Consider the following 56,296-nt stretch of genomic DNA (forward strand, 5'->3'; position numbering starts at 1 on the left):
GCGGCTAATCCCCCAAACCTTATTTAGGTATGATTTCTAGCCAACGAATCGCACGTATATCCTTGTACCAAGGGTGAGTCTTTTTGAGATTGGGTAAAGTTTTCTTTTGGCTGTAATAGTCAGGATTGTTTCTTAGTTGAGGAAGGTGACAAATAACAAGAGGACAGGCATTTACTGGAGATCGATTTTTTTCGTACCAATTGAAGCGATCTGCCAATAAATAATTATACTGAGAGCAAAGCATCGAAAGCCAGTTATCTATCTTAGCTCTTTGCTCTTTTGTTAGCTTTAATCGGTATTGGTACGCAATTCTCATTTTGCTTGTCCTCTAGCTTATCGACCTGTTACTATTCTAGTATACAGCTAGTCAAACCCCCAGTCATAATGAAAACAATAAAAATGACAATTAGACTTACAGATTTTGATAAAAAGCAATTACAGCAAGAAGCAGAACGAAGGGGAATGACTCAGTCATCACTACTTAGGAGCTTGATAGCTCGTTTACCCTTTCGCGTAGCGGAGGCCGTAGGCCACATCCAAGAGACTCTGTCCGCGATTCATCCCACACTCATGCTGCACATTGAGATGTGGGGCTTCTCGCGGTTTCAGCTAAATTATGGGTAAATCTTTCTTTAGTTTAAGAGATATCAGCCTACTACAGCCTTTGCCCTACACTCGTTCCTCCAATAAGGCTAACAAGGCTGCTTGTCACCCAGTCAGGTCAAAACTTATCCGTTGCTTCGATCAAAGCACTGCGTATACCTGGTTCTGCCATGGAATGACCGGCATCAGCTACCACGATCAACTCAGCTTCTGGCCAAGCCTTATGTAATTCCCAAGCTGATACCATCGGACAAACCACATCATAGCGTCCCTGGACAATCACCCCAGGGATAGATTTAATCCGGTCTACATTCCTCAGTAACTGGTCTTCTCGTTCAAAAAAGCCTTTATTGACAAAATAATGACACTCAATTCTGGCAAAGGCATCAGCAAATTCCCCCTCACCAAACTTTTGGATCAGGTTCGGGTCTTGAAAGAGTTTACTCGTACTTGCTTCCCAAATTGACCAAGCCCGAGCTGCTGAATTGCGGGTTTGAGGATCCGGACTGGTCAACCGTCGATAGTAAGCAGAAATTAGATCATGGCGTTCTGCTTCTGGAATCGGCTTGATATAGTCTTCCCAAGCATCAGGAAAAATATAGCTTGTTCCCTCCTGATAGAACCAACGAATTTCCTTTTGCCTGAGCATAAAAATTCCCCGCAAGATCAGTCCTAGACAGCGTTCAGGATGAGTTTGACTATAGGCTAAAGACAGAGTACTACCCCAACTACCCCCAAAAACTACCCACTGCTCAATACCCAGTTTTACTCGCAGTTTTTCGATATCACTAACTAAATCCCAGGTAGTGTTCTGGTCAAGTTCAGCATGGGGGATACTTTTACCACAACCCCGTTGGTCAAACATGACAATTCGCCATTTCTGTGGGTCAAAGTATTGGCGATAAACCGGTTGGCTACCACCTCCTGGTCCTCCGTGTAACACTACTACTGGCTGACCTTCTGGGTTACCAGACTCTTCAAAATAAATGGTGTGGAGGTTAGAAACTGTTAGGGTTTGCTGGTTGTATGGTTCGATGGGGGGATAGAGTTCTCGCATATTTTTGGCTTAGGGTTACAGTGTTCAGTAAATACAGTACATACAAAAGCAATGATCTCCAAACCTCTATGGTGAAAGTAATATGCTATTAATCCGGCTTAGCTGAGTGTTAGCTGTTTACAGTCAAGCGTCAACCGTCAACTGTCAACTATCAAATGATCAAAGAGTTTCTCAAGCGGAACAAATCCCTTCATCGCAGGGTTAAGCTCTATAAGCGTAGACAGCGCATTGTTAGGGATCAGCCAAGGTGGGATTTGGTCTTGAAAGGGTCTCTAAACCAATGGCAAAATGCCCTAAAGGCTGCCCAAACTGGCTCTAAGATTCTGGTAGCTACTAGTGTAGGTGGCGAAATCCATTGTATCACTTTAGAAAGTCTACTAGCAGTGGGGTTAACCCTCAGGGGTGCTCAAGTTCACATTTTGCTCTGTGATGGTATTTTACCGGCTTGTTTTTGGTGTGATGTTAGTTTTTACCCCAAACAGGACTTGTTTGTAAACCATGGTCCTAAACGTGACTTGTGTAACGACTGCTTTCCCCTAGCCGATCAGATCTATAAGCCCCTAGGATTGACTATCCATCGCTACAGTGACTTTCTCACAGATACAGATTACCAACAGGCCAAGGAGATAGCTAGTAGTCTCACGATTGCTGAGATTGAAAAGTACACCCTAAATGGGGTAGCTGTGGGAGAACATGCTTTAGCGGGAGCTCTGCGATTTTATGCTCGTGCTTCCCTGGAAGGGGAACCGAATGCTGAGCCAATTCTCAAGCGTTACTTCCAAGCGGCAATCCTGACCACTTGGGCGACCCGTCGGCTGCTGCAAACGGTTAAGGTTGATTGTGCTGTATTTAACCATGGCATTTATGTTCCTCAGGGGTTGACTGGTGAAGTAGCCCGTCAGGAAGGGGTGCGGGTGGTCAACTGGAATCCTGCTTATCGCAAACAGTGCTTTATCTTTAGTCACCATGAAACCTATCATCACCAGTTGATGTGGGAGCCAGTCAGTAATTGGGAAACTATACCGTGGACTTCCCAGATGGAACAGAAGTTGATGGACTATTTGAAAAGTCGCTGGCAAGGAACTCAGGATTGGATTTGGTTCCATGAAAGTCCTCAGTTTGACCTGACCAAAATTACTGATGCGGTAGGAGTAGACTTTTCTCGTCCTTGTATTGGCTTACTGACTAATGTGATGTGGGATGCTCAACTCCATTACCCAGTTAATGCTTTTCCGAATATGCTGGAATGGGTATTGACAACTATTCGGTATTTTGCTAAAAGACCAGAGTTACAGTTGTTAATTCGGATCCACCCAGCAGAAATTCGAGGGACTTTGCGATCGCGTCAACCCTTGTTTGAGGAAATTCGTCAGGTTTTCCCCACTCTCCCTCCAAATGTGTTTGTGATTCCCCCAGAAAGTCCCGTTAGCACTTATGCTGCTATCCTCCAATGTAATGCGGCTCTGATCTACGGCACTAAAATGGGTGTGGAATTAACTAGCATGGGCATACCTGTAATTGTTGCAGGAGAAGCGTGGATTCGTAATAAAGGCATAACTATGGATGCCAGTTCTGTAGAGGAGTATGTTCAGTATTTAGATCAGTTACCCCTAGGGGATGGCTTACCTGAAGCAATCATCAAACGAGCAAGAAAGTATGCCTATCACTTTTTCTTCCGCCGCATGATTCCCCTAGAGATGACCACCGAAGCAAGTAATCCATCGGAATTTAAACTTCAGGTATCTGATGTCAATGAATTTATTCCTGGTAAAAGTAAAGGATTAGATGTTATTTGTGACGGCATCTTGACCGGAACAGATTTTATATATAGTAATTAGTTAATTACCAAGTAAAATTATAATTTGTACTTGGTAATTAACTAATGATTAAACTATGATAAAAGTTGCTGTTGATGCTACACCAATCCGCCATAGGTTAAGTGGTATTGGGATGTATGCCTTAAATTTAATTCAGGCACTCCATAAGCTACAAGGTCAGGAAGACTTTCAGTTAAGTGTCGCCTATCAACCAAGTTTAAGAAAATGGTTATCTCGTGATTGGTCATTTCTTGAAGTGCTAACTAGGCATTTAGAGATTAAAAATCTAGAGATTAAAACTATACCGTTACCGGTTACAATCTCTAGTTTACTAGCCACTTTACCTAATCCCATCTTACCTTATTGTGAGCAATATTTAGGCAATCCTGATATCGTCCATGGTACTGACCATGTGGTTTATCCCTGTCAAAAAAGCTTGCGGTTGATGACGATTCATGACCTAACCTTTATGAAATATCCTCAGTATGTTAACTCAATTGTGAAAAGCTATACTGCTCGGGTAAAACAATGTTTACGGTGGACTGATTTAGTAATTACTGTTTCCCAGTCTACTAAACAAGATATCGTCAATTACTTAGGAGTGAATCCTGACAACATCCAAGTTATTCCTCAAGCTAGCCGTTACTCTACTCTAGATTTACCGAATACACTAGATTTACCGAATACCCAGGTGGAGTCTTTGCTGACATCAGTTAATTACGACTTCGCCCAACCCTATATTTTATTTGTGAGTACTCTTGAGCCGAGGAAAAATATTAATACTCTGATTGCAGCATTTAATTATTTAAAACAACGGCATCAAATTGAGCATCAGTTAGTACTGATTGGACAAAAAGGATGGTCTTATGAATCTATTTTTGCAGCTATTGCTAGATCCCCGTGGAAACACCATATTCATCATCTCGGCTACTTATCGGATCAACTGGTAGCCTGGTTTTACTCAAATGCAGATGTTTTTGTGTATCCTTCCTACTATGAAGGGTTTGGTCTGCCTGTCTTGGAAGCGATGACTTTGGGTGCTCCTGTAGTTACCTCTAATACTTCATCCCTGCCTGAAGTAGCGGGAGATGCTGCAATTTTAATTGACCCTAATCAGCCAATTGAATTAGCAGATGCTATGCTCAAGGTGATCAGTAATTCTTCGTTGCGGGAGGAATTGATTAGAAAAGGTAAGGAAAGAGCGATGCTATTCTCTTGGGAGAGAACGGCAAGGGAAACTCTAGCAGCCTATAAATTTTTAGTAGGAAATGGAAAAGGGGGAAAAGTAGTTGAGGGAACGAGCTTTGTAGATAATTAATGAGATAATTAATTAAATCATTAATCAGAATGGGATTGACCTGCATGTCACACGGGGCGCGATTGGCCGTAGGCCACGCTACGCGATCGCATTTCTGTTGAACCTGATTACTCCAGAAGCTCCGGGTCAATGCCCATCGCCCTTAACCGCTCTGCTAGCCGCTGTGACCGTTGCCGTTCTTGCTCTAATAACAACCGTGCCTGTTGAGCTTCTTGAGCTTCCCTTTCTGTCGAGGTCGGAATCCAGTTGTCTTCAGCATCATACCAACGCAACCATAACCGCTCAATCCCCTGGAAAGAACCAAGCCATACTCCCAACCCCAACTCTAGAGTTGGCATCCATACCCTCGGTTGATTCAGACTCATTTCCCGATAGTAACCGTCAACCCATTCAAAACCTCGCAGTTGGTCTGTATAACGGTCAAACACTACATAGTAAGGCACTCTCAGAATCTGCTCGTAAACCTGCCACTTCGTCGGAGGCTCGTTAAGTTCCTGTCGTGTCTGCCCTAAATCCTCTTTTTCCGTACCTGGTGACAGGAGTTCTACCACCACACTAGGGATTACCCCTTCTTGCCAGATCACATAACTTAAGCGTAAATCCCGCTGCTGATATAACTGAGCCACTCCCACCACCCCAAACCAGTCCGGACGTTTATACCACAACGGATGATTCACATCATAGTAAAGGTTCATGTCACTAGCCATAAATACCCATTCTGGTGAGTAAGTCGGCGGACGAAATGTTTCGCGTAACAGTTGTGGTTGTAACTCGTGGAATTGGTCGGGCAAGCCCGGTTCCTCCGGATCTTCACTCTTAAGATCATACATCGTCGGGAGGTACTCTTTTGGGGAACGGGTCGGGTCAGTTTGGTACATAGAATGTGAATTCTCAAGTCTGAAGTGTGAAGGTTAGGTTGTTTATTTGTTCACCTTTGGCCTCCCTGATCCTTCACAAGAATGAAACAGCCCTAGAGGCTTCAGCCGTGGGAGGATGTCAAATACCCATGTTCTAGGAGAAATTCCGGGGACATTTCATCCATCGCTTCAGCAGCTGGTACTCGATTACCCAGCAACTTATCGACATATTTCCCTAAAATGTCACTTTCGATATTCACCCAATTGCCAGTCCGTAAGTGGCTAAGATTGGTATGGGTGTAACTATGGGGAATCACCGCTACTTTGAACCAACTGCCGTTGGGGTCACACTCAGCAATCGTTAGGCTGACCCCATTGACAGCAATGCTACCCTTAGGAACAAGATAACGGGCTATCTTATGCTGCCACACATCCGTCAAAGAAGCTGGTGCTGTAAAGCACATTTCCCAGGAGTTTGGTGTTTGTAAAGATTCTGTTAAGCAGCCAATACCGTCAATGTGACCTGTTACAAAGTGACCCCCTAGTTTGCTACCCACACGCAAAGACGTTTCCAAATTAACGTAAGAAGTTGTCTGTAGCCTTTGTCCAAGGGTGGTGCGCCCCTGAGTTTCATCAGAAGCAGTGGTGGAGAAGCCTGTGGGCAAAACTTTCTCTACCGTTAGGCAAATTCCGTCCACTGCTACACTATCACCCGGTTCTAAATCTTGTAAGATAACATCCATAGCATCAGAGGTAGCGGAGACAATAAAGCGATCGCTTCCGATTGGTCCAATTGTGCCGAGAGCTTGAATTAATCCTGTAAACACTGTTGTTTATACTGTTCTTCTATAAGGGGATGAACTGGTGCAACTAGACTGTTAGTAGGAAAAGAGCTGGCATAGGTTTGTGTTTTTTTAGTGAAGTGGCCAAACAAATTTCCTGAGACTAAGGCATACTTGGAGAATACAATCTTGTTGATCTCACCGAATTGGATTCTCAAGGGCTGATCTTACCGTTGACCGGTAACATGACAAGAACAGATCTGGCAAGCGCAAGTTTCGGTGCCCGTCTGTACAGTACTAGTTTACCGCTTCGCTTTGATGCCCCTGATGCTGACCGTATTCTAGAGGCTAAGCTGATGATTGAAATGAGAGTTGCTGGCATTGCAGTAGATACTGTAACACGTAGCCCCATCGTGTTACTCAAAGATGTCTTAGATCGGCGTGCTCTGCCAATCTATATTGGGCAAGATCAAGCAAAGGCAATTATCAGTGCTTTGGAAAGACAAACACCACCCCGTCCCCTGACCCATGACCTAATGGTCAATTTTCTAGAGGAGTGGAGCATAACACTGGATCGTGTTATAATACACTCTCTCCAAGATAACACATTCTATGCCAGCCTCTGTGTTAGTCAGGGTGAGACAAAGAAAGAAATTGATGCTCGACCAAGTGATGCCATCTCGATTGCCCTGCGTACTGGTAGTCCGATTTGGGTTATGGAAGAGGTGATTGCTGATGCTTCAATACCTGTAGACCAAGATAAGGATGAAGAGGAGCGTCGAGCTTTTCGGGAATTTGTATCTAATATCCGCCCAGAAGATTTTCTTCACCGTGGAGGATATAGTCGTGGTAGCTAAAGCCAAAATATTGGGATTAAACGGGATTTAACAGCAACAATATATTAATTGCTCTGTCAAAAAATTATGGAGATGTTTCTGAAAGCCTTACCATTTAGCCATTGGTGAGAGTTTTTCAGATGCTCTAATCCTGATGCTCTACCCCAAGTGAGCGTTGGGATAAATGGATATATCCCAAACTATCTATACCTGAAGCTATACCCGAAGCTATACCCCAAGACAATCGATGGCCATCAACTGAGCTTTTTACGCAACTGTTTTTCGGGCAACGAAGGTTTTAAGCAAAGACTTTGATTATTCAAGCAGTTGGGGAACATGCGTTATCGGCGGTTTGGTAAAACTAATCTCCAGCTTTCAGTATTTTCTTGCGGCACCATGCGTTGCTTATCATCTGAGTCCAATGCTCAGAAGACAGTGCAACAGGTAATCGCTCAAGGAATTAACCACTTGGAAACTGCCAGGGGTTACGGCAAGAGTGAAGAATACCTTGGTAACATCCTGAAAGCTGGATTGTCACTACCACGAGACCAGCTATATATCACCACCAAGATTCCACCAACCCCTGATGCTGATTTGATGAGTCAGTGGATTAATGATTCCTTAGAACGTCTACAGCTCGACTATGTCGATTGTTTAGCAATTCATGGGATTAACACTGAAGAGCATCTATCCTGGGTAAAGTCTAACACTGGCTGTATAGCAGCTGTCCAAAAAGCTGTCGCCGAGGGACGTATAAACCATGTTGGTTTCTCAACCCATGGTTCAATAGAAGTGATTCTAGGGGCAATTCAAACAGATTTTTTTGAATTCATTAACCTACATTACTATTACTTCTTTCAACGCAATGCTGCGGCGATTGAATTGGCTAATCAGAAGGATATGGGGATATTCATCATATCTCCTGCTGATAAAGGAGGCAAACTCTACACCCCACCACCAACGTTAGAGAAACTGTGCCATCCCTTCTCGCCACTGGAACTGAACTATCGGTTTTTATTAAGCGATCGCCGCATTACCACCCTTAGTATTGGACCGGCTAACCCAGATGAGCTGACCCTGCCTTTAAGTGTGGCTAACCGAGACGAGTCTTTGAGCCCAATGGAAGTGGCAGCATTCTCTCGTTTGGAAACCCACTTGAACAATGCTCTAGGAACTGACCGCTGTAGTCAATGCTATGCTTGTCTACCTTGCCCAGAAACCATTAACATTCCAGAAGTCTTGCGGCTGCGCAATCTTGCTTTAGCTTACGACATGACCGAGTTTGGTCAATATCGCTATCAAATGTTTGAAAATGCTGGTCATTGGTTTAGGGGGGTCAAGGGAAACCGTTGTACCCAGTGTGGTGACTGTCTTCCCCGTTGCCCCGAACAACTGGATATTCCTTCCTTACTCTCTGATACCCACCAGCGTCTTAATGGTTCTCCTAGGCGTCGTCTGTGGGGATAAGGTTAGTTGGTTGTTCGCCCCGTATTCGGTTTAGGGTAGGTTGAAGGTTGAAGGTTGAAGGTTGAAGGTTGAAGGTTGAAGGTTGAAGGTTGAAGGTTGTTCGCGTAGCGTGGCCAAACGCGCCCCGCGTGGCCAATAGGCCAAGGCCAAGGTTAATGGGTATCACTATTGATTTGACTGATGCTTTAGTGCATTCCTATGGATAAAAAAAACACCGTTACTAAAATAAATCTTTTATACCTTGTGCCTTGTGTCTTGTGCCTTGTGTTTCTAGAGAGCTGTTTTCTGGTTGGGTGGAAGCCTAAACCAGTTTTAGCTCAAAAGACTATAGGAGTGCAGCCGGACACGGAAGCTGTGAATTTAAATGTCCTGCAGCCAGATAATCTTCCTAATGATGGGTCTGTGATTACTGCTGATACTATCTCTCAAACTAAGCTCACTACTCCAAGTTTCTGGTGGGCTGATGAACAGTTTGGCGGTAAGCTACTGGATAATTGGTTAGCTTATCCGAGTAAAGGCCGGGTAGATTTGGTAGTGAATCGTCAACTCTGGAGTCTGCTTAACTATCTGGGTAGGTATGCTTTTATTAACAAAATGGGAAACGTTGCCAGGGATTATGACTACAATACCAGAGTATTTAACCAGCGAGGAAAGCCTTTAGGAGCTTATACCTGTGATGGTAATTCCATGTGCCAGGTGGAGGTATGTATACCTGGTCAAGTACCTTTAGCTGGGAAAGTCTCGGCCTTTTGCCAGTTATCACAAAACTAGAACAGGCAATTTTCAAGTACTTCGCATTTCTTTCCACAAGGATTCATACTGCTTTTGTGTAGACTCTGGTAAGGGAAGGAGGAATTCACACTTGTCCAGAATTGCTGCTTCTGGCAGCAGTAGAGGATTAGATTGGATATCTTGTGGCAGCGTATTTCTTGGCATATTAACCAGAATCGGGGAAGCAGCATTAGTCAGTAGAGAAATTTCCTTGGCTGATTTGCTTTGCCAGCAAAATTGAATCCACTCTTGGCTTAAATCCGACCCAGAGTTACTTTCTGAGGAGTCAGAAGCAGAGCTTACTGATACGGGTTTTACCCATACATCTGACCACAGGGCTGTTCCTGACTGAGGTACCACTGCCTCAATTTGGCGATCGCGTGTTCTTAGTGCCAGGATATCCGTAGACCAACCCACTGCGACCCAGGTATCCCCCAACACTAGAGGTTTTAGGTAGTGATCCGAACTGTAGAATTTAACCTGTTTAGCCAGTTGTCGAAGTGCTGGTTTCAAGTCTTTGACTTGATTTAAATCCTGTTGATTATAGGATAAGCCTAGGTTTTTCAAGGTTAAACCAATCACTTCTCGGGGGTGGTCTAATACAGAAATGCGATCGCGTAAAGACTCACGCCACAAGTCACTCCAATCACTGGGAGTCCAGCCTAAGGCTTTGAACTTGTCACGGCGATAGGCAATGACAGTAGCACCCCAGCGATAAGGAGCACCCCAAATTTCTCTTGAGTTGTCTAGCTGACCAGTTTGGTCACGTTTGACAAGTTTCTGGTACTCTGGCCGCAGTTGTTTCCATCCTGGCAAAGTTTCTATCTTCAAAGGTTGGATCAATTCCTGCTCAATGGCTGACTTGAGCCAATAATCTCCTAAGGTAACTAAATCAGGACTTATCGGTGTCCTAGACCTAATCCGGATCAAATCTAGGGGAGACCAATCTTGGTTATTGCTGGTTTTGCCTTGCTCTTTCAAGGTTGTCAGGAGTTTGAATAAAGCAGATAGTTGTTTCTCCGGGTCAAAATTTAGCTTAGCCCGTAGTGTTAAGGTCTTACGAAATTCACCCAACAGCTGAACTGGGATTGAATTTTGCAACAGCCTTACCTTTAAAGAGGCTTGTTGTCCGATATTACAACCAGATGCTAACTGACTAAGGGCTATGGTACTAGCACCTAGTATCAAGGAGCGTCGCTTCATAAGTATTTCTGAATTTCCTATAGTTACCAACTATTTGACCTTAATTTACATTGGCTCAATAGCAACTACCATAGCTATTACCAATTAACTTACTTTTGTGACCTGTTAGGCCAACAACCATCTGCTAGATCTGATAAATCTAATCAATTAACAACTACTTATAGTCTGGCAGGATAAACCCATCTTATTTTGAAATGCCTACTCGATATGAGAGTCATAGCATAAGTAATTTTGCTTATCAATTTTGAAATCTTGTCTGAGTAAGGCTTCTATAATTTAGATGCGTTTGCCCTGCATAGTCTGGTTAACAAAACTAATATAAGTCAAGTATAAGTCAAGGGCTCAGGCATCTGAATCTACTGTTACATCACTGTTACATCACTTGATATCAATGATAGTTTGACTCTGATTAATTTACTTTTCTTCAGAGTAAGCACGATCCAAAGAAAGAACGAAAACACCAGCTTGGTCTTCCTTTTCCTCCCTCTGCTCTTTCTCAAGACACAGTCCTGTTTCAGACCTAACTCTAAAAAATCTAGATCTGTAAGATAGAGTGATGGGGAAATAGAAATATCTAGATCAAGCAGTTAATGCACTGATTGGTTATCTTGTCAACTTCTATTACTTGAGCATCTCTCTAGGAGTTAGAGAAGGTAAGGTAAGGTAAGGTAAGGTAAGGTAAGGTAAGGTAAGGTAAGGTAAGGTAAGGTAAGGTAAGGTAAGGTAAGGTAAGGTAAGGTAAGGTAAGGTAAGGTAATGATATCGGCAAAATCATCCGTACGTTATGTATTAAAAATAACTAATTTCAATAAATTAATTCCGAAAAAACCGATTGTGCTAATTGTAGTGCAGAACTTGGGATAAAAGACAATTATTAATTAAGGCTGAATTAATCAGGGTAAATATTAAGATATACAGCGGCTATCTGGCATTTTTGAAAAAATAACTCTGGAAAACCGACTCTAAGGAGTTTAGAGCTGATTTTTGACAGATTTTTGACAATAGTTAAATAAATCAGCAATTCATCGGATTTTGATCGTTAAGTGACTAGGATAAAAAAGAACTAAGTTATGGCAGTTTAAAATCCTATGGATGAATATCAAAATCAAATCATGGCTCTAAGTCATAGAGTAGATACTCTGTGCGAAGCCATCGAAAAACTCAGTTTGAAGCTTTCAGAAGGCCTTTCTGAACTCAAAAATAGTTCAAGGCAGGAAACTGAGCAATCTCAGCCAACTGGGCAACCGATACCCCGGACTAAGGAAAGTCAAAGTTCCATTAACCTACTGACCCAACATAAAGATGTGCTGATTGATAGTAACTCTGGGCTAGGTAGTTTCTCTAGCAATAGCAATAATAATATCTCTGCTGATATTCAAGTTCAACGCTTAACTGCCCAACTTACAGCAGCCTACAATCGGATTGCTGCCTTAGAAGAACAACTCCTAGCACAGCGAATTCATTCCTAATTGGCAGTCTTCTCCAGATTAGTCTAAGGGTTGAAGGTTAATAGGGAAAACAAATCAGCACCTCTGTGATTTTCTAACTAACTTGGTCAGACTGTAAAGTGTTTTTTCACTGGCTCCAACAACAATCACTTCAGAGAAAGACGATATTGCTCCACTAAGTTTTCAATGGCTTGAAGTAATTCAGCCGAGTTCCAGCCCTTATAAAGGTGTGCTGCGATCGCACATCCTCCAGCACCCACACCTTCTTTGACATATCCTTGCTCATATGCCTGTAGCTGAGAATAACGAGACTGGCTAAAACTCAATTGTGTTGCCAAAAGGGGTACACTCCCAATATCTTTTGCTAATCCAACCGTGTCACCAGTCGAGTCTTCTGCCACCCAGCGAGTTGTTCCCACAACTACTTGTGCTGGTTGCCATGCTAGGGAATTACCCTCAATCATACTGGGGTAGGCTAAACCCGACTCTGCCAATCCCTGTGCTAAGGTATAAACCGCTAGCATTTGGGTACCACCAGCGAGTAAAACGCCACAGTGACGACTAGCTGCCATTGCCATACCTGCTGCAGCAATTTGCATGGGATCTCCCACTGCTGCCACTAGCTTTAAGTGATCAAGTGGTGATGGTGTTAGGGCGTGAGAGGATGAGGAGGTGAGGGAGTGTACATGTGCGTGGTGGTGGGGCTGAGACAGTGAATGCTTCTTCCTAGGTTCGCTTTCGGGAAGCTCCCCGGCTCCCCTAGCCCCTAACCCAGCTCGTTCTAACCCCAGCTCCACCACCTCCCACTTTTGACCATGATTGCACTGGGGATGGCTACTGTTAACCTTACCAGCGGCATCAATCCCCAAAGCAGTGAGCAGACTAAGTGCGGTGGTAGTTCCCCCAACCACACACTCACTAATAATCAGATAGCTATCACCAACCACACTTGCTAGCTTTTCTCCCCACTGTAAACCTTGCCGAAATAACCGTTTCACTGTTTCCAGGGGCAAAGCATTTCCAGAAGTTAGGCACTTAGCAGGAATACCACCTAAGTCAATGGCTGGTACTGTCGGAGGGTGAGGTAAACCAGCATTGAACAAATAGATGGGTAGGTTAAAAGCCTCAACTACAGCACGGGAAATCAATACAGGGGATACTCCCACAGTTAGAGGAGGAAGGGGATATTGAGGTTGGCGAGTAACTCCATTGACCAAAAACTCAGCATCAGCGATCGCAGTATACTGACGATCATCTGGGGTAGCACCAGCAGCAGAAATGCCTGGAATCAACCCAGTAGCAGTGAATCCTAAAATACAAGCAAATACCGGTGAGCATCCCTGATACTGCTGTAACCACCGTTTTCCCTTTACCTGCTGGGTATAAACTCGGATCATTAGTCCTTAATCCTTAGTCCTTAGTTCTTATATGAAATAGAAAAAACATACTACACTACAGATTAATTGTGGTTAAAGGGAACAGTTAACTTTGGATAAGTTAACAGAATAATTTATAAAAAGTAGCAAATAAAGTAGTAAATATTTAACTATTTAATAGTAATACTTTTTCTTTAACAAAAAAATAAAATTAGCAATATAATTCCCTAAATTTAGATTAAATAAAAGAACGATTGCCATACTTCCCACGGGCATAAACTGAGCTAAAGGTAATCAATCAAGCTTAAGCTGTAAGCTCCAAAGGCTCAGAGCTGATAACTGTTTGCGGAAAGCGTAGCCCCCAAGTAGCGCTTAATCTGACCGTTGAAAGTATAACAAACAGGCTCTTATCAATTACAAGTGACCAATGACTAATAGCTCAATCGTAATCCAGCAAAACTTTTACCCAGTTTGGTGGTCTAGGAATCGGGTTTCCTAATCGGTCGAGCATGAGTAAGGCTACAATATGCACCACGAATAAATAAATGGCATTATTGATAATAATCATTACTATAGCCAGGGTTTGAACTAGAAATAGACTGGGCTGAAATAGCAAGCCCAGCTTGACAAACCACCAATCCAATAATCCTGTCACCTGGGTCATCACGTAAACCCAGAGGTCTTCCCCCAATAGAATTGAGAACAACCAAAACCGAAAAAAGAAGCCTATTGTACCAATTAGCGTACCCATGCTAATGGAAAGCAGCCAGCTAGCTCGACGTTTCCAGAAAGCTCCCAGTTGTACACCCATCAGACCATAAGGGACCAAAAAGATAATACTGCGAGTTACTCCCATAAGCACTGATAGTAACAACCCCGAAACCAGTGCTGCCATCCAGGATGCCCTATTGCCCCTCCTTAGGTAGACTAAAGCAATCGGCACTGGGAAAAACATTTTGAGTATTGGTCCTAGAGGAAAGTAATAATTAATCAGCCAAATCAAGCTGGCAGTACTGGCCAGAAACGCTGTTTCTACCATGGTTATAGGTGTTTTAGGTCTAGGGTTTAGACCATTACTCAGGCTAGGGGAGTTAGCAGAAGTGGATTGTTTGTACACTGCCCTAGGTTCCCTCTTTTCTAGTGGGTGATTTGGCTCCCCAGTTAATTGATCCCCCATCTCAGTTACATCAGCATTGCTCTTAGGGAATTCCGTTGTTGATTTTGTGGGTTTGTTTTTAGATTGGGCAAAGAGATCTTGTGAAGCCGCTTGACCATCATCAAAAGAATCACTCATGCAAATTTAGTAACCTCTTGAGGAAAGGGACAGATGATAACAGAAGAGATACTGTTAAAGTACCCTTGCATCTTAGCCCATCTCAAATTTCTCCTCATTTGGAGATACCTTATATATCAAGACTAGATAATCATCTTTTCTAGAGCAGGCAGATCACAGATAAAAAGGGTATCCTGATCCCGCATGATCAAGCCTTTCTTCTCCAGCTTTGTCAGGACTCGTGTGACCGTCTCCCGCGCCAATCCACTGAGGCTACTTATCTCTCGATGAGGTAAGTTAGGAATTTCAGTTCCTCTTTGTTTCAATTTGCCTTGTCCTTCAGCGAGAAACAACAACGTGTCTGCCACTCGTGAGGTACTATCTGACTCCCGCAAGCGTAGGCGTCGGTTAACCTGACGCAAACGCTTTGCCATCAACTGAGCTAAGTGGACACCAGCCAAAGGTTCCGTATGAATTAACTCAGTAAAATCCTGAGCGGGTATACTACCAATGGTTGTAGGGGTCAAGGTAATCACATCTGTTGAACGAGGTACTTCCTCTAACGCTGCCATTTCACCAAAGATTTCTCCTTTCCCAAGAATATTGAGGGTCACTTCCTTCCCATCCATGTTATAGGTGCGAATCTTTGCCCAACCATCTAAGATGAAATAGACAGACCCCCCCCAGTCATTCTCAAGTAAAATCACTCGATTTGCAGGATGGCTACGGGTAACCATATTAATAATGGCTTTTTTGACACTAGAATCTGGTAAGCCAGCAAAAAAAGGAGTGCTAGCCATCGAATCATGAACATTAGAGTTAACTTCAGATGAATTGTATCGGTCTTCCATGGGATCATGAGCGCTTCGTAAACACCTTGAATAGATAGATGATCCGCTGTCAAATCACGTGAGTCAGGGAGTGTGCCTGTGTCAACTAAAAGAAGCCAATGAAACAGATCTGCTTAACCTCACCACCTTTGGTAGACCAACGACAATGACTGATGTGAGTGAAATTGCCTTGACAAGCCAAGATGCTACTGGAGCTAAACTACTTGCAGTAAGCTGAGGTAGGTTAATTCTGGTAGAGGGGTTGGCAAGAATCACATCGGGTAAGTACAGTTATTATGCTCCATGATGAACAATTTGTAATAGTTTGGTGACTGTGGCAATTTAACATTAGACACAGGGGGCTGACTCTGACTCCTGTATGACTCAATTTGTTCTCGTCAAGGGTTTCAAAGTGACTGCTCAAACCGACATTCAATCTCTGATTGCTGATATTGACCACATCCTCCATAAGCCTGACTTTCCTCTACCATGGTTCAAGTCTGGTGACCTAGCGGCTGCACACCAGGTTTTGCGGAAAGTTCGTAGCTACCTAGTTTCCCAACAGCAAAAACTAGGGGTAGAATCGGACAAGACAAGTACTACAGTCACCCCATCTCAGACGGGAGTAACCACATCTGTTCAGGAGGGAGTGCAGCAAATCCTGCAAGCGGTTACTCAAGAAATGAATCTTGTACGTACCGATTTGACGAAACCATTGCAGCTAGAGTTGGAGGCTCTACAGCAACAGCGGGAGTCTCTAGTACGAGAAATTCAGCATTTGGAGAGTACCAAGCAGCAGCTGGATTACTATACCAAACAACAAACTGCAAATGTGCAGTTTGCTTCAGACTACTTCTCACAAGGGCTAATCAACCGCCTTGTCGAAAGCTTGACGCAAAAGCTATCTCAAATTTTAGCGAATTGGGAAGCTCACTTAAAAAAGAATCCCACTAGTGACGACTCAATCAACCGATTGCCTTCAAATCAGGACGAGATTGTTGCTGTAGTCGAAAGACAAAAGGTTATTGAGCAACTACAGCAGCTTCAAAAACAATCTGATCAACTCATACAGAATATAGATGTTAACCAACGGTTGACTTTTGAGACCCTACAAAGAGATCTTCAAGGTTACCAGCAGTCTTTATCTCAGGAACTTGAAAAAATGCACAGCTTAGGGATGCAGGGAGAAATGTTGTTTGCTGCTTTTGTGAATCGTCTAGCTCAGCAGTTAGGACGAGAAGCTTCAAGCCTATGGCCTTCCTCACAACAACCAGCGGATGTACAGGTTCAAGTTGAGGATAAGGATAGCTTTCAATTACATCCGGAAACCTTATTGCCCAAAAACTCTGTGACTATGACTGAGGCGGTGTCTGAGCGTTCGCGAAGCGTGGCCTTTGGCCAATCAGATTTGAAGCAGGAACCACCAATGGATTGGTCAACAGGAGAATTGCCTCAATCCTGGGGGATAGGATTGTCTGAAGAAAATACACCATTGCGTTCGCGTAGCGGCTCGTACCGAGCATCGCGTAGCGTGGCCTACGGCCAATCGCACTTAAGCGATCCTACGCCAGAGTCCGAGAAGACATCTGTGAGCAATGACTCCCTTGAGCATTCAGAAGTCATTGCTACTATTAATGCCTTGACAGATTTGTGTGAACAAATGGGTGTGAATTACCTCAAGGGGTGACAAGTAGCTTGAGGGTTTGAGACGCTGTGGGGTTTGTGGGGTATGGGCTGGGGCGAAGACGTGGGGTGGGTCGGAAGATTGAAGAGCTTTGAGCAAAGAAAATAGTGGCTTGTGACGATGCAAGTTTCTTTGATTACAGAACAGATCTGTTCGCGCAGCAGGGCCTTAGCTCTTCGCAATCCCTGGGAGGCTCTTAAGAAACTCGGATGAAGCGCGTCCGTTCTGTTTTCGGTAAATTCTTGAAAATTCCTGCCAAGCTGGCAACATGGCTAAGCTATAGCAGTGTTTACTGATCTGTGATCTTAAATCGGCTTTTCTAGCCCCCTTTTAGCCCAGTCGAGAGGGAAGTTGCGGCTACATAAGCTTGCGTTTGCCTGCCTTTGACCTAAGGCTTCCCCTCATGACTTGACTATAAAGGAGGTTTTTAACTTGGATTTAGTATCAGAGGTAGTCTTGACGGATGTCTACCTAGCAACTTAACATCAATTGGATTATCTTTACCTCTAATCATTTCCAGTCATTGCTTGATTAATAATAGTGAACTATTATTACCAAAATTCAGACAGGAAGTCAATTAATTCAACCCCAATTCACAATTCCTTCACGAATTCGTCCCTAAAATGTGAAAGTTCAATGAAATGATACAAAATATACTACTCCTTTTTTGACAAACCAAAATACTATAATCAGAGGCTTCGATTAAAAATTATTAATAAGGCGGTCAATAAAAATGACAAGGTCATCTACCTATATATAATTTACTTTTTTTGAAAAAATATCCACATTAGCGGGAACTTTTAAAGTTTTCAGCGGTCTGGTTAATAGACTATTTAGTTGACAACAAAGACTTTAGGGTTAGTGGGTGCCTACCAAATCTTTTGGAAAATGGCAGGAGACTCTTCCATAAAGTTTTGCCAAAAACTACCTAAGCAAGTTGGCTCTCTTGAGCTTAACTGTTCTATCAGCCTGGGGATTTAAAGCAATTATTCCGTCGTTTAATCAACTTTAGATAACTAAGAAAAAGCCGTGATTATCTCCAAGTCTTCTGCTTATACCTCGATTGATTCACCAATTTGGGATAACAGAATACCAAGTTGTTTATTTCAGCAAGAGGTTCATCAGTCTGCCAACAATACTATCAAGCGATTAATTGATATTATTGGAGCTTTGGTTGGATTATTAATTACCGTGAGCATCGCAATTCCGATTGCGATCGCTATGTCGATAGTCGATCCCGGTCCATTATTTTATAGTCAGATCCGTTGTGGTCTGAATGGGAAACCCTTCCGAATCTGGAAATTCCGTTCAATGATCGTGGGTGCAGACAAACTCAAGCACTTAGTAGAAAACCAAGCTAAAGGTCATATATTCAAAAATGAAAATGATCCCCGTATCAGTCGGATCGGAGGCTTTCTACGCCGCACCAGTCTTGATGAATTTCCCCAATTCTGGAACGTCTTGATCGCAGAGATGAGCCTAGTTGGAACTCGTCCTCCTACCTTTGATGAAGTCATGAGCTACAACCGCCATCACTACAAGCGTTTAAGAGTTAAACCTGGAATCACTGGTGAATGGCAAGCCAATGGTCGTTCAAAGGTGACTGACTTTGAAGATATCGTTCTTATGGACTTGGATTACCAAGATAAGTGGTCTATTGGCTACGACCTGAAGCTGATTGTGAAAACTATCATGGTAATCTTTAATAGGCATGGTGCTTATTAATATCACGTTATAAGTTGTTAACCCGATAGTACTAAATCCAGGTTGAACAGAATGCTTAAGCTAACCCTATCTACAATGTTTTATTGAGAATTTTTGATTGAGGTGGGGTTAGCTTAAGCAAATAAACAGGCATCGATAACAGATTGATTAATTAGTGACAGGATAATCACTCCTGTTATTTTTATCTTATTTTTATCAGTAAAGTTAATCCTATTTTTCCAAGACTTACCGACCCTTTTTGAGAACTGCTATCAACAGACCAATCAATACAGAACTGGAACTATTGATTGGAGATTAGAGTTAACTATAATCAAGTTGAAGAATAACCTCTTTAATGGTTCCTAAGACAATAAAAATCAACACTGAAAAAATTAACGCTGATTTTCTGAATTGATCCAGGGAAATAAATCTTAATAGGTGATATTTATAGTCATATTTATTTTTTAATGGAGCCTACGGGAATTGAACCCGTGTCCGCCCTGGTTATTTACTTATCGCTCATTCACAGGCATAGCCCCTTTAACCCTCGGAGCGGGGATCATCCATTATCCCGGATGACAGGATGCTTTGGTGAAGTCTTAGCTAGCAAACCGACCAAAGACAGCTTACTAGAGCATCCGTTGGGGTTAAGTCCGTAGTCCTTAACGGAGTCAAACTACAGACGCTCGAACCTGTTTATAGGTGTTTAGGCAACAGCAGGTGCAGCCTTACGAGCAAAAGGAACGATGTTGTTCGCAGTTACAATTTTTTTGAGTCCGGTATTTGCGAGAGAAGACTCACTCTCGACCTGAATCACGGGTCAGCTTTCACCAACACGTCGAAACCATTAAGGCCCCTTGGAGTTATTTCCTTTCTCCATTATAGTCAAGATTTCAAAGTAGCAACTACCAAATACGCGTGATCCTCTGGTGTGATCCTGAATTGGAAAATTTCTTTAAAGCTATTTAGCTGGGTAAATCCCCGCCTTCTATAAGGACGAGGACTTACGTGAACCTGTTAAATCTTGCTGCTGAGGATTTCCTCGATCGCTTGTCGTTCTGCTGGTTCAGTGACAGGCAAACTCTGGCGGGTATCAGTAATCAGCCAATCTAGGGCTGCCGCCTGAACATCAATAGCCGCACCAGTCTTGTCAACACAATAGCGTCCAAACACTAGCTTATCCACTAGACGTACTCCGGCTCCAAGGCGAGAGTATTCAAAAATGACGCTATTCTCAACCGTTGCTCCGCTACAGATCCAGCAATTGGGACCAATCATAGTTGGTCCGATAATCTTTGCCCCATCTTCGATGTGGGTCATAGCACCAATGTAAACCGGACCTTTGATATCTACTTTGTCCCAATTCACGGCCACATTTAAGCCAGTATAGATTCCGGGAGCGACTTCTTTGCCGGGAATCGGTACATTATTGATTTCTCCAAGCAGCACACCTCGAACAGCTCGCCAGTAATCTGGGACTTTACCAATATCAACCCACTGGAAATCCATTGGTACCGCATAGAAAGGAGCCCCCGTTTCCACAAGTTTGGGAAATAGTTCGCCGCCAATGTCATATTCCTGACCAGAGGGGATATAGTTAAAGATTTCTGGCTCAAAAATGTAAATTCCTGTGTTGATATTGGTACTGAGGGCTTCCTCCACTGAGGGCTTTTCTTGGAAAGCTTTGATGCGACCAGTTTCATCTGTAACTACGACACCGTAGCTAGACACCTGTTCTCGTGGTACAGGTTTTGCCACTAGGGTAGCAATTGCTCCCTTTTCTTTATGGAATTTAAGTGCTGCTGTCAAGTCCAGGTCAATCAGGGCATCACCACAGAGCACCACAAATGTATCATCAAAGAAGGGATAAAAGTCCTGGATCTTACGCATGCCACCAGCTGAGCCGAGGGCTTCCCCAACCAGTTGACCATCAACAATGCGACCTTCAAAAGAATAAGCAATTTCAACGCCAAAGCGTTGCCCATCTCGAAAATAGCTTTCAATTTCGTTAGCCAAGTGAGAGACGTTGACCACAATTTGGTCGAAACCATGTTGTCGTAATAGTTCTAGTAAAAACTCCATTACTGGTTTTTGCAGGATGGGAATCAATGGCTTGGGAATAGTGTAAGTGATAGGGCGAACGCGAGTTCCCTTGCCAGCTGCCAGAATCATGGCTTTCATGTATCTTTTCTCCTTAAACTAAATCCATAGAGGTTGATGTGGGCAATTGAGTACGATTCTAACTAGTCCTTGAACTCTCACCCACGATTAGCACGAGGGACTTTAGTCCCTAACTCTTTTTCATAGCCACCGCTATTACACAGGGGCAAACAAGCTGGAATTTTCTGTAACCTGTGCTTTGAGTGATGCTTTGAGTGACCCCAGTTGAGAATTACTGGTTTCCTGACAAGGCTAGTTGATGTTATAATTACCCGCTTTTAAGCGTGGGGTTCATTACTCCAATTTACGGATTTTTATATCTTGGTAGAATTCTTCTTGGCATAACTCAACCTTAGACTGAGCAGATAACAATAGCAGTCCCCAGAAAACACTAACTCTGTCCCCTATTCGTGATTCAATAGGAGCGATCGCTGTTTCTGTGTCAGCTTTTCCCGACATCTTGGCTGTTCTGAGTTTGTCCTCCTGGTAAGAAGAACCAAGGGAAGTTGATGCAACTGATGATGGGGATAACGTCCACCACTCTAACAACTGATTTAAATTCAGCCAATCGTTGTCTACCGCTAGCTCATACCAGTAGCGGGATAGAAATTCCTCCAGCCGTTTGGCAATCTCGGTCAAGTTTTCATCATGAGCTAGATGGGCAATACGAGCTGCCTGACTACGGACACTAGAGCGAGTCCCTTTTTTAGGGGAAGGTAAGGGGTTTTCACCCAGTTGGACTGCCATCTCCTGTAACTGTTTAATGAGCTCTGGCAGGGTTACTGGGCGTCTTTTAGGGGGTCGGGCAGCAGAGCGACGGCGTAGATGACGTTCTAGATTGCGAGGCAAACCTCTATCTCCCCTGCCATCAATTTCCTCGGACCCATCCAGTTCTTCGGATTCCTCCAACTCCTCGGGTTCTTCTAAACGTTCCAAGGTATCGGCTTTCAGTAGAACTAGCATGGATGCCCATAGAAACGCTTGCCCAGACTGAGACAAGTCCGTGTCACGGTATCCGAGTTCTGGATCACTGTCTAATGCCAGTGTACTTAGATAGCGGTCAATGACATCAATTACCTGAACATCCCATGGGTCAATTTCTCCCCGCTGTGCCACATCAATGAGAATAGCGATCGCTTCGGTAGCAGGTGTTGTAGTCATCTATAGGACCCGTGTCTATTGACTAACGATATATAGCCATGTCTTGTTCGATACTGTTGGTCAATTAACTGACGGCAGGACTTACACAAAACTGGGCACCAAACCCTATAACCTATAAGTACGCTTACTGACCCTACTGGTAGAGTTACTGCGGAAGTCCTGTAAGGGGTGATATCAACTCTGGTAGCATCGGTATTGTATTATTTGGAGGGAGGACAAATAGGACAACGAACATCAGGAAGCGTAAATTTTACCTCTTTAATTTTCACTCTTGTATAGACCTTGAATACAACCTCTGAAACAAAAAGGAATGATATGAACATACACCATAAATTGGCGATTTTTCGAGTTTAACTGGTAGCCTTTATATGCGCTTATGGCCAGGAAAGTTCACTGCTCACATATAAAAATTACTGGCGCTTTTGGTCTATTGGTCTTCTATGTACTTCTTAATAACTTCGATTAGCCCACCGCCAACCGTACAAATCAAATAGCTTTTATTCCAAAGCGTAGGCAGTCTAGAGCGAAGTTGCGGTAATTATTTTCTGAGATATTATATATAATAATACATTTATTTTATATTTGACTGCTTTATAAACTCGAAACTTAGGGTTAACTTCCATAGCTTGATGTACATGGTCTGACATTACTTCCATCTCTAGAATTTATTAGTCCATGTTCGGGCAAGCTTCTATAGTTAACTCTTCGATCCTGGTTTCAAGGTTGCCTGTCAGAACTTTTTGTCTGTACTTAGGGCAAACTATAACAGGGGACTTACAATAGTAAACAACATTTTTGTTAGACTTATATTGCTCAGGCATTGAATTATATAGCTTATAGGGTAGATTCAGCTCCTTGACATTTTACCAATCCCCAATAGCGATACCAAAATTAGTCTAATAGTGGATTATCTGACAATGGGTCAGATGCCGATAAAAGCAACTGTTTCTGTTCAATCTCAATTTTGTATTGTTGAATGTCGTCTTCTAATTGTCTAATCTGTTCATCCTTTGAGTGTATCTGCCCAACCATTTTACGAGTTCCTAGAAAATTGAGAAATCGCGTCCACAAGCTGAATAACCAGGCTATTACTGCTCCAAGCCACATGGATAGAATCAGTGCAATCGCCAAGGGAGCCTTAACCTGGATACCATCAATAATCCTAATGGAAACAGATTGGGTATTTTCCAAGCCAAATAAGACTAGTGCCAGACATAGAGCGAAAATCAGCAAAAAATTAATCTGTCGCATCAGCTTAATCCAAAACCGTTGCAGTTGCTTCCTACTTCTACAACAGATAACACGAAAATTCGGCTTTTTTAACTTGCCGATTACTGTAAAGTGCACAGGTGTCCCAACGCGCACAGGTCAAGGACATCTAGTTGGCACGGTCATAAAGTGAACTTTTTACCTCTTTTCCCCCCGCTGTTTTGGCGGGCTAGGGGAAGCTTGGATTAGCTCAGGTTATGACTGTGTGCAGTATAGCAGCAGTTGGAGTTCCCTTCAAGCCTACACCTGCTTGCTAGGGAGATCTAAAATATGCCACCAAAACTGGTCAATTGTAAGGCAAGAAACATGAATACTAGAGTAGCTGATTTCCGTAAGGAATACACATTGAAGGGTTTGAGTGAAACCGATGTCCAGCCAAATCCTTTCGAGCAATTCAAAATTTGGTTTGACCAGGCAGTAGCTGCTGAGTTGCCAGAACCGAATGCCATGACTATAGCTACAGCAACACCAGATGGCAAACCTTCCGCCCGGATGGTACTTCTGAAAGGCTACGATCAGCAGGGGTTTGTCTTTTACACTAATTATCAAAGTAACAAAGGGCAGCAGTTAATCGAGAATCCTTGGGCTGCCATCACCTTTTGGTGGGCTGAGTTAGAACGACAGGTAAGGATTGAGGGGCGAGTCGATAAGCTAACAGCCGCTGAGTCTGATGCTTATTTTAACAGTCGTCCCAAGGGTTCTCAGCTGGGGGCTTGGGTGTCAGATCAAAGTCAAGTTATTCCTAGTCGTGAGGTGTTGGAGCAACGGCTACAGCAACTGAACCAAGACTATGAAAATAAAGAGGTATCTCGTCCACCGCACTGGGGAGGGTTCCGGGTGATTCCATCAGAAATTGAGTTTTGGCAGGGGCGTCCCAGTCGGCTGCACGATCGGTTGCTCTACAATCGTGGTGAGGATGGGGATTGGGTGATTAAACGATTGTCCCCTTAGTGAGCTGGTCTTCATTGTCTTGATGCAAAGCGCGAGTGGTTTGGGTTCTGTGTACGGAACCTGCGTTGGTAGTGCTAAAGATCTAGTGATTCGGCTAGGGTCTGGTCAAGGTAACAGGAGCTAAAATCACTACTTTTGTACCATCCCAAACTTTCATTATCTCGAATCCCCTAACGTTTACGCCGAGCTTTTGAGTGCTTTGACTTTGGAGTTTGGATAATGGGAACAGTAAAGTAAAACTGAGAACCTTGGTCTTTGCCAGCTGAATTTGCCCAAATTTTACCGCCCCAGCCTTTGACAATTTGGCGACAAATTGCTAAACCTAGCCCTGTTCCCCCAGTAGTTCGCCGCAGAGCACCTTCTTCTTGATAGAAGCGGTCAAAAACAGCTTCCAGCCGATTGGGTTCAATACCACGTCCAGAATCTTCGATAATAACTACTATCATGGAATTGTCCAGTGTTTGGATACTTATAGTTACTTCTCCTTGTGGGCTGGTAAATTTGCAGGCATTATCGAGAAGTCTAGCTAGAGTTTCAACTAGCCACTCCCCGTCGGCTTTGACTAATGGAAGGTTCTCTGGAACTTGAACCGATAAACTAGGTCGTTCATCTTCAGAACGGCGAGCGCAAACATTACTCAGGGAAAGGTCAATGCACTCTCTTAGGGAGAGGGATTCTGGGTGCCATTCCACACGACCACTTTCTAAGCGAGAAAGAGTAAGGAAGTCCTGAATCAGTTTCCGCATTCGTTCGGCGTCAGTGAGGGCAGTATTGAGCATCACCTGACGCAATTCTAGGGACATATCTGGCTCACTAGCTAGACTCTCAAGACATACTTGAATTGTGGAGAGAGGAGTGCGCAGTTCATGACCTGTAATCGCTACTAAATTGCTACGGGTGCGGTCAAGAGCTTCTAGCTGCTGATTCAAATCTTCTAGGTTGGCGTAGGCTTCGGCTTGAATCAAAGCTACACCGACTTGAGTTGCGATCGCATCCACTAAGGCTAACTCATCCTTTTCCCATTGATAAGGTTGGGAACCACAATGATGTATATCTAACATGCCCAATAACTGACCCTGATACAGCACTGGTACTTTCAGCCAAGAGCGAATGGCAAGCTCTTGGACTAGATTGTGCAAGGTTTTTGATCGTCGATTACCAGTTTTATTTCTGGAATTAGTACCGTTAATCCGAGGATCTGTCTGGGTGTCTTCTACATAAATCCGTTCTCCACTCTGGACAACCTCTTGGAATAGGCAATTGTCTTGCAATGGCCATCTCTTTCCTAGTGTGGGCACTAATGGTTCATCCCCCTTACTAGGGGGCTTTAAAAACTCATGATTGATGATAGTAGTGGTATCTGTTGCTTTACAGCGATAAATCAGACACCGTGATGCTTGAAGGGCTTTACCCAACTCTTGCACAGCAACTTCAAGAATGGCATTGGGGTCAAGGGATCGCCTAATGGCGTTGGAAATAGAATTGATCAGAGATTCTTTCTTTCCCTGAGCAGCAATGGAGCGATAGGCTTTGAGCAATTTATACTGACCTGCCTGTAGGTAAGTCACCAAACGCTGGACAAAAGGATCAGAATTGGCGGAACTTTGAGCTTGGTCGAGAAGGGATAGATTACTGGTGGAGTTTTGGGTTAATCGAGCACTAACTACTAATGAATCGTCTAAATACTGAGATTTGGCCTGTTCAATCTTAGCGCCTAGTTCAGGTCGGTAAATTTGAATGCGATTGAGTAATATCTCAGCTGCTTTTTGACTCACCGTCCGGTCAAATGTCCAGATTCCTTCAAAACGTCGGGATGAGTCCATTTCCCCATTGGTAACCTCTAGTATTGGTGTGGGTCGTTCTTGACAAATCAAACAGTTTGTGTAACTTCGCCCAATAACTACCAAATGCCATTCTTGAGAGAGGGTATCGTTGGGTTCAAATGCCACGGTTTCGTGATACTCTGAACTACTCTTAAATTCTGTTTCCGGTGCTGCTAGTACATAGACTTGGGGGGTCTGTTGAGCAATGCGTCGATATCGATGAGCTTCCTGACGGTAGAAACGCTCTCGCTGGAAGCTAGCAATGACCAACGGCTGCTCTGAGCCAGCTAATACCTGATCTTCCATGGCATGGGAAAGTGCGGTCAAAGAAGACTTAAAGTACACCTGTGACCGCAGTATAGGTATAGCTTGCAGTAAGCTTTGCAGCACGGAAGTCGTAATAATCATTAATTAATAAATTTTCATCACAAATCTTAGGTATTGTGGAAACCCCAGCTATGGGCAACGGGGAACGAAAAACCAGTCGGGGTCTTTAGTCCCAGTCAGGGTATGGGGTGCTGACAACCTATAGGCTTTTTATGTCTACCTTTCTCAATTTATCTTATAGACAGGAGATTGAACACAGCGAAAGTTGAAGCCCCACCTTGTTTCAGATGTATCGCGTTAATTCAACCCGATATCGTTGTTTTTTAGTAATAGAGACATCCCCAACCTCCAAGCGTCCTTTACCACGAATGGCAATCAAATCTCCAGATTTGACTGTATAGCTAGATTGCTTGACCTCTTTCCAGTTAACCCGCACATCCCCAGTGGTAATGAAATCAACCATCTTGCTGCGGGACATACCAAACCCAGCTGATGCGATCGCATCTAGACGCATGGAAGCTTCTGTTGTTGTTCTGAGTTTCTTTTTCGGTTCCTTAACCTTGAGTTCACTCAAATCAATCCGTTGAGTTTTGACAGGTACCGAACGCACCTGATTTAAATTCAGTTCCAGAAACTCTACCAACTCTGGTACCACAATCACCTGAGCACCTCGCTCTCCCAAGACAATAATGTCCCCAATCTTTTCTCGCACCAATCCAGTTCCCAGAATTGCCCCCAAGAAATCCCGGTGAGTTGCCGTATCAAACAAAAAATTCCCAGCAATATCCAAACCCACCACTTCTACCTGAGATTTATCCAGAGGCAATTCCTCACGGGCGATCCCTAACCGTTGTCGTTCCGCCTGAGGATATCCTCCCCAAGCCAGCAATTGCACCTCTGTCAACCGTTCAAACTGCTGAGCAACCTCTACCAAAACTGGCGGTGATAGAAAATCAGTCAATACCACCTCCCAAGTCTTAATTGCTTGATCAGCTTGGTCAATCACACGAGCCACATCTTCTCGATTCTCTACACTTTTTAAAAGTTCTTCTCTAGGTAGCATTCCTAATAATTTGTTAAAGACGTTTGATTAATGGTCTAAATAATTATTTCCTCAAATTCTAATCAGGATTTAGCAATAGGTAATCAGTTTCGCATACTATCTATTACCCATGACTAACTCTAAAAGTTATCTTTCTTAAATTTTATTTATTTTTATTTACATTTAGTCTTTGTTACTTTGCCCTCTTTGCGCCTTTGGGATTTTTACCCCCAAAATAATTGCGCAACCCTTATATAGTCTAGAGGAACTCATACCTTTGAATAGTCTCCGGCTGAAACTGACGCAGAATTTTAGTCCCTAGCTCTGTCAAACTCTCGGATCCCTGAACAACAATTAAGTATTTTCCCTCATTCAGACGGTTCCGATAAGGCAGTGCATCACCACTACCAACACTCAACCCAACCCCACCTCCAACGAAAACGCTACCCATTGCTGCTGCGATCGCACCAAATACCCCTCCCAGGAGATGATTACCAATTTCACTAGAGAAGCCAAACAGTTTTATTTCAGTTAGCACATTGAACAGATAACCCGCCGCAAATCCAAAGGGAACCAACCAATATGCCATTCGTCGGGCTCCCTTGATTCCCTGTTGTTTGGGGTCAATGAATCCAAACTCATCAGCACTCTTATATCCTCTACCCAAGATACTTACTCGATCCATAGGTAACTCTTCTTTTTCCAAAGCAGTATAAGCTTCTTCTGCCTTAATGCGGTTGGGGAATACAGCAATCACATATTTCATCGCCACTTGTGCTGATTATCTACATTTAAAGTTTACTTGAACTCTTCCTTGAGCTCGTTTTGATCCCCCGCCTCAAGCAAAGGGGTTTTCAACAGTGAGAGTTTTGAGAAATTTTCCATGAAAGATGGGGGAAACTTAAAATCTTTTAGATCACTAGCGATCCAGGGATACCTTTGCCGTTAAGATAGCATACTGCGGTCAGAGCTACTGAATGTGAACAAATCGACCTGTTCAACTACATTTCCTTGTAGTTAAGTGCTATTTGATGATGGTTCATCTGTACTACTATTGGGGTTGATCTGAGTTTCTCATGGCATAGCTCCAGCACCGTGTGTATAGCCCATTAACCTATCTCCTGGTCATGTCTAAGGTTCTTGTTTCTGACTCAATTGATCAAGCTGGTATTGATATCCTTTCCCAAGTTGCTCAGGTTGATTTCAATCCGAATCTATCACCGGAAGAACTATTGACAATTATTCCAGACTATGATGCTCTGATGATTCGCTCTGGCACCCGCGTTACCCAAGAGGTAATTGAGGCGGGCAAGCAACTCAAGATCATCGGTCGTGCTGGTGTTGGGGTTGATAACGTCGATATCCCAGCAGCAACTCGTCATGGGATTGTAGTGGTTAACTCTCCGGAAGGGAATACTATAGCCGCAGCCGAACATGCCCTGGCAATGATGCTAGCCCTATCTCGCCATATCTCCGATGCCAATCAGTCAGTTAAAAGCAATAAGTGGCAGCGTAAGCTTTTTATTGGCACAGAAGTTTACAAAAAAACCCTTGGTGTAGTTGGCTTGGGTAAAATTGGCTCCCATGTAGCAACTGTCGCCCGAGCAATGGGAATGAAGTTGCTGGGCTATGACCCCTTCATTTCGGTAGAACGGGCGGAACAGCTAGGCTGTCGTTTAGTCGAGATGGATTTGCTGTTGCAGGAGTCTGATTACATCACATTGCATATCCCCAAAACTCCAGAAACCGCTCATCTGATTAATGACGAAGCCATTGCTAAGATGAAGCCAACTGCCCGAATTATCAACTGTTCCAGAGGAGGCATTATTGATGAAGAAGCTCTGGCTAAGGCACTAAAAGAGGGGAAGATTGCTGGTGCCGCATTGGATGTTTATGAATCAGAACCACTAGGAGAATCCCCCTTGCGTGAATTGGGGAAAGAAATAGTTTTGACCCCCCACCTAGGGGCATCTACCGCAGAAGCCCAAGTTAATGTTGCTGTTGATGTAGCCGAACAAATTCGGGATGTCCTCTTAGGCTTACCCGCCCGTTCAGCAGTTAATATTCCTGGATTGTCACCCAATGTGATTGAAAAACTCAGACCATACATGGAGTTGGCAGAAACTCTGGGTAAGCTAGTTGCTCAACTGGCGGGGGGACGCATTGAATTACTTGATGTCCGATTACAGGGAGAGTTAGCTACCAACGAAAGCCAACCCTTAGTGGTTGCTGCCCTCAAAGGCTTACTTTCCCAGGCACTGCGAGAGCGTGTAAACTATGTCAATGCATCGATTGAGGCAAAAGAGCGGGGTATTCGGGTCATTGAAACCAGGGATGCTTCGATGCGAGACTATTCTGGATCCCTACATCTATCAGCCACCGGTTCCATGGGAAAACATTCTGTAACGGGTGCTCTGTTGAATGATGGGGAAATCCACATTACCAGTATCGACGAATTCCCGATTAATGTTCCTCCCACTCACTATATGTTGTTTACCCTACACCGGGATATGCCCGGAATTATTGGTAAAATTGGCTCTCAGCTGGGTAGTTTTAATGTCAATATTGCCAGTATGCAGGTGGGTCGTAAAATTGTGCGGGGTGACGCAGTTATGGTGCTTAGTATAGATGACCCCTTACCGGAGGGAGTTTTGACAGAGATTATGAAGGTGCCAGGGATCAGGGATGCTTACACGGTAACTTTATAAGTTAGTACTGAATTCCTTCAGTACTGAATACGTTCACTATTGAGTGCTGAGTGCTGGGTGCTGAATATGGGGAAAAGGTTATAGGTACAAACAATCTTGATCCTTAAGTTTAGACCACGTACCTCCCCCTGCTGACTCCCCACTCTTAAACTCAGCACTCTCGACCTCGGAACTAACATATGGCAAACAGCTGGTGGGAAATTCAAATTTTGTGCGACTCTGCCTTAGAGGATTTAATCTTCTGGCGACTAGAAAAGTTTGGTTGTCGAGGAATGTCCAGCCAGCTTAAGGGACATTCTCAACTAGTGCTTGCTCACTTACCCCAAATACAAGCACAGCTGTTGGATTTGGCAGCCCTTGCCCTTTGGGTAAATCAGGATGCCCTTACTGTAGGGCTGCCAGTACCCATAACTCGGTGGCACCTGATTGATGAGGAAGATTGGGCAAGTAGTTGGAAACAATACTGGGAACCCCAAGAAGTTGGCGATCGCTTTTTGATCTATCCCGCCTGGCTACCCTTACCAGACCCTTCCGAACGGATCTTGTTACGCCTTGATCCCGGAGCAGCATTTGGCACAGGTACCCATCCCACCACTCAGTTATGCCTGGAAGCATTAGAGATGCGTCTAGGCTACAGCAGTGATCACGACAATGTCGTAGCGGATATTGGCTGTGGTTCCGGCATTCTTTCCATTGCCTCGGTGTTGTTAGGGGCTAAAAAGGTCTATGGCGTGGATATTGACCCCTTAGCAGTGGGTGCTGCCCGCAACAACCGCTCTCTTAACAACATGTCTGACCAGGATCTGGTGATAGAACAGGGTAGTATAGAAACCTTGTCTCAGCTGACTAATGGTGAACAAGTAGATGGAATCCTCTGCAATATTCTGGCAGAGGTGATTATTGATTTAATTCCACTAATGAGTGCTATTGTGAAACCCACCAGCTGGGGAATTATCAGTGGTGTGTTATTAGATCAGGTTAAACCGATTGCTGATAGCCTAGAACAAAATAACTGGATTGTCGCCACCCTCTGGAAGCATCAGGATTGGTGTTGTTTTAATATTCGGCGTTCCTGATTAGTTATTCTTTATGCAAGTTGTTGGATAGCCAGTTGGATACGGGTGCCCACTGTTACATCGGTTTCAGTCTTGAACATTTGCGCTAAATGAGTTTTGATAGTCTCAGCCAGATCTGGATAGGTGACCACTACAGCAGTAGCTAGACCTTGCAATCCTACTACGGAAGAATAACGAACTACCCATTCTGTATCTTGGCAGGTTAGCAGTAGTGTTTTAAAAGCTTGCTCTTGGGCAGCAGGAATTTTATCTTTAGGCATATCCTCCCAGTCCAGGCTGCCCAGACCTTTTGTAGCAGCTCGACGGACGCTCATAGAAAAGTCAGTTTCAGCAGCTTCGATTAAGGTATCGAAGGCTCTAGGATCGCCAATTCCTGATAGTGCGCGGATTGCCCAGGCTCTACCTCCGTAGTTGTAGTCATCAATTAGGTTTAGCAATTGCTCTACTGCTGTTTTCCCGAAGCGCACTATCCCACCGGCAGCTAATTCTGCTGCACCTGGGTTATTGTAGCTAAAAACTGCAATTAAAGTGGGGATTGCAGCTTCTAAATGGGCATTAGCCAGGATTCTCACTGCTTTTACTAAACTATAGGCAGAATCTGCCTCTTTCACAGCTCGAATTAATTCTTGCTCTCGGGTTGTGTTGGTCATGCAGGGGTCTAATATCAAGTCTGGTTGAATACCAATAATCTAGGGGAGTGTGGGGAGATGGGGAGATGAGAAGATTTTTATTAAGGGCAATTATCCTGACATGATATAAGCTTAAAGGTTGTTTGCCCTAAGGGTTTTATAGTGGTAGGTTTAAAGCAAAAACCAAAAGTATCAAAACCTACCAGTTTTGACGTAATGCTTCTATAAATGGTTAGATAAAATTTTAGATAAAATTATTTCATACTTGTTTCTTCATCTGTGATACTTTATCCTTCAAACTTCAAAGAAGACCATCGATCAAGTTCATAATTCTAATTGCTGTCTCCGATAGGTGGCAACCATCACTGGGATTGCTTTCTAAGTAATGCTCTAGAATTCCTTTGAGGGCGAGTACCCTGAGACTATTTTCTGCCCAGGTCTTAGCGATCGCATCGGCTGCTGGTAAATAACCAATTGCCCCGAGATCCGAAAGAGCTGCCCGCCTCAGTTGCACTTGATAAGCACTCAAAGCTTTAATTAAACGTTCCGCATAAGTAGGGTTTTGAGTTAGCTGGTACATCGCCCGTGCGGCGGCATACTGTTCCAACTCGTTGGGATGTTCTAGGAATAGTTCAATCAAGTCAATCGCTTCAGTTACACCAAGATCCCCCAAAGCTTCGATGACGGCATTGTAGGGTTGGGCGAGGTGGGGACATCCGGGTATAGGCTGGGCTGCTTCTAAACCTCCGTCTAGGAGTTTGATCAGCTTGGGAATACAGGTACGATCTTCTAACATCGCTAAAGATTGTACCGCTGCTTCCCTAACATAAAAATCCGGGCAGTCTAAACAATCAATCAACGCAGGCACAGCTCGATGGTCTCCTAGTTTGCCCAGGGCCCTGGCAGCATTCCGGCGCAGAGGATATCCTCCTAATTCTGTCTGGTTGTCCTGATCCTCTAGCGCAGCGATTAGGGCATCAATTGCCAGTGGTTCCCGGACTCGAAACTTTCCTAGCCACCATGCTGCATAATAGCGAAGCCCCTGGTCGTTTCCTTTTAGATTTGCGATCGCTTGCTCTACAGTTAAAGACTCAGAGTTATCAGTCTCAACATAATTTTCAAGACTAGGCTGCAACATTTAAACTTCTTAATTTAAACGTATTAAGTTTCATTTTAATTACTTTTTTGATCAGGGAGGATAAGACTCAATTAAATATCCTGTCTCCTCAAAAAACCTGCCAATTTCTTACATCGAACTCAGGTAATTTATGCTTTCTAGATAGACGAGCCAGATAGACCAACTGTATAGACAAAACAATGCCCGGAAAGGTCAGCAGACGCTAGTTCTTGCTAACACCTGCTGACCTTTCCAGGCCAAAAGAGCAATTAGCTCAGGGCGTTAATAGCGTAGTCAATGTAGTTATTTGCCTCAGTAGCAGGCTGACCAGTTAAACCATGGTTAGCCTTGATGTACTTGAGGGCTTCGATGTACCAGCTCGGAGACAGCTCGAAGGTACGGTTGATTTCATCTAAACCAGCAATCAAGTACTCATCCATCGGTCCGGTACCACCAGCAACTAGGCAGTAAGTAACCATACGAAGGTAGTAACCGATATCACGGGAGCATTTTGCCTTGCCTGTAGCGTCAGATGCATAGGTTGGTCCAGGCATGCTAGTGGTGTAAGGGAATTTGTTATACACCGCTTGGGCTGCACCGTCAGTCAAGGTAGAGGCTTTAGCAGTCAAAGCTTTTGCTGCTTCTAAGCAAGCTGTAGCCCGCTGGAATCGACCGAAGGCAGTCTGGATTTCTGTATTACTTAAAAAACGACCTTGAGCGTCAGCAGCAGCGACGGCTTCTGTAAGCGGAGTTTTCATTGTCTAGGTATCTCCCTAATATTTTGTCAAGTTTTCAAAAACGTTTGAAGTTGTGATAGTTAGACAGCAAGTGATATGCCTTTAGCGTTTTAGGCAACTGCACCAGCTGCTTTGTCGAAGTAGCTAGCAATTTCAGCCATCAGAGAGCTGCAATCACCAGGGGTGATGCCATTGGAGTCGTTAGCGATCGCAATCGCAGCATCCTTCATTTTTTCTACACCCACTGCTACGGAAGCGCCAGGAGTTCCCAGAGCTAGGTAGGTTTCCCGTAGACCATTGAGGCAGCGGTCTTCCAGTACACTAGCATCACCAGCAAAAATGGCGTAAGTCACATAGCGCAGGATGATTTCCATATCACGCAAGCAAGCAGCCATCCGACGGCTGGTGTAGGCATTTCCACCAGGATTGATTAACTGGGGTTGCTCAGCAAACAGGGAGCGAGCTGCGTTAGCCACAATGGTAGAAGAGTTGCTGGTAATGCGGTTTACTGCATCCATCCGCTTGTTGCTGTCAGCCACCATAGCGCTAAGAGCACTTAGTTGCTCTGCACTAATGTATTGACCCTGGGCATCAGCCTGCGAAACAAGCTTAGTAAAGGCATCAAACATTGACGGAATCTCCTACGTTAGTTGGTTTTGTTTCAAAACGGGCTTCAGTTAAACAGACTCAGACTGAATCAAAGTAAATCAAGCAGCCTGGAAGGGGATAGAACATGCTACAGCCACAGCTAATACTCCCATCTCTCTGTCTTGGTCTTTGTCCTAGTCTTTGTCCCATGAGTTGGGGGCAAAACGGATCGTTAAGAAAAATTACAAAACTTCAAGTTTTGGTGAGAGACCTAGGAATGCTGTGTGTCAACCGGTTGGTTGGCTTTCGCCTGTCACTATTTACCCTTCAGGTAACTTTTATACAATGATGTCGAGCCTTTATTCGTTACATCTTGTTAAGAGTTTAAGATTTTTTGATGTCTGATTGCAATGGCAGATCACAACAGGCTTGCCATGGCTACCCTGTGGATTGGCTCCAAATTGGTGCTGGAAGCCTCTTGGTTGCTTACCTCCTGCTCAAGACACAGGTCAACTGTTCACTCCAGCTAATTGGTCTAGCCGTTAGCAGGTTAGTAACATTTCTTATCAAACCTACACTCACAGCTACAGACTGATAATACCCCAGGCCGCTAAGGCGATGGCGATTGTTCCCCCAAGTAAGACTACAGCCCCTGCCTTAGTGATTAATCCTGCTACAAAGCGGACTGAGGCAGGAGGATAATAGGTTTTGAAACCAATTGGTTGGTGTTTGAAGTAACCCAGCTGTTGCAGTTGAGTGCGGTAGTCTTGCCCATAACGAGGCATCCGGGCAAAGGGTAGATCGCCTTGAGTACGCTGGGGTATGATTCGTCGCCGCTGATAAGGCACGGTGTCATCACCAAAGTTTTCCAGGTACTCGTCGCTATCGAGCAGAGCATCAATAAAGTTTTTTAACCCTTTGGTAGCCAGCACTATTGACCAGGCTAACTTCTCCCGCTCGCTATAGACATCACGCCCCAAGATGCGTTGTACACACATCTGGACAAAACGGTAGTTGTTGTTGGTCTGATAATTGCGCTGCCAAAAAGTTTCAGATGTTGCTAGACCACGAATGAACTCGCGCACCGTGATTTGACCAAATCTCAGCTGTGATTCTAAAAAGGTTTGGCGGTTGCTTTTGATAATCTGTTGTTCATTAAAAATCTGACTATAGGCTGCCCTAATCAACTCATCCATTTCCGATGGAGACAGCAGATTAGCTGTAGTGTATAGTTTAGGCTGCTCATCTCCGGGCACCTCATATCCAGCGACCCGCTGATTTTGGCTTGAGGGAGGATACTCTAGCAAAGGAATTGTCATTAATCACCTCTATGATCGTAAACCTCAGTCATCTAAGCATTCAGCCGTCAGCCGTCAGCCGTCAGTGGTCAGTCGTTGGCCAATGGCCACTCAAGTAGCTTGCACTATGGGCATAAGCTGTTCATGTAGCGTGCGCTATGGGCATCAACTCATAGCTAAAAGCTGATAGCTGATAGCTGATAGCTTACTCAGTTCTAATCACAAGATTAGGGGATTAGGTTCATACAAGCCTAACTTTTTTAAAGGTTCTTAATTAAAAGACATAATTTTTAATTTTAGCGACCTATGAAGTATTAAGTATTAAGTAAGCTTTTGCGCATTAAAACAACCTTGTTTTGATGCAAAGTACGAGTGGGGAGGGGCTGCATCAAGACAAGGATTTGATATATTTTAAAAAAATTTGTTTCTGGCTACTGCTACGGTTTGGCGATCCCAGTGAGGGGAAAGGCTAAGATCTTGCACGTTTCCTTAAAGGCTCTAAAATTTAGGAGTATCGAGTCAGGAGCATCAAGTCATAATAAATGGAGTCAATATATATTAATTGCCAGTTAATTGGCAATTAATCAGAGTTTTATCAACAATAAAATTCTGTATTATTCCCATCAATTCTGTAGTCTTATCCTGACTTATGACTCCTGACTCCTGACTCCTGACTCCTGAAAAAACTAACCAATTTCTTACATCGAACTGAGGTTAAGTTTTAATATCCTAAGAATTCCAGTAGTGCTTAACTTGCCTTTGCCAGCTTCCGCTCTAGATCAAACAAGAAACCATGGATGTACTCCTCAGTCCATTCACTACCATAAAATCTCTGAAACATACCACGAGCTGGGTCTTTCTCAGCACGATAACCCAGATAACGCAGTTGAGCTTCCTTGATGGCTTCGAGATGCTGGGAATCAGTAATTAGTTCTGCCTGATCCACAAAATCTAAGTAAGCTGTCAGATAGTCCTTGAACGCAGCAAACACCCGATTTTCCACTACTTCGGTTTCCTTAGGGCGTGTCCATAGGAAAGCTGGGGAAAAGAACGGTGTTGCTTCCTCAGGAAAGTCTCCTCCCCAAGGCAAATGCTGTTGATGGGCCTTGAAAATCGGTAGGATAGGTTCGGTGTAACGAGCTTGATAGGCTGGGTCATCCCGGAACAGGGGCTGCATATCTAAGGCAATCAGATGTCCACCAGGTAAGGTCACTAAGTCAGCCCCGAAGAAGGGGAGGTCATAGTTGAGGTGGGGGAAGATCACAAAATTGAGTACCTGTAATGCTGCTCCCCCCTGGACATGAGCAGCTCGAATTTGTCTGATTTTGGGTGCAGCAAAGGCATAACTGGTGGTCAGGACATCTTGCTGCTTTTTCCCTTTCCCCACTGTTGCGAATTTGCTTTCAAACCCAGGGGGAATGGGATAAGGCTGTAGATCAAGGCGCTCTTTTAGATATGCGATCGCGTAGTCTAGAAACGGCTGATAGAGAGTCATTTTTGGCTTGGACTAACGGCTAAAGGCATGGCATCTTCAAATAAGAACTCATATAAGAATCGCTCTGCCCACTCAGAACCAAAGTAGCTGCTGAAAAGACCATGGGCTGGGTCTCTGTCGGCACTATACTGGTCGTAGTCTTTCTGTGCCTTAACAATGCGCTCAATATCTTCTGGCTCAGTTAGAGGCTCAGCTTGCTCCACCATTTGCCAATATAACGCCAAGTAGTCTTTGTAAGCCTCAAAGACTTCTGTTTTCACTGTCTCTAGGGAATCGATTTTGGCAAACAGTAGATACTTAGAGAAGTACTGGTTGGCATCATAAAACTTCATTTCTAAGTTTTGTGCCAAGTCCTGATAGCGATCGCGAATGACTCGCATCGGTTCAATGTATTTTTCCTGATACGCTTCATCGCTGAACAATGGCTGAAAGTCTAGAACCACCAGGATCTTCTTTTTGCCAAAGGCTAAGAAGTCAATCCCTAGTAAAGGCAGATCGTAACAGTGACTGGGATACATCACACTGTTAAACACTTGGGAGACTGGTCCAACATCCATGTAGGTATAGCGAATTTTCCGCAATTCCGGGCATTGGTAACACCAGCTTTGAATAATTGCCCGATGTTTAGCGCGATCGCTTACCTGGCGTTCTAAGCCTGGGGGAATTGGTTGACTGCTTAAATCAAACCGCTTGAATAGCTCTTTTTCCAGATAGTCCAGGAAAGGCTGATACATTTATATTGCTCGTATACATAGTAAAACCCTTACTGAGCATAGAGTATCGCGATACTTCCTGTCTCATTTCTCCCAGACAAAGAAATAATCGTTAACATTTGCCTGACCTAAGATTTGCCTGACCTAAGATTTGCCTGACTAAGGCACCCAAATCTACCTAAGGGGAAGCTTTCCTTGCCACTCTGTCAAAGCATTAGCAAGGAAAGCGCTGCCAGTCAATAGGGATTACTTAAAAACTAATCCTTATTGTGTTATATGGCAAGGTACTTCATCAAAACTTTGCAAACTCACTAGTCAAATGTACTGAAAATCCCAGTTTTTTCTGTAAGTAGTAAGTAAATAGTAATCAATTACTGAATAGATTACTGAATAGATTATTTTAATTAATTACCTTTGAGCCGTAATTCGCTAATTTTCCCATTTTAAAGGGAAAATTCAAGTTTTACGTGCCATTATATCCGCCACATGCATAATGGCGGTTTCCACAGCGCTAGTTTTTAGATCAACCTGGGATAATGACCCTAACCCCATTAACTACTATAACATCAGTATCGATAACTAATCGAGAACTCCAAACTAAACCAGAACTCCAGTTACTCCTCTACTGTGTCCGAACCAGCATCGACGATGGTACTGCTGAGTCTATCAAACGCTTACTGGTTGAGCAAGACATTGACTGGACTTATATGCTCAAAACAGCTCGCCGTCAGAAAGTCTTACCACTCCTGTACCATAGTCTCAAAAATACCTGCCCAGACCTGGTTCCCCAGAACATCCTCAAACAACTCCGAAATTATTTCCAGCACTTAGTCGTACACAACACATTTCTCATTCAGAAACTACTTAACCTCCTGACTCTTCTGGAGAAACACGGAATTTCTGCTATCCCCTTCAAAGGGCCTACCCTTGCTGTTTCCGTTTACGGCAATCTGGGGCTGCGGCAGTTCGGTGACTTAGACATCCTGGTTGATCACCACGACATCCCGAGAGTTAAAGAATTACTCTTGTCTCAAGGGTATCAATTGCAAAAAGACCTGGGCTGGGAGTATCACTTTGTGGATAAAAAGAGTCGAGTCTGTATTGACCTTCACCAGGGGATTGTACCCGATTTATTCTGTTTGCCATTAGATTTTGAGTATTTGCGATCGCATCTTCAGCCTCTATCTGTTGCTGGTAAGACAGTCTCTACTATCTCGCCAGAACAGATGCTGTTAATTCTCTGTGTGCAATTGGGCAAAGACTGTTGTCACTGGAGTGTACGTCTGGCTCAGTTATGCGACGTTGCTCAACTACTCCGTACTCATCCCCAGTTAGATTGGCGCAGAGTACTGGCAGAGGCTCAAAAGCTCGGTTGTGAACGCATGCTCTTGCTTGACCTTTGCCTAGTCAGGGATTTGCTGGGAGTCACGTTGCCACAGATAGTCTTAAATAAATTGCAAGCCCAACCAGTCTCCCAATCCCTCGCTATCCAAGTACGATCACAGCTTTTCCGTGACCTTGAACAGCCACCTAAGCTCTCAGAAGCAAAAGGGTTTTGGGTCTTTTTCTTGTCTTACAATCATCGCTTCTACTTCAGCATGAGAGAGCGTCTGCATGACAGAGTAATGTACTGTCTCCATTGGCTAAAAAACAGTTTGTTTGTTACCGTCATGCCCAACGAAGCGGATTGGGCGTTACTGTCCCTGCCTAGAGTGCTGGCTTTCCTGTATTATCCAATCCATATAATACGGTTGTTAATTAAGCATGGCATACAACCAATGTTAAGAACTCATCACGAGCCGCACTCCTTGTGAAATTTTTATATAGCATTTCTCAGACTTATTAGGTAAATTCAATGTCTTGATGCAGTCCATCATGGGGGGAACCCCCACAGCTAGGCGCTGCTTTGCTACTCCCGACTCCCGACTCCCGACTCCCTACTCCCTACTCCCTAAATCTGATCACCAAACCGATGCTCTAGAGAGAACTATCTAAAGCAGCAGCTACGACCCGATGGTCTTCATCCTTCATCAGTTCTCCCAATGCTGCTTTAGCATCGGGGGAATCAAATCGTTTGAGGGCACGGGCAACATGCATCCGAATACGCCACCATTGTGAATTTTTCAGAGCCAGAATTTGCTGCAATGCCTCAGTTTCCTTAACAGTACCAGCCAGTAACCCTAGGGCATCAATTCCTGCTTCTCGGACAGTTGGGTCTTCCCCTGCTAAGCCGCAAATACAAATACTATAGAGTTCTTCTGGACAAGACATTTCCACCAAAGCAGCAAGAATGCTACGGCGCACCAGCCAGTGATCATCCTGTTGAAAGCTAGTGACCAGATGAGATATTGATACGTCTCCATACTTGGACAAGGAATTGGAAGCTTCTGCCCTTACATTGGGATCTGTATCAAATTGCATCAAATTTAACAACGCAGCATAGGACTCGTCACTCCGTTTATTCCCCAGTCCCATGGCCACAAAGGAGCGCACTAAAAATTCTGGGTCCTTGAGTTTACTTGTAAGTAGGGGAACAGCTACATCTGAACCATACTCTCTCAAAGCAGTAAGTGCCCTGAGGCGATCCTGGGCATTTGGACTTTTGAGAGAGATTTCGATTTGACGGATGTCCATAGCACTACAGAGCCAGCTTTTTTTACATTTCTTAATACCTTTAATCAAAGATTATCATAATTTAGTATACTGCTGTGAAGTGAACTAGCCTTAGCTGCTACCGGAAGCTAGGGCTAGTTCACTTCATTGTTTTTGTTAACCGTTGCGTTGATGAGATGCTAAGGTCAACCTTGGCCTTTCAACCTTAAACCTTGGCCAATAGGCCACGCAATCGCGTTCAACCTTCAACCAACCTTAAACCTTTAACCTTCAACAAAAATCAACCATGACGACTCAATTAAGCGACTATATCAAAGAACTAATTACCAAAGCCAGAATTGTCAGCTTTGCCAACTGGCAAGACTCCTATCCCCCAGAGATTATCCAGCATTTCCAGGCAGCTGATGATCATGGTCGCTATCTTACCGATGATGACTTGCACCAGATTAAAGCCTGTTCACCGGATACGGAATCCTTAATCAATACAGCCCAATTTTTGCGGGATAACGCTTCTGATATCATTTCTGAAGCGCGGGAAACCGTATTGGCTCAATATCCTGATATTACTAAACCAGGAGGTAGTCTTTATCCCGCCCCACGAGCAGAAGCCTGTTGGCGAGATTTTTGGCATTTCCTCCGCTGTATTACCTATGGGATTGCTGGCAGTAGCACCCAGTTTACTAGTGCTGAAGGACTGCACTATATGAATTTGTTGTACAAAGAATTGCAAGTCCCAATCGCCGCAATGGTATTAGGATTAGAAGGCATAAAGGCTGCTAGTTTAAAGCGATTATCTGAACCAGACACAATAGCCCCCTATTTCGAACATTTAATTAATCAATTGAAAAAATTTAGCTAAACCAATAACTCATAATTAAAACTAGAAAAAAATTAATAGCTAGTAACAATTAAAAAAGATATATTTTAAATTATTTTAATTAACAAAACCATGTCCATATCCAAATTTAAATACTTCTTTGATTGCTGTGTAGGAACCTGGGTGGCACAACGTACCTATCATAATCTGACTCACCAGGAGGTAGAGCGCTCCCTTACAGAATTCACCATTGAACCCCTGTCTTCTCCCCTCAAAACTAAGGTGTTGATAGATAATCAGCAACCTGACTTACCTAATATCAATGACCTGTGTGGTTATCATCTTGGTTTCGAAACAGTTTCTGAAAAAGGTGAACGGGTGTCCCAACAACTGAATATGCTTTTTGTCCCTCAGCTCGAAGAATCAATGATTCTAGAGGGAGATTATTTACGCGATCGCGCCTACGAAGAAGCTAAACCTAAAGTCGCTCATTTTAGCTTCGATACCAATAAACTAGAACTTTTGATGACCACCTACTATACCCGTGTGGTATCTGTTGATTCCATTACCCTGATCAATCCCAATTTAAGAATCCGCAAAATTATTAATTACCAGCGTCCTCTAGAAAGCGAACCCCTAGACAAAGTGGTTCTAGTGGGCTTTGGGGTGGAACAAAAAGCTTGATAATTAGCGTAGCATTTCTCAATTGGTTGAAGGACTTTCGTTCTGGGTTAATGGCAGTAGGGAGTAGGGAGTAGGGAGTAGGGAGCAGGGAATAGGGAACAGGGAATAGGGAACAGGGAACAGGGAAAAAATCCTGTTTACCTGATTGTCTTGATGCAAAGCGTGAGTGGGGTAAACCCCCGTGAGGCTACTGCATCACTAATATGAGAACTGCTATAAATCCTGTTGATGGTTAACTGTTGACAGTTGACTTTTATGTTTCCGTTGATACTAATTCTGGTCTTCACACATAACTGTCACAAAAGTTTACAATTACTAATGTTTAAGGATGGGAGCCACGGTGTATAACTGAAGGTGTGAATCCGGGTAAAGGCTCTAATTTACTAGGTTTGCGTAATCTACAACACCACCCGCGCCGAGCATTCAGCTGCTATAGGCCAACAAAATTGTTAACTTTTTTAAATTAAACTACACATAGCAGATGGATCTTACTGAATTTATAGAACGTTCTATTGGACGTTGGCGATCGCAACGCAGCGGTCATCACTTAGCGTTTAGTCACTTTGAGGAAATACGCTCAACTATTGATATCGTTGCCCTTGAGGCTGATGACTCAGCTGTGATTGACATTTGCAAACTATACGATATTGATCCCACAACTGCCTTGCATCCCTTTCGCATGAGTTGGGAAGGTGAATCAGATTGGGATGAAGAAGACATCCAGTCTGGAAGTTGCGTTCTAGTCCCTATCCCCGATCCTGAAAACCCCGATCGGGGAAAACTTCTCAGAGAGCAAGGCTATGCCGAGACAATTGCAGCAGTGGGCAACTATCACCTGACTGAAGATGGTACCTTCACTTTGCTAACGGAGTATGACCGAGCAGCTGCTGAAGAACGGATTTGGTTTGCCACACCGAATTTACGTTTTCGGGTTTCCTTGATTAAAACCAGTTCTGGTCAAGGGGTGACTACAGCCTCGTTTTCTTCGGAAATCCGTGACCTATCCCAATCGGGCTGAAAGTTATCAGCTTGAACAGTTAAGGTCATAATTTATATTTTTTTTAATCTTTTTTAACTCTAAGTTTTCAATAGATTAATACACCAATGTTGTCTAGTACTACCGATAAAACTACCAGTAATTTACTGACTCTAGCTAGTTGGATGGCTGGAGATTTTAGTAACCAAAAACAAGCGATTGATAATCCTCAGCTTTACGCTCACATTCATGTTTTCTTTCGCCCCTTACCCTTTGATTTTTTTTCCGGTATTGGTTTCTACTCTGAGCAAGCCTATGACTACGATCTATGGAGTCCCTACCGTCAGGGAGTCCATCGCCTGATTGATAAGGCAGATCATACTTATATAGAAAATTACAGTCTTAAAGATCCAGTTCTTTATGCCGGGGCGGCGCGAGAGCCAGATATTCTCAAAACCATCACCCCTGATGTTATAGAACGTCGCTACAACTGTTCAATGATTTTCTGGCGAGAGGGTGACATGTTTCGCGGAAGTGTAGAACCTGGTTGCCAGTGTTTCATCCAACGTAATGGGCGTAAAACCTATCTGGTCAGTGATGTGGAACTGACTGAAACTACTTGGATCAGCCTAGATCAGGGTATGGATGTCAATACTCATGAGCACGTATGGGGCTCAGCAGCTGGTCATTTACGATTTGAGAAACGGCAAAGTTTTGCTGACGAATTACCTGATTTGTAGCGCGGATGTATAGTGCCTAGTTATCAGCAATAAGGGATTGGATTGTCACACAAATACCAACAAACAAATACTAACAAATACTAAGCCAAGTAGGGTAGGTAAAGTCGTCTAATCTAGACGACTCAAAATAACCAATTTTTTTGGTTACCACCCGACAAGCTTAAAACTGGTATTTTATTTTATTGCTACTATCTAAATGATTCTTAAAGTGATTATTAGGTATTAGCATAAAACCTAAAACATATAGGGTTACTAAATGAATTGAATTGTGACAATTAATTTTTGTTGCCTCTTCCCTACTCCCTACTCCCTACTCCCTACTCCCTACTCCCTACTCCCTTCCCTAGAAAACCATTAGCCGATAATCTTAATTACCAATAGAGTTGAGGATGATTTGTGTACAGCTAATGCTACCGCCAAAAGCTCAAAAAAAGATGCAGTGCTGGATTAGGAGCAGACATTTAATCTGCTCGGGTCACTTTTTTATCTTTGAGACGGTAGAATATACAACAGTTGAACGATTCTCGGAATGTGTCGAGAGTCTCGGAGGAAGTTTAATATCGGTTAAACCCATTAAAAAAATTTGGATTGGCTCCCATCGCCAAGTTATTTTGTATCAAGCTAAAGCGAGTTTACATACACCTCATCATGACCTCAAACAATACTGGATAAAATACGGGAGTTTCCGCACCAGATTTGATGAACGTTCCTGAAAAATCCCCCCACTAATATCAAGTCAGGTTGAATACCCATAATTTAGAGGTAGGGTGGGAAGTGTGGGGAGATGGGGAGATGGGGAGATGGGAGAGATTTGTATTAAGGGTAATTATCCCGACATGATATAAACCAGTTGGCGTTGCGTCAGTCTTTGAATGAATAGGAGTAGAGTGGGCATCCTGCCCGCCCCAAAAGATCAAGGGACAGGCAAGATGCCTATTCCACACTGTTATAGCAGTCGCCAGGGCAGGCGCGGACATGACAAAAGTCTCAAACCTAAATAAGCGCAAGAGTTTGACTTCTGACTTCTGACTTCTGACTTCTGACTTCTGCTATAAAATCATTCCATTATTAAGCAACGCCAACCAGTTTATAGCTAAGCTATCAGCTGTTGGCCAAGGCCAATGGCTGATAGCTTAATGCTTACCAATTGCTTGAGGTACTTTCGTCCTGGGTTGCGCGGGAGTAGGTAGTAGGGAGTAGGGAAGTCAGAAGAGGGAACTTCGGAAGTGGAAAAAAATCCTGTGAACCTCATAGCTATGAGAAACGCTATATATATATAGCCCTATTGCCATCGTCAACAGTAGACGCACTATGGTCAAGGGAGGTATTTTTCCAAAATGATTTAGGTTTTCAATATCAGCGCTAGCATATATCACAGCTAAGTTCCTGTAATTATTAAGTTTTGTATATAACTGCCGAGTCGGTTAACTGACTCCTGTGTGATCGACTGGTGACCTTGTAACGAATATTACAAATTATTACTTTGTTGTTAATAAATGAGACGGCGGTTCCGATTATCCTCTAATGTTCATATTGAGCTGGTCAAAGATAAATAACCAGCAAGATAGCAAACTAGTTAAGTACCTTTAATTTAAGGAGATTTCAATGCTTGACGCTTTTTCCAGAGCTGTAGTTACAGCAGATAGCAAAACCGCATGTCTAGGTGCTGGAGACCTGGCTGCTCTCAAAGGCTTTATTGCTGATGGTAATAAGCGCCTTGATATTGTAAACATTATCGCCAGCGACGCCAGCTGCATCGTTTCCGACGCTATTTCTGGCATGATCTGCGAAAACACTGGTTTGATTCAAGCTGGTGGTAACTGCTACCCCAACCGCCGCATGGCTGCTTGCTTGCGTGATGGTGAAATCATCCTCCGCTACGTGACCTATGCCATCTTGGCTGGTGATGCTTCTGTACTAAGCGACCGCTGCCTGAATGGTCTGAAGGAAACCTACAGCGCTCTGGGTGTACCCACCACCTCCACAGCTCGTGCTGTTGGAATTATGAAAGCTGCTGCAGTTGCTTTCGTTAACAACACCGCTAGCCAGCGCAAGTTTGAAGTAACTTCTGGGGATTGTTCCTCCTTAGCTTCTGAAACTGCTGGTTACTTCGATGCAGTAGTTGCTGCTATCAGCTAGTCTTTCCCTTTTGCCTAAGATAACCAAGCTCCTGCCAAAGCGAGCTGGGGAAGCCAAAAGCTAAGTATAATCTTTGTCAAAACCCATTCAGGAGATATATAAGAATGAAATCAGTTATAAGCACAGTTGTTACTGCTGCCGATGCTGCAGGTCGTTTTCCTAGCAGCTCTGACCTTGAGTCCGTTCAAGGTAGCCTACAGCGGGCTGCTGCTCGTATGGAAGCTGCTGAAAAGCTAGCAGAAGGCATTGATAAAGTAACCAAAGAAGCTGGTGATGCTTGCTTTAAGAAGTATCCTTACCTAAAGGAATCTGGTGAAGCTGGGGATTCTCAAGTCAAGATTGACAAGTGCTACCGGGATCTCGGTCACTACCTACGCTTGATCAACTACTGCTTAGTTGTTGGCGGTACTGGTCCTCTAGATGAGTGGGGTATTGCTGGTCAGCGTGAAGTTTACCGTTCTTTGAACCTACCTACCGGTCCGTATGTAGCAGCTCTTGAGTTCACTCGCGATCGCGGTTGTGCTCCTCGTGACATGTCTGCTCAAGCTTTGGTTGAGTACAAAACTTACCTTGACTATGTAATCAACTCCTTGTCCTAAGGAGATCACGGTGAAAATCCGTCGCTGATTGACTAATATTTCGATCAGCACCTGGGGACTCTTAGTACGTTGCTTTGCCTGAATTGGTTGAGTACCGTCGAAGAGTCCCCTGATTGTTTTGGGGAGTTAGGGGGGCAAAACTAACTAAACTTCGTAAGTCCTATTGTTAATTTCTAAATCACCACTAAATCACTGATGGATAAACGTTTTGCAAATATATTTAATTTGACCGAAGATCAAGCGATCGCACTTTTAAAAACACCCTTAGACCAGTTAGAAGACCAATCTGATCGCTATCTGGCTGCATCCCATTTAATTAACTTTCCCACCGAGCGGTCAATCAATGCCCTGATGGAAACGGTGCAAGACCAAAACTCAGAACTGTACCATCGTATCGCTCGACGCAAGGCAGTGGAAAGTTTAGGTCGTCTGAAAGCCTCTGTAGCCCTACCCATCATTCGCTCATGTCTAGGGGATGAGGATTGTTACACTGTGGAAAATGCGGTCTGGGCAATTGGGGAAATTGGCACTCAAGATCCCGAAATTCTCGAAGAAATAGCCCAGCTACTGGAAAAACCAGGTCAGACTTATCGAGTGATTATCCAAACTCTGGCCGCACTAGACTATAAACCAGCCCTCGACAGGATTAAGACATTTACTAAATCTGATAATGAACCCATAGCCAGTGCTGCGATCGCAACGGTTTGTCGGTTCACAGGGGATACCACCGAGATGCACAAAGTGATGGCATTCCTAGAACACTCTAGTGTCAATGCCCGACGAGCTTGTATTCAAGACCTGATTGATGCCCGATACTACCAAGGAATTCCTAAAATTGCCACCTGTCCCATTTCCATGGTCTTCCGAATACGAGGAATTCGCCTGTTGGCCGAGGCTGGGTTGCCAGCCGGTGATATCACCTTTGAGGATATCGAACCATCACTCGATCAAGTGATTCGTGATCATCCTGATCACCTAGAGCTGGTTCATGAATATGACCAAATGCCCAGTTTAGACTTCTTGATTAACGAGCTATACCACACAGATTTTGGGCGATGTTATCTAGCCAGTAAGACTCTGCTCAAGTTATCTCCAGAAACTGTTGCTGACGCCCTACTTGCTACCTATGCTGACAAAGCCCATAACGATTATGGTGCTCACTACCATGTTGTCAAACTCTTAGGCTGGCTGAAATACGCCGATGCCTACGATTTGATAGTGGAAGCCCTACACAATAAAGCACCCCAGTTTCAGAAATCCCGTGCTGCTGCTGCTATTGCCTTGGGTAATTTAGGAGATGAACGGGCAATTCCCTTACTCAAAGACAGCCTCAATACCAATATTTTCGACTTGAAATATGCCAGTTTAATGGCATTAGAGCAGTTTGGGGATAACAGTGGTCAAGATCTGGCAGCTAATGATTCAGATTGGTTGATTCGGGAGAAAGCAGTTACTAAAGCAGTTACTAGTCATTAGCCATTAGGATTAGTCATTAGGTAAGCTATCAGCTTATGCGCTACGCGCACGCTACTTGAGGTGCTATCAGCTTATGCGCTACGCGCACGCTACTTGAGGTGCTATCAGCTTATGTGCTACGCACACGCTACTTGAGGTGCTATCAGCTTATGGGTAAGCTACACCGAACAGCTTTTGAATAAAACAGGTAAGCATTCGTTTAATCTGAGTTAAGTTTGCATGATAGCTTACCGCTAACGTCACATCAAGTAGCGTGCGCGTAGCGCATATGCTTAGATGGGCAAATTCCCAGACTTTCAATTCGAGAAAATCTCGAACTATTAAATTCTACCGTTTGCGCATCGGCGCACGCTACGCGAACGAGGTTTATTTTAAGCATGATAGCTGACGGCTGACAGCTGACGGCTGAATGCTTACGTAATTACTAACCTTGGAAGAGCATCTTTAGTGTACTAAGCACTAATACCATGCTCTGGTAATTGGTAATTGGGATCGCCTATCACACGCTTTGCAGCCAGGATAATATAGAGATTATCACCGCCATAGTCTAGGCCAGATCATGACTGAGACAGTACCTCGAGTCAAATTACCTCCTCCCTTTCCTGACCACACCCAGCTACCGGAGTCAGATGGAACATTTGTGTTCGCGAAGCGTGCCGTAGGCAAAAACTTTCAAGAGCATCCCCAAAGTATAATTCTAACGGATTCGATTGGAGAGATATTACAACAGCGACATCCTGATGGAGAATATGCTATTGGGCAAGACTGTGGTATATACTGGCGAGAAACTGATCCACCTGAAAAAGGAGCCGAAGCACCTGATTGGTTTTATGTTCCCAATGTCCCTCCTCAGCTAGATGGTAAAATTCGTCGCTCCTATGTGGTGTGGCGGGAACATATAGCACCATTAATTGCTTTAGAATTTGCCAGTGGCAATGGGGATGAAGAACGGGACAAAACCCCATTATCCCTCTCGACTCAAGGAGAAGTAACTAAGCCAGGGAAGTTTTGGGTATATGAGCAAATTATCCGAATTCCCTACTATGGTATTTATCAAATAAACAACAGCTCTCTTGAAGTCTATACCTTGGTCAGTGGGTTTTATCAGAAATTAACCCCTAATGAACGAGGGCATTATTCTATTTCACCATTGGGTGTAGAACTAGGCTTATGGCAAGGAAGTTATCAGAATCAAAGTCAACTGTGGCTAAGGTGGTGGGATGAGGAAGGAAATCTGTTGCTGATTGGTGATGAACGAGCTGTTCTAGAAAGGGAAAGAGCTGAACAAGAGCGACAACGTGCTGAACAAGCAGAGTCTATGGTGGAGGAGGAGCGCCAAAGAACTCAAGCTGCTTTAGCAAGAGCGGCTCGGCTGGCTGAGCAGTTACGAGCAGCAGGTATTGACCCTGATCTTGAGGATACCATTTAGCACTTAACCAAACAGTTAAAGGCTTATTGATACAAAAGTATACAATTAGACCGATAGACGGAAATTTTTGTAATGTTTTGTTGCTTTGTTTCTCATAAATGGGACTAGAGTGTCAAATAGCTTTTATTGTCTAAATTGGTTAGTCAATTCATGAACGACAAGACCAATAATTTTAATTAAGTCCTTGTTATTGATAAGGAGATTTTAATGCTAGACGCTTTTTCAAAAGCCGTAGTTGCTGCCGATGCCAAAGGTGGATTTGTTGGCGGTGGTGATTTAGATGCTCTGAAGGGATTTATTGCTGATGGCAACAAGCGCCTTGATGCTGTGAATTTTATCTCCAGCAATGCTAGCTGTATCGTTACTGATGCGGTTGCTGGTATCGTTTGCGAAACCCCTGGTTTAGTTGCTCCCGGTGGCGGTGTTTACACCAACCGCAAGATGGCTGCTTGTCTACGTGATGGCGAAATCGTTTTACGTTATGTGTGCTACGCCGTTCTCAGCGGAGATAGTTCTGTACTGACTGACCGTTGCTTGAATGGTCTTAAGGAAACCTACGCTGCTTTGGGCGTTCCCACTGGTAATACTTCCCGGGCTGTTGGCATCATGAAGGCTGCTGCTGTGGCTTTTGTTAACAACACTGCATCTCAACGCAAAGAGTCTGTTACTAGCGGTGATTGTGCTTCTTTGGCTGCAGAAGTTGGTAGCTACTTCGATGCAGTTGGCAGTGCTATTAGCTAGTCTCCCGGCTCAGGAGAAATTAAATTACACTGACCTTTTGCCGAAATCAATTTAAGACAGGAGATATTTAAATTATGAAATCAGTGTTAACCACTGTTGTTGCTTCCGCTGACCTAGCAGGTCGGTTTCCTAGCGCTTCTGACCTAGAATCAGTTCAAGGTAGCTTGCAACGTTCTGCTGCTCGTATGGAAGCTGCTGACAAGTTGGCAGGTAACTACGACGCTGTAGCTCAAGAAGCTGTTGATGCTATCTATAAAAAGTTCCCTAACGGTAGTGGTCGGGACATTGATGCAGGTACTCAGAAAGAAAAGTGCAAGCGTGACATCGTTCACTACCTGCGTTTGATCAACTATTGCCTAGTAGTCGGTGGTACTGGTCCTCTGGATGAGTGGGGTATTGCTGGCGCTCGTGAAGTCTACAAAGCCTTAGGTATCGATGCAGCTACCTATGTTACTGGTTTGACCTTCCTCCGGGATCGTGGCTGCGCTCCTCGTGATATGTCTGCCCAAGCCTTGGTTGAATACCGGATTTATCTTGACTATGTAATCAACTCCATGTCATAGAATTATCGCGATCCACTGTCTGTAGTGGCTAGCTGCCTCTAGTACTTTCGAATAAAGGGGTATCTTAGCAAAGTGCTGTGCCTGAAACAGGTTCAGCACTTTGCTAAGAACCCCTTAGTTATTGTTATCGAAGCTACTGACCATTTTTGAATTCAAAATGCAAAATGCAAAATTCAAACAGGTATAGCCTTCTAATTTTGAATTGTTGACACTGGATACAAGCCCCTGAATTCATTTATGGGGTATTTTTGGATTTTGAATTGATAATTTTGAATGGTCGCGTTCGCGCAGCGTCGGCTTGGCCGTAGGCCACGCCAAAGGCGAACGCCGATAGCGATTGACTCCTGGATCAAGTTGGTTTTATCGAACTCAGCTTATATACTGATGTCTACTAATATTTGTATAGCATTTTCCATACTTATCAGGTACACCGGATGGTTTCCCGATTCCCGATTCCCGATTCCCGATTCCCGATTCCCGATTCACGATTCCCGATTCCCGATTCCCGATTCCCGATTCCCGATTCCCGATTCCCGATTCCCGATTCCCGATTCCCGATTCCCGATTCCCGATTCCCGATTCCCGATTCCCGATTCCCGATTCCCGATTCCCGATTCCCGATTCCCGATTCCCGATTCCCGATTCCCGATTCCCGATTCCCTGTTCCCTATTCCCGATTCCCTGTTCCCTAAAAGCCCAAAATTGTGTACCTCACCTAATTGAAAACCGCTATATACTGATATTTACTAATGTCTACAGAAGAGTTATATCAACAATTAAAAAATAAAAATCCTAAACTCCGACAAAGAGCGATGCGGCAAATTGCAGCAGAGCGCACCGAGAATACTATTCCTGAGTTGATGGCAATTTTGGGTGATGAGGATGTGGTTTATCGGCGAGCAGCAGTGCAAACTCTAGGTGTGATTGGTCTTGATGCTGTACCGGTATTGGCAGAAACCTTAACAAGTAGTGAAAATAACACCGTACGGGCTAGCTGTGCTAAGGCGCTGGCTGCGATCGCTCTTAACTACTCAGAAGAAACCTTCCCAACTGTCGGGTTGCAAGGTCTACAAACAGCTCTTGAAGACCCAGATCCTGTTGTCAAAATATCCACAGTTGGCGCACTGGGAACTATTGGGCCACCCGCTTTTGAAGCCCTAGTAGCTGCTTTGGACATCGACGATATTGCCCTTCAAGTTACTGTGCTACAGGCTCTAGGTTCCTTGGGGGATGAGAGAGCTATGGAAGTGCTATCTGCTGCCGCTGAAAATCAGGAAGCCGACCCCTATATCCGAGAATCAGCAGCTAGTTCGATATCACGCTTGGAACAGATTATCAACTTTGGTTCATCCAGGAAAGCATCTCGAGAATAATATCAGAATAATCATATTATTATTTGTTGTTATTCAAACCAAAAATTATCCCCAAAACTATCAACAAAGGAAGCCAGGGGACTTGACATCATTACATCATTATTGATGCCTTGGGGCACTAGCTAAAACAATCTTCGGCTACGCCTCTTATTCAACTCTGCTTTGCCAAGGGTTGCCCAACGCTTCAACTCAACAATTTGTTTTTGTAAAGTGGCTATACGATCCTCTTGCTCTTGATTATGCTGTGCCAAAGACTCATAACTCTCGGTAGGTTGATTAGCCGGAGATTGTTGTTCAGACAACTGATGCTCTAACTCGGCAATACGCTTCTGTTGGTCTTGAGTTTGCTGTTGTAGAACCTGATTACTTTCTACTTGTTGCGCCGCCTGAGATTGTTGCTCTGCTAGCTGGTTCTGTAACTCTTTGACCAGATTAGATTTTTCTTGAGCCTGCTGTTGTAAAGACTGATAACTTTCGGTCTGTTCAGCAGTTTCAGATTTTTGGTCTGCTAACTGCTTCTGTAATTTCTTAACCAGATTAGATTGCTCTTTAGCCTGCTTTTGTAAAGACTGATAGCTTTCTGTCTGTTCAGCAGTTTCAGATTTTTGGTCTGCTAGCTGCTTCTGTAACTTCTTGACCAGATTAGATTGCTCTTTAGCCTGCTGTTGCAAAGACTGATAACTTTCGGTCTGTTCAGCAGTCTGAGATTTTTGGTCTGCTAGCTGCTTCTGTAACTTTTTGACCAGATTAGATTGCTCTTTAGCCTGCTGTTGCAAAGACTGATAGCTTTCGGTCTGTTCAGTCGTTTCAGATTTTTGGTCAGCTAGCTGCTTCTGTAACTTTTTGACCAGATTAGCTTGCTCTTTAGCCTGCTGTTGCAAAGACTGATAACTTTCGGTCTGTTCAGCCGTTTCAGATTTTTGTTGAGCTAACTTCTGTTGTAAGTCTTCAATCAAATTAGCTTGCTCTTTAGCCTGCTGTTGTAAAGACTGGTAATCTTCTTGGGATACACCAGAACCACCAGGCTCAGAGACATCAGGTTGTAGCGGTTGCTCACCCTCTATAACTTGAATCTTGGTTGGAGATTTTTTGGCTCCATTGTTGGGGGATGTTTCGTTTGCCTGCGGTGGATTTTCCAGGGCGATGGTCATACTTGCCTGCTGGCATGCGATCGCAATATTACCTCTGGCGATACGCTCAATTAGTTCCGAGCGGGACAACCCAGTATTCTGAGCCATCTGAGTCAACAAGCCAATGCCTGTAGGGGTCAGGGAGATCCCCACCTTGGACTTACCTTCTGAATACTGGCTAGCAGTTTTACGGCTTTTCTTGGGCATTGGCTTTTCCTCCGGATCGGCTATTTAAAGTCTATATATTTTACTGTTAAAAGTACCTTGTTCAAAGCTTTAGTTAAAACCTTTAGTTAAAACCTTGTATTTTCCAGGTAGTTGTTGAGGGTTGACCGCTGTCATTCAACACTCAACAGTCAACCCTCAACAACCTACACATTTCTATGGCAACTGGCCATAGAGCTAATCACAGCTAAGCATTCAGCTATCAGCTATCAGCCATCAGCCATCAGCTAATGCGCTACACGCACAGCTATTAGCCATTGGCCTTGGCCAATGGCACGCTACGGGAATGGCCACGTTACTGTTCGCGCAGTGTGCGCGTAGCGCAATCGATGCTTTTGAATAAAATAAGCTGACCGCTGACCACTGACGGCTGAATGCTTACATCGCAGCTCTAATAATTACTCTAATAACTACGAGGACGCCACTTATTCAACTGGGTTTCTGCAATCATAGCTAAACGCCGCTGATCAGCAATCTTTTCTTGTAACTTAGCAATTTCCTGAGCCTGTTGTTCAGACTTTTGTTGTAGAGCTTCATAACTGTCTGGCTCTACAGTCGCTGCTGCCATGGGGATTTGGGCTGCAATGCTGGTGAAACCACTACCACCATTGCTCGAAGAACTGTAAGACTGCCATTTGCTATACTGTGATTCTCCAAAGCTAGCCAATGGTCGTAAGTCTGCCAGCTGTTGCTGCAAGGTTTCCAGCAGTTCTTCTTGCTCTTGACATTTCTGTTGGATGGCTTGATAGGCTTCTGAGCGTTGTTTGTCAGCTTCTGGGGGAGCTTCCTGCGGTTGAATTTTGGGCTTGAGTACTTCATCCAATAAGGCTTGGATATCAGTAACTGGGGCTTGCCCAAGGGGATTATTGTAAATAATCGATTTATTCAGCCTTGGTGGATTTCCTGACACATTGTCTTTATCAGAGCTAGAAACGCTGGGCATCAGCACCAACATGTTAGTAAACCCAAGGAGCTTTTTGCCTGTTTGGGTTTTATAGCCCCGGTAAAAGGGTACAACATTCTCCCCAAACACCTCTTGGTACTCGTCACTATCGATATAGGAATCAATATCCGCCTCAAAACCTCCTTGATCAAGTACTTGGCTGTGATAGAAAGTCTCAGAGTAGTCATCAGGAGCACGACCGAGCAAATGCTTAAAATTCAGCTCGATTGACCGGTAGCGGGGACAGATATCGAAAAACCTGGACCGATACAACTCGGACTTGGCAACCTGACGCACAAACTCACGGACAGTGATTTCCCCCCGCTTGAGCTGGGATTCCGGGACAGTCAGCCGTTCACTCTCCATAACATAAGCATTTCCCAAAACCTGACGGTAGACTGCTCTAATCACCGTCTCGATTTCTGCTTCCGAGCGACCTGGCCACAGCTCAATCGGATCAATTTCTTCCCAGGCTTGATACTGGCGTTGCCAGGTTTGAGTCGTGTTTTGCAGGAGTTTTTCAGCTTCTGTAAGAATCTTAGGTGCTGTTTGAGTTTCTGTGGCACTTCCTACTTGGGCTTTATTGAGACCTAGAACATTAGCCAGGAGTTTATTGATATCAGTAGGTTTTACGACATCACCAGCTCCAGAAAGCGGCTCCATATTACTGGGACTATTGGTCATCAGGAACTGATTCAACCGAGACCAATTCCCCCGCCAAACATTGGGTTTATCGGTACCAGGTGCGCCACGCAACAGTTTTAAGATATGGGTAAATCCCACTGTACTTTTCCCGATCTGGGTTTTGTACCCCCGATAATAGGGAACCTGGTTTTCCCCAAAAGCTAGCTGGTATTCTTCGCTATCGATATATGAATCGATTTCAGTCTCATAACCGCCTTGATCAAGCATGCTCGTATGCTCAATAACTTCCTCATAGCTTTCAGGAGCTCGACCAAGAAGATGCTTGAAATTCAACTCAATGGCTCGGTTACGAGAGCAACTCTCGAAAAATCGGGAGTAGTAAAGCTCAGATTGAGCCACTTGGCGCACAAATTCGCGGACAGAAATTTCTCCCTTTCTGAGTTGGGATTCGGCAACGGTGAGCCGTTCACTATCCATGACATAGGTATTCCCCAACACTTGCCGATAGACAGCCCGAATCACAATTTCTATTTCTTCTTCAGAATGACTAGGCCACAGTTCAACTGGGTCTGTGTCTTGAAATGCTGCTACCCCTAATTGCGAGGCGCGTGTTAGTACAGGGTTTATAAAACCAATTACCATTTAAAAGACCTCCAAATCCATTGTTGTTAAATGTTGTTAATTACCGTTAATAAACAACTACTATAAAAACTTGCTTACGAAAAATACTTTTTTCACTTTCTAGTGAATTCACTTTAACTAAAGAGTCTTTATCGGTGAATGTCAAAATTCTATTGATTGAACACTATAAGTATTAACTTATTTTTGGTTAACGTGACGCTTCTTATATGGTTTTGGTTGATTGACCCTAGCCTGCTTGACTAACAAAACTCCTAAAACCCTTAATTTTCCTAGGAACTTTAATCCTATAGTTACTTGTTGCCATTACATTTCGGCGACACAGACCTGTTACCTCTAGTACAACTTTGCGATCGCTATAATGCCTAAGAGTGCTAGTGCCATCTGCCATCATTCTTGACATCGGGGAAGTACTCTGAATTTACTAAGTTGTGAATTCACAAA

At 43.9% G+C, this 56,296-nt stretch carries 57 protein-coding genes, 1 other RNA gene and 2 pseudogenes; 29 read left to right on the forward strand and 31 right to left on the reverse strand.

Going from position 1 to position 56,296, the window contains the following annotated elements:
* Positions 1-55 precede the first annotated feature (55 nt).
* Positions 56-316: pseudogene (locus BJP37_RS29265) on the reverse strand (helix-turn-helix domain-containing protein); the annotation flags it as partial.
* Between the two features lie 83 nt (positions 317-399).
* Between BJP37_RS29265 and BJP37_RS29270 the strand changes: the two are divergent.
* Positions 400-624: a hypothetical protein gene (locus tag BJP37_RS29270; RefSeq protein WP_229415483.1), complete on the forward strand. Its 225-nt coding sequence runs from the start codon at positions 400-402 to the stop codon at positions 622-624.
* A 97-nt stretch (positions 625-721) separates the two neighbouring features.
* On the opposite strand, the gene pip is transcribed toward BJP37_RS29270, so the two are convergent.
* Complete coding sequence (gene pip, locus BJP37_RS29275; RefSeq protein WP_075904126.1) at positions 722-1,660, reverse strand: prolyl aminopeptidase; 939 nt, start codon at positions 1,658-1,660, stop codon at positions 722-724.
* 155 nt (positions 1,661-1,815) lie between these two features.
* Here pip and BJP37_RS29280 point away from each other — a divergent pair, with 155 nt between their 5' ends.
* On the forward strand, positions 1,816-3,498 hold the full coding sequence (locus BJP37_RS29280; RefSeq protein WP_075904128.1) for a capsule biosynthesis protein: 1,683 nt from the start codon (positions 1,816-1,818) through the stop codon (positions 3,496-3,498).
* Positions 3,499-3,553: 55 nt separating this feature from the next.
* On the forward strand, positions 3,554-4,795 hold the full coding sequence (locus tag BJP37_RS29285; protein ID WP_075904130.1) for a glycosyltransferase family 4 protein: 1,242 nt from the start codon (positions 3,554-3,556) through the stop codon (positions 4,793-4,795).
* Between the two features lie 107 nt (positions 4,796-4,902).
* On the opposite strand, the gene BJP37_RS29290 is transcribed toward BJP37_RS29285, so the two are convergent.
* From BJP37_RS29290 to BJP37_RS42025, 3 genes are all read right to left on the reverse strand, one after another.
* On the reverse strand, positions 4,903-5,673 hold the full coding sequence (locus tag BJP37_RS29290) for a Uma2 family endonuclease (RefSeq protein WP_075904131.1): 771 nt from the start codon (positions 5,671-5,673) through the stop codon (positions 4,903-4,905).
* 101 nt (positions 5,674-5,774) lie between these two features.
* Positions 5,775-6,479, reverse strand: a complete 705-nt coding sequence (locus tag BJP37_RS29295) for a riboflavin synthase (RefSeq protein ID WP_075904133.1) — start codon at positions 6,477-6,479, stop codon at positions 5,775-5,777.
* Entirely contained in the window at positions 6,464-6,652 is a 189-nt protein-coding gene (locus BJP37_RS42025) for a hypothetical protein (RefSeq protein ID WP_214607781.1), read from the reverse strand. Before BJP37_RS42025 ends, BJP37_RS29295 begins: the two co-directional genes overlap by 16 nt.
* 138 nt (positions 6,653-6,790) lie before the next feature.
* Here BJP37_RS42025 and BJP37_RS29300 point away from each other — a divergent pair, with 138 nt between their 5' ends.
* From BJP37_RS29300 to BJP37_RS29310, 3 genes are all read left to right on the forward strand, one after another.
* Complete coding sequence (locus BJP37_RS29300) at positions 6,791-7,291, forward strand: bifunctional nuclease family protein (protein WP_070396955.1); 501 nt, start codon at positions 6,791-6,793, stop codon at positions 7,289-7,291.
* Positions 7,292-7,606: 315 nt separating this feature from the next.
* The gene (locus tag BJP37_RS29305; protein ID WP_075904135.1) at positions 7,607-8,737 is read left to right on the forward strand and encodes an aldo/keto reductase; all 1,131 of its coding nucleotides are present in this window, start codon (positions 7,607-7,609) and stop codon (positions 8,735-8,737) included.
* 333 nt (positions 8,738-9,070) lie between these two features.
* On the forward strand, positions 9,071-9,508 hold the full coding sequence (locus BJP37_RS29310; protein WP_229415484.1) for a hypothetical protein: 438 nt from the start codon (positions 9,071-9,073) through the stop codon (positions 9,506-9,508).
* 12 nt (positions 9,509-9,520) lie between these two features.
* On the opposite strand, the gene BJP37_RS29315 is transcribed toward BJP37_RS29310, so the two are convergent.
* On the reverse strand, positions 9,521-10,711 hold the full coding sequence (locus BJP37_RS29315) for an extracellular solute-binding protein (protein WP_075904139.1): 1,191 nt from the start codon (positions 10,709-10,711) through the stop codon (positions 9,521-9,523).
* Between the two features lie 1,088 nt (positions 10,712-11,799).
* Here BJP37_RS29315 and BJP37_RS29320 point away from each other — a divergent pair.
* On the forward strand, positions 11,800-12,180 hold the full coding sequence (locus tag BJP37_RS29320; RefSeq protein WP_075904142.1) for a hypothetical protein: 381 nt from the start codon (positions 11,800-11,802) through the stop codon (positions 12,178-12,180).
* A 125-nt stretch (positions 12,181-12,305) separates the two neighbouring features.
* Here BJP37_RS29320 and BJP37_RS29325 read toward each other — a convergent pair whose 3' ends face one another.
* The 3 genes from BJP37_RS29325 to BJP37_RS29335 form a co-directional block, all read right to left on the reverse strand.
* Complete coding sequence (locus tag BJP37_RS29325) at positions 12,306-13,556, reverse strand: nicotinate-nucleotide--dimethylbenzimidazole phosphoribosyltransferase (protein WP_075904144.1); 1,251 nt, start codon at positions 13,554-13,556, stop codon at positions 12,306-12,308.
* 418 nt (positions 13,557-13,974) lie between these two features.
* Positions 13,975-14,829 (reverse strand): DUF2232 domain-containing protein, encoded by an 855-nt coding sequence (locus BJP37_RS29330; RefSeq protein ID WP_075904146.1) that lies wholly within the window; start codon positions 14,827-14,829, stop codon positions 13,975-13,977.
* Positions 14,830-14,951: 122 nt separating this feature from the next.
* The gene (locus BJP37_RS29335) at positions 14,952-15,659 is read right to left on the reverse strand and encodes a Crp/Fnr family transcriptional regulator (RefSeq protein WP_075904148.1); all 708 of its coding nucleotides are present in this window, start codon (positions 15,657-15,659) and stop codon (positions 14,952-14,954) included.
* A gap of 70 nt (positions 15,660-15,729) precedes the next feature.
* On the opposite strand from BJP37_RS29335, the gene BJP37_RS42030 reads away from it, so the two are divergent.
* From BJP37_RS42030 to BJP37_RS29345, 3 genes are all read left to right on the forward strand, one after another.
* Complete coding sequence (locus BJP37_RS42030; protein ID WP_214607782.1) at positions 15,730-15,876, forward strand: hypothetical protein; 147 nt, start codon at positions 15,730-15,732, stop codon at positions 15,874-15,876.
* 141 nt (positions 15,877-16,017) lie between these two features.
* A complete protein-coding gene (locus BJP37_RS29340; protein ID WP_075904150.1) occupies positions 16,018-17,325 on the forward strand; it encodes a hypothetical protein in 1,308 nt (435 codons plus the stop codon).
* Between the two features lie 1,086 nt (positions 17,326-18,411).
* Positions 18,412-19,047 (forward strand): sugar transferase, encoded by a 636-nt coding sequence (locus tag BJP37_RS29345; RefSeq protein ID WP_229415609.1) that lies wholly within the window; start codon positions 18,412-18,414, stop codon positions 19,045-19,047.
* 444 nt (positions 19,048-19,491) lie between these two features.
* On the opposite strand, the gene ssrA is transcribed toward BJP37_RS29345, so the two are convergent.
* The 6 genes and pseudogenes from ssrA to BJP37_RS29370 form a co-directional block, all read right to left on the reverse strand.
* Positions 19,492-19,883, reverse strand: a transfer-messenger RNA (tmRNA) gene (ssrA, locus tag BJP37_RS29350).
* A gap of 160 nt (positions 19,884-20,043) precedes the next feature.
* A complete protein-coding gene (locus BJP37_RS29355) occupies positions 20,044-21,207 on the reverse strand; it encodes a nucleotidyltransferase family protein (protein WP_075904152.1) in 1,164 nt (387 codons plus the stop codon).
* Between the two features lie 273 nt (positions 21,208-21,480).
* Positions 21,481-22,347 (reverse strand): segregation/condensation protein A, encoded by an 867-nt coding sequence (locus BJP37_RS29360; RefSeq protein ID WP_075904154.1) that lies wholly within the window; start codon positions 22,345-22,347, stop codon positions 21,481-21,483.
* A gap of 427 nt (positions 22,348-22,774) precedes the next feature.
* Positions 22,775-22,837: a hypothetical protein gene (locus tag BJP37_RS44740; protein ID WP_369121427.1), complete on the reverse strand. Its 63-nt coding sequence runs from the start codon at positions 22,835-22,837 to the stop codon at positions 22,775-22,777.
* Between the two features lie 28 nt (positions 22,838-22,865).
* Positions 22,866-23,168, reverse strand: a pseudogene (gene tnpA, locus BJP37_RS44745) (IS200/IS605 family transposase).
* Between the two features lie 70 nt (positions 23,169-23,238).
* Complete coding sequence (locus BJP37_RS29370) at positions 23,239-23,598, reverse strand: lipopolysaccharide assembly protein LapA domain-containing protein (RefSeq protein WP_070395568.1); 360 nt, start codon at positions 23,596-23,598, stop codon at positions 23,239-23,241.
* A gap of 324 nt (positions 23,599-23,922) precedes the next feature.
* Between BJP37_RS29370 and pdxH the strand changes: the two genes are divergently transcribed.
* Positions 23,923-24,567, forward strand: coding sequence for a pyridoxamine 5'-phosphate oxidase (pdxH, locus tag BJP37_RS29375; protein ID WP_075904156.1), 645 nt, complete (start codon positions 23,923-23,925; stop codon positions 24,565-24,567).
* A gap of 170 nt (positions 24,568-24,737) precedes the next feature.
* Here pdxH and BJP37_RS29380 read toward each other — a convergent pair whose 3' ends face one another.
* The 3 genes from BJP37_RS29380 to BJP37_RS29390 form a co-directional block, all read right to left on the reverse strand.
* On the reverse strand, positions 24,738-26,798 hold the full coding sequence (locus tag BJP37_RS29380; protein WP_075904158.1) for a DICT sensory domain-containing protein: 2,061 nt from the start codon (positions 26,796-26,798) through the stop codon (positions 24,738-24,740).
* 202 nt (positions 26,799-27,000) lie between these two features.
* Positions 27,001-27,780 (reverse strand): photosystem II electron transport protein, Sll1252 family, encoded by a 780-nt coding sequence (locus tag BJP37_RS29385; protein ID WP_075904161.1) that lies wholly within the window; start codon positions 27,778-27,780, stop codon positions 27,001-27,003.
* A gap of 238 nt (positions 27,781-28,018) precedes the next feature.
* Positions 28,019-28,525: a hypothetical protein gene (locus tag BJP37_RS29390; protein ID WP_075904163.1), complete on the reverse strand. Its 507-nt coding sequence runs from the start codon at positions 28,523-28,525 to the stop codon at positions 28,019-28,021.
* Positions 28,526-28,886: 361 nt separating this feature from the next.
* Between BJP37_RS29390 and serA the strand changes: the two genes are divergently transcribed.
* Positions 28,887-30,467, forward strand: a complete 1,581-nt coding sequence (gene serA / locus BJP37_RS29395) for a phosphoglycerate dehydrogenase (RefSeq protein WP_075904165.1) — start codon at positions 28,887-28,889, stop codon at positions 30,465-30,467.
* 179 nt (positions 30,468-30,646) lie between these two features.
* Positions 30,647-31,543: a 50S ribosomal protein L11 methyltransferase gene (gene prmA, locus BJP37_RS29400; protein ID WP_075904169.1), complete on the forward strand. Its 897-nt coding sequence runs from the start codon at positions 30,647-30,649 to the stop codon at positions 31,541-31,543.
* Positions 31,544-31,554: 11 nt separating this feature from the next.
* Here prmA and cpcF read toward each other — a convergent pair whose 3' ends face one another.
* The 4 genes from cpcF to cpcB form a co-directional block, all read right to left on the reverse strand.
* Complete coding sequence (gene cpcF, locus BJP37_RS29405) at positions 31,555-32,193, reverse strand: C-phycocyanin alpha-cysteine-84 phycocyanobilin lyase subunit CpcF (RefSeq protein ID WP_075904171.1); 639 nt, start codon at positions 32,191-32,193, stop codon at positions 31,555-31,557.
* 280 nt (positions 32,194-32,473) lie between these two features.
* On the reverse strand, positions 32,474-33,310 hold the full coding sequence (cpcE, locus tag BJP37_RS29410; RefSeq protein WP_075904173.1) for a C-phycocyanin alpha-cysteine-84 phycocyanobilin lyase subunit CpcE: 837 nt from the start codon (positions 33,308-33,310) through the stop codon (positions 32,474-32,476).
* 248 nt (positions 33,311-33,558) lie between these two features.
* The gene (gene cpcA / locus BJP37_RS29415) at positions 33,559-34,047 is read right to left on the reverse strand and encodes a C-phycocyanin subunit alpha (RefSeq protein ID WP_008184549.1); all 489 of its coding nucleotides are present in this window, start codon (positions 34,045-34,047) and stop codon (positions 33,559-33,561) included.
* A gap of 89 nt (positions 34,048-34,136) precedes the next feature.
* Entirely contained in the window at positions 34,137-34,655 is a 519-nt protein-coding gene (gene cpcB / locus BJP37_RS29420; RefSeq protein ID WP_075904175.1) for a C-phycocyanin subunit beta, read from the reverse strand.
* A 356-nt stretch (positions 34,656-35,011) separates the two neighbouring features.
* Between cpcB and BJP37_RS29425 the strand changes: the two genes are divergently transcribed.
* A complete protein-coding gene (locus BJP37_RS29425; RefSeq protein WP_075904177.1) occupies positions 35,012-35,209 on the forward strand; it encodes a hypothetical protein in 198 nt (65 codons plus the stop codon).
* Here the strand turns inward: BJP37_RS29425 and BJP37_RS29430 are convergent.
* From BJP37_RS29430 to BJP37_RS29440, 3 genes are all read right to left on the reverse strand, one after another.
* Entirely contained in the window at positions 35,199-35,933 is a 735-nt protein-coding gene (locus BJP37_RS29430; RefSeq protein ID WP_075904179.1) for a phycobilisome rod-core linker polypeptide, read from the reverse strand. The two genes, BJP37_RS29425 and BJP37_RS29430, sit on opposite strands and share 11 nt — an antisense overlap.
* Positions 35,934-36,660: 727 nt before the next feature.
* The gene (locus BJP37_RS29435) at positions 36,661-37,407 is read right to left on the reverse strand and encodes a phycoerythrobilin:ferredoxin oxidoreductase (RefSeq protein ID WP_075904181.1); all 747 of its coding nucleotides are present in this window, start codon (positions 37,405-37,407) and stop codon (positions 36,661-36,663) included.
* Complete coding sequence (locus BJP37_RS29440) at positions 37,404-38,141, reverse strand: 15,16-dihydrobiliverdin:ferredoxin oxidoreductase (protein ID WP_075904184.1); 738 nt, start codon at positions 38,139-38,141, stop codon at positions 37,404-37,406. Before BJP37_RS29440 ends, BJP37_RS29435 begins: the two co-directional genes overlap by 4 nt.
* Before the next feature lie 515 nt (positions 38,142-38,656).
* On the opposite strand from BJP37_RS29440, the gene BJP37_RS29445 reads away from it, so the two are divergent.
* On the forward strand, positions 38,657-39,934 hold the full coding sequence (locus BJP37_RS29445) for a nucleotidyltransferase domain-containing protein (protein ID WP_075904186.1): 1,278 nt from the start codon (positions 38,657-38,659) through the stop codon (positions 39,932-39,934).
* A 49-nt stretch (positions 39,935-39,983) separates the two neighbouring features.
* On the forward strand, positions 39,984-40,115 hold the full coding sequence (locus tag BJP37_RS44040; RefSeq protein WP_269087087.1) for a hypothetical protein: 132 nt from the start codon (positions 39,984-39,986) through the stop codon (positions 40,113-40,115).
* Here BJP37_RS44040 and BJP37_RS29450 read toward each other — a convergent pair.
* Positions 40,098-40,754: a HEAT repeat domain-containing protein gene (locus tag BJP37_RS29450; protein WP_075904189.1), complete on the reverse strand. Its 657-nt coding sequence runs from the start codon at positions 40,752-40,754 to the stop codon at positions 40,098-40,100. The genes BJP37_RS44040 and BJP37_RS29450 overlap by 18 nt on opposite strands.
* Positions 40,755-41,019: 265 nt before the next feature.
* On the opposite strand from BJP37_RS29450, the gene BJP37_RS29455 reads away from it, so the two are divergent.
* Positions 41,020-41,592 carry a bilin-binding protein gene (locus BJP37_RS29455; protein WP_075904192.1) on the forward strand — a complete coding sequence of 191 codons (573 nt, stop codon included), beginning with the start codon at positions 41,020-41,022 and terminating at the stop codon, positions 41,590-41,592.
* Positions 41,593-41,682: 90 nt separating this feature from the next.
* The gene (locus BJP37_RS29460; protein ID WP_075904195.1) at positions 41,683-42,234 is read left to right on the forward strand and encodes a phycobiliprotein lyase; all 552 of its coding nucleotides are present in this window, start codon (positions 41,683-41,685) and stop codon (positions 42,232-42,234) included.
* Positions 42,235-42,252: 18 nt separating this feature from the next.
* On the opposite strand, the gene BJP37_RS41700 is transcribed toward BJP37_RS29460, so the two are convergent.
* The gene (locus tag BJP37_RS41700) at positions 42,253-42,393 is read right to left on the reverse strand and encodes a hypothetical protein (protein WP_198954224.1); all 141 of its coding nucleotides are present in this window, start codon (positions 42,391-42,393) and stop codon (positions 42,253-42,255) included.
* 322 nt (positions 42,394-42,715) lie between these two features.
* Here BJP37_RS41700 and BJP37_RS29465 point away from each other — a divergent pair, with 322 nt between their 5' ends.
* The 3 genes from BJP37_RS29465 to BJP37_RS29475 all read left to right on the forward strand — a co-directional run bounded on the left by BJP37_RS29465 (position 42,716) and on the right by BJP37_RS29475 (position 44,663).
* A complete protein-coding gene (locus BJP37_RS29465) occupies positions 42,716-43,252 on the forward strand; it encodes a phycobiliprotein lyase (protein ID WP_075904197.1) in 537 nt (178 codons plus the stop codon).
* Between the two features lie 86 nt (positions 43,253-43,338).
* Positions 43,339-43,950 (forward strand): chromophore lyase CpcT/CpeT, encoded by a 612-nt coding sequence (locus BJP37_RS29470; RefSeq protein ID WP_075904199.1) that lies wholly within the window; start codon positions 43,339-43,341, stop codon positions 43,948-43,950.
* A gap of 407 nt (positions 43,951-44,357) precedes the next feature.
* A complete protein-coding gene (locus BJP37_RS29475) occupies positions 44,358-44,663 on the forward strand; it encodes a CpeR family transcriptional regulator (RefSeq protein ID WP_075906577.1) in 306 nt (101 codons plus the stop codon).
* A 380-nt stretch (positions 44,664-45,043) separates the two neighbouring features.
* Here the strand turns inward: BJP37_RS29475 and BJP37_RS40260 are convergent, their stop codons facing one another.
* Positions 45,044-45,202 (reverse strand): hypothetical protein, encoded by a 159-nt coding sequence (locus BJP37_RS40260; RefSeq protein ID WP_158069820.1) that lies wholly within the window; start codon positions 45,200-45,202, stop codon positions 45,044-45,046.
* Between the two features lie 353 nt (positions 45,203-45,555).
* Between BJP37_RS40260 and cpeB (BJP37_RS29480) the strand changes: the two genes are divergently transcribed.
* The 8 genes from cpeB (BJP37_RS29480) (at position 45,556) to BJP37_RS29515 (ending at position 52,270) form a co-directional block, all read left to right on the forward strand.
* On the forward strand, positions 45,556-46,089 hold the full coding sequence (gene cpeB / locus BJP37_RS29480; protein WP_075904201.1) for a phycoerythrin subunit beta: 534 nt from the start codon (positions 45,556-45,558) through the stop codon (positions 46,087-46,089).
* Positions 46,090-46,193: 104 nt separating this feature from the next.
* Positions 46,194-46,688, forward strand: a complete 495-nt coding sequence (gene cpeA, locus BJP37_RS29485) for a C-phycoerythrin subunit alpha (protein ID WP_075904203.1) — start codon at positions 46,194-46,196, stop codon at positions 46,686-46,688.
* Positions 46,689-46,883: 195 nt separating this feature from the next.
* On the forward strand, positions 46,884-48,164 hold the full coding sequence (gene cpeY, locus BJP37_RS29490; protein ID WP_075904205.1) for a C-phycoerythrin alpha-cysteine-82 phycoerythrobilin lyase CpeY: 1,281 nt from the start codon (positions 46,884-46,886) through the stop codon (positions 48,162-48,164).
* Between the two features lie 559 nt (positions 48,165-48,723).
* Positions 48,724-49,593, forward strand: coding sequence for a Uma2 family endonuclease (locus BJP37_RS29495; RefSeq protein ID WP_075904207.1), 870 nt, complete (start codon positions 48,724-48,726; stop codon positions 49,591-49,593).
* A gap of 207 nt (positions 49,594-49,800) precedes the next feature.
* Positions 49,801-50,334: a phycoerythrin subunit beta gene (cpeB, locus tag BJP37_RS29500; RefSeq protein WP_075904209.1), complete on the forward strand. Its 534-nt coding sequence runs from the start codon at positions 49,801-49,803 to the stop codon at positions 50,332-50,334.
* A 74-nt stretch (positions 50,335-50,408) separates the two neighbouring features.
* Complete coding sequence (gene cpeA / locus BJP37_RS29505) at positions 50,409-50,897, forward strand: C-phycoerythrin subunit alpha (RefSeq protein ID WP_075904211.1); 489 nt, start codon at positions 50,409-50,411, stop codon at positions 50,895-50,897.
* A 384-nt stretch (positions 50,898-51,281) separates the two neighbouring features.
* A complete protein-coding gene (locus tag BJP37_RS40265) occupies positions 51,282-51,620 on the forward strand; it encodes a hypothetical protein (protein WP_158069821.1) in 339 nt (112 codons plus the stop codon).
* Between the two features lie 26 nt (positions 51,621-51,646).
* Positions 51,647-52,270 (forward strand): HEAT repeat domain-containing protein, encoded by a 624-nt coding sequence (locus tag BJP37_RS29515; RefSeq protein WP_075904213.1) that lies wholly within the window; start codon positions 51,647-51,649, stop codon positions 52,268-52,270.
* A gap of 122 nt (positions 52,271-52,392) precedes the next feature.
* Here BJP37_RS29515 and BJP37_RS29520 read toward each other — a convergent pair whose 3' ends face one another.
* From BJP37_RS29520 to BJP37_RS40270, 3 genes are all read right to left on the reverse strand, one after another.
* Complete coding sequence (locus BJP37_RS29520) at positions 52,393-53,607, reverse strand: coiled-coil domain-containing protein (RefSeq protein WP_075904215.1); 1,215 nt, start codon at positions 53,605-53,607, stop codon at positions 52,393-52,395.
* Positions 53,608-54,028: 421 nt separating this feature from the next.
* The gene (locus tag BJP37_RS45230; protein ID WP_229415485.1) at positions 54,029-55,855 is read right to left on the reverse strand and encodes a phycobilisome rod-core linker polypeptide; all 1,827 of its coding nucleotides are present in this window, start codon (positions 55,853-55,855) and stop codon (positions 54,029-54,031) included.
* A gap of 226 nt (positions 55,856-56,081) precedes the next feature.
* Positions 56,082-56,255, reverse strand: a complete 174-nt coding sequence (locus tag BJP37_RS40270) for a hypothetical protein (protein ID WP_158069822.1) — start codon at positions 56,253-56,255, stop codon at positions 56,082-56,084.
* Positions 56,256-56,296: the final 41 nt, after the last annotated feature.

Source organism: Moorena bouillonii PNG (assembly GCF_001942495.1).
Taxonomy (GTDB): domain Bacteria; phylum Cyanobacteriota; class Cyanobacteriia; order Cyanobacteriales; family Coleofasciculaceae; genus Moorena; species Moorena bouillonii.

Excerpts from the sequence above, each read along its gene's own strand:
- BJP37_RS29425 (WP_075904177.1), top strand. The coding sequence starts at position 35,012 with ATGTCTGATTGCAATGGCAGATCACAACAGGCTTGCCATGGCTACCCT.
- BJP37_RS45230 (WP_229415485.1), bottom strand. The coding sequence starts at position 55,855 with ATGGTAATTGGTTTTATAAACCCTGTACTAACACGCGCCTCGCAATTA.
- BJP37_RS40260 (WP_158069820.1), bottom strand. The coding sequence starts at position 45,202 with ATGAGGTTCACAGGATTTTTTTCCACTTCCGAAGTTCCCTCTTCTGAC.
- BJP37_RS29520 (WP_075904215.1), bottom strand. The coding sequence starts at position 53,607 with ATGCCCAAGAAAAGCCGTAAAACTGCTAGCCAGTATTCAGAAGGTAAG.
- BJP37_RS29320 (WP_075904142.1), top strand. The coding sequence starts at position 11,800 with ATGGATGAATATCAAAATCAAATCATGGCTCTAAGTCATAGAGTAGAT.
- cpcF (WP_075904171.1), bottom strand. The coding sequence starts at position 32,193 with ATGACCAACACAACCCGAGAGCAAGAATTAATTCGAGCTGTGAAAGAG.
- BJP37_RS44040 (WP_269087087.1), top strand. The coding sequence starts at position 39,984 with ATGCAGTCCATCATGGGGGGAACCCCCACAGCTAGGCGCTGCTTTGCT.
- BJP37_RS29340 (WP_075904150.1), top strand. The coding sequence starts at position 16,018 with ATGACTCAATTTGTTCTCGTCAAGGGTTTCAAAGTGACTGCTCAAACC.
- BJP37_RS29315 (WP_075904139.1), bottom strand. The coding sequence starts at position 10,711 with ATGAAGCGACGCTCCTTGATACTAGGTGCTAGTACCATAGCCCTTAGT.
- BJP37_RS29330 (WP_075904146.1), bottom strand. The coding sequence starts at position 14,829 with ATGAGTGATTCTTTTGATGATGGTCAAGCGGCTTCACAAGATCTCTTT.
- serA (WP_075904165.1), top strand. The coding sequence starts at position 28,887 with ATGTCTAAGGTTCTTGTTTCTGACTCAATTGATCAAGCTGGTATTGAT.
- BJP37_RS29285 (WP_075904130.1), top strand. The coding sequence starts at position 3,554 with ATGATAAAAGTTGCTGTTGATGCTACACCAATCCGCCATAGGTTAAGT.
- BJP37_RS29430 (WP_075904179.1), bottom strand. The coding sequence starts at position 35,933 with ATGACAATTCCTTTGCTAGAGTATCCTCCCTCAAGCCAAAATCAGCGG.
- BJP37_RS29305 (WP_075904135.1), top strand. The coding sequence starts at position 7,607 with ATGCGTTATCGGCGGTTTGGTAAAACTAATCTCCAGCTTTCAGTATTT.
- cpeA (WP_075904211.1), top strand. The coding sequence starts at position 50,409 with ATGAAATCAGTGTTAACCACTGTTGTTGCTTCCGCTGACCTAGCAGGT.
- cpeA (WP_075904203.1), top strand. The coding sequence starts at position 46,194 with ATGAAATCAGTTATAAGCACAGTTGTTACTGCTGCCGATGCTGCAGGT.
- BJP37_RS29455 (WP_075904192.1), top strand. The coding sequence starts at position 41,020 with ATGACGACTCAATTAAGCGACTATATCAAAGAACTAATTACCAAAGCC.
- cpeB (WP_075904209.1), top strand. The coding sequence starts at position 49,801 with ATGCTAGACGCTTTTTCAAAAGCCGTAGTTGCTGCCGATGCCAAAGGT.
- BJP37_RS29495 (WP_075904207.1), top strand. The coding sequence starts at position 48,724 with ATGACTGAGACAGTACCTCGAGTCAAATTACCTCCTCCCTTTCCTGAC.
- BJP37_RS29445 (WP_075904186.1), top strand. The coding sequence starts at position 38,657 with ATGACCCTAACCCCATTAACTACTATAACATCAGTATCGATAACTAAT.
- pdxH (WP_075904156.1), top strand. The coding sequence starts at position 23,923 with ATGAATACTAGAGTAGCTGATTTCCGTAAGGAATACACATTGAAGGGT.
- BJP37_RS40270 (WP_158069822.1), bottom strand. The coding sequence starts at position 56,255 with ATGTCAAGAATGATGGCAGATGGCACTAGCACTCTTAGGCATTATAGC.
- BJP37_RS29435 (WP_075904181.1), bottom strand. The coding sequence starts at position 37,407 with ATGACTCTCTATCAGCCGTTTCTAGACTACGCGATCGCATATCTAAAA.
- BJP37_RS29515 (WP_075904213.1), top strand. The coding sequence starts at position 51,647 with ATGTCTACAGAAGAGTTATATCAACAATTAAAAAATAAAAATCCTAAA.
- prmA (WP_075904169.1), top strand. The coding sequence starts at position 30,647 with ATGGCAAACAGCTGGTGGGAAATTCAAATTTTGTGCGACTCTGCCTTA.
- cpcB (WP_075904175.1), bottom strand. The coding sequence starts at position 34,655 with ATGTTTGATGCCTTTACTAAGCTTGTTTCGCAGGCTGATGCCCAGGGT.
- BJP37_RS29370 (WP_070395568.1), bottom strand. The coding sequence starts at position 23,598 with ATGCGACAGATTAATTTTTTGCTGATTTTCGCTCTATGTCTGGCACTA.
- cpcA (WP_008184549.1), bottom strand. The coding sequence starts at position 34,047 with ATGAAAACTCCGCTTACAGAAGCCGTCGCTGCTGCTGACGCTCAAGGT.
- BJP37_RS29270 (WP_229415483.1), top strand. The coding sequence starts at position 400 with ATGACAATTAGACTTACAGATTTTGATAAAAAGCAATTACAGCAAGAA.
- BJP37_RS29325 (WP_075904144.1), bottom strand. The coding sequence starts at position 13,556 with ATGATCCGAGTTTATACCCAGCAGGTAAAGGGAAAACGGTGGTTACAG.
- cpeB (WP_075904201.1), top strand. The coding sequence starts at position 45,556 with ATGCTTGACGCTTTTTCCAGAGCTGTAGTTACAGCAGATAGCAAAACC.
- BJP37_RS29380 (WP_075904158.1), bottom strand. The coding sequence starts at position 26,798 with ATGATTATTACGACTTCCGTGCTGCAAAGCTTACTGCAAGCTATACCT.
- BJP37_RS29385 (WP_075904161.1), bottom strand. The coding sequence starts at position 27,780 with ATGCTACCTAGAGAAGAACTTTTAAAAAGTGTAGAGAATCGAGAAGAT.
- BJP37_RS29280 (WP_075904128.1), top strand. The coding sequence starts at position 1,816 with ATGATCAAAGAGTTTCTCAAGCGGAACAAATCCCTTCATCGCAGGGTT.
- cpcE (WP_075904173.1), bottom strand. The coding sequence starts at position 33,310 with ATGTTGCAGCCTAGTCTTGAAAATTATGTTGAGACTGATAACTCTGAG.
- pip (WP_075904126.1), bottom strand. The coding sequence starts at position 1,660 with ATGCGAGAACTCTATCCCCCCATCGAACCATACAACCAGCAAACCCTA.
- BJP37_RS29300 (WP_070396955.1), top strand. The coding sequence starts at position 6,791 with ATGATTGAAATGAGAGTTGCTGGCATTGCAGTAGATACTGTAACACGT.
- BJP37_RS40265 (WP_158069821.1), top strand. The coding sequence starts at position 51,282 with ATGTCTACTAATATTTGTATAGCATTTTCCATACTTATCAGGTACACC.
- BJP37_RS29460 (WP_075904195.1), top strand. The coding sequence starts at position 41,683 with ATGTCCATATCCAAATTTAAATACTTCTTTGATTGCTGTGTAGGAACC.
- BJP37_RS29390 (WP_075904163.1), bottom strand. The coding sequence starts at position 28,525 with ATGAAATATGTGATTGCTGTATTCCCCAACCGCATTAAGGCAGAAGAA.
- cpeY (WP_075904205.1), top strand. The coding sequence starts at position 46,884 with ATGGATAAACGTTTTGCAAATATATTTAATTTGACCGAAGATCAAGCG.
- BJP37_RS29450 (WP_075904189.1), bottom strand. The coding sequence starts at position 40,754 with ATGGACATCCGTCAAATCGAAATCTCTCTCAAAAGTCCAAATGCCCAG.
- BJP37_RS29440 (WP_075904184.1), bottom strand. The coding sequence starts at position 38,141 with ATGTATCAGCCTTTCCTGGACTATCTGGAAAAAGAGCTATTCAAGCGG.
- BJP37_RS29470 (WP_075904199.1), top strand. The coding sequence starts at position 43,339 with ATGTTGTCTAGTACTACCGATAAAACTACCAGTAATTTACTGACTCTA.
- BJP37_RS29475 (WP_075906577.1), top strand. The coding sequence starts at position 44,358 with ATGCTACCGCCAAAAGCTCAAAAAAAGATGCAGTGCTGGATTAGGAGC.
- BJP37_RS29335 (WP_075904148.1), bottom strand. The coding sequence starts at position 15,659 with ATGGAAGACCGATACAATTCATCTGAAGTTAACTCTAATGTTCATGAT.
- BJP37_RS29290 (WP_075904131.1), bottom strand. The coding sequence starts at position 5,673 with ATGTACCAAACTGACCCGACCCGTTCCCCAAAAGAGTACCTCCCGACG.
- BJP37_RS29465 (WP_075904197.1), top strand. The coding sequence starts at position 42,716 with ATGGATCTTACTGAATTTATAGAACGTTCTATTGGACGTTGGCGATCG.
- BJP37_RS29355 (WP_075904152.1), bottom strand. The coding sequence starts at position 21,207 with ATGAAAGCCATGATTCTGGCAGCTGGCAAGGGAACTCGCGTTCGCCCT.
- BJP37_RS29360 (WP_075904154.1), bottom strand. The coding sequence starts at position 22,347 with ATGACTACAACACCTGCTACCGAAGCGATCGCTATTCTCATTGATGTG.